Raw genomic sequence first — 57,671 nt, forward strand, 5'->3', positions numbered from 1 at the left:
CAAGGTGATTTTTTGTATAACTTTCGTTGCCGCACCCGCATAGCGGGTGGTTTTATGATTCGCGACTATGTCGCGAACCAGTCTAAAGACAATAATAAAATAAGCCACCGCATCATGTGCAGTGGCTATTATAGCCCTCATATAAAAGGGGACAAATATTTATCATTTAAAGGGGGGCAAAAAAGGGGCAAATTATCGTTACAATGGATTACGATTTGTTATTGTTCCTTTTCTAAATTGTTATATAATTACTGCTTGCGTTATAGTTTGTTATAATGCGTTACAATCTGTTAAACAGTAAATTGAAATGGTGCGGTTGGCGGGACTTGAACCCGCACGAGCGTTAGCTCACCACCCCCTCAAGATGGCGTGTCTGCCATTCCACCACAACCGCATGGAATACAAATGGTGCCTCAGGACAGAATCGAACTGTCGACACACGGATTTTCAGTCCGTTGCTCTACCAACTGAGCTACCGAGGCATGATTTTTTGTAAAAAAAAATGGCGACCCCGATCAGATTTGAACTGACGATCTTCGCCGTGACAGGGCGACATGTTAACCGCTACACCACGGGGCCGCGTATCAACTCGCGTTGACTACTTGTACATAATATCATGGATTTTAGAGCAATGCAACTATTTTTTTTAAAAATATTATTACAAATCTATGAAAATAATTGATTATATTTGATAATCGTTATTTTATAGCTTTTATAAAAGTATCTCTATATTATATTACAGGAATCCACCCTTTATCGTCATAATTCGTCAGTTTTCGCAATAGTACAATTTTCTCTATAAGCTATAATAGGTATACCCTTTACTAGAAATCATCCTATTCTTTACTCAATATGCTACAATATGTATATATTCAATATGAAAATGCCGCTATAGAAACATGAAAGGATTCGCTATGAATAAGTTCAATTCAAAAGGTATTATTATCGCTCTTATCATAGCTATTGTAGGAGCGATGGCCGCAGCATGGTACTTCTTATGGTATGTACCACATACACCAGCCTACACATTAAAAATCATTCACCAAGCAGTACAAGATAAAGATGCAGACGAAGCATTACGCCACGTAGATATAAAATCCATTGTAAAAAACATTGTAGAACGAGAAGGCAATAAATATGTCGATACATCTACCCCACTTGGTAAAGCTACAATAGCAGCTACCAAAACATTTGGACCAGCTCTTATCGAAGACGTAATACGGACATATATCGAAGATCCTGACAGTTTTAAATCTGAATCACCTACCAATAATACTACTACAGCAAATGATGATAATAAGTCTATGGTAGATCGTCTTGTAGAAGGTCGCCTATTTAAGGAACATGATGTAGAGGTTAAAAACCTGAAGTCAGAAGATAATGGTGATACGGCTACTGTGACTGTAACGATACAAAATAATAAAAAGAATATGACAAAAGATATAAGAGTTTTGATGCGTCATTTAGGAGATGGAACATGGGTAATTTACGATATTCCTGATATCGAGGACCTATATACTATCACTAGAAAATAAATATCTTTGTATTTTCTAACATTTTAAATTGCAGATCTTAGAAAATGTAAAAAAAATCTATGTCGTTTTTCTAGACGAGCCATTTACATTGTAAAACCAACAAAGGACAGTATCTACTGAAAAGTATATACTGTCCTTTTATTATCCTATAATCTTAACAATCGTAAGTTCTCATGTAGGACGAAATTATACATAACTTAATTAGCAAATATAACTAAATCCATTAAAAATGAGATTTTATCTATCAAAATCTACAATAGCCAAGGTTACAGTCACTTGTGAAATAAGGCGTTGTGCATCATCTATCATATCAAAGCGCCACACATGGGATGTCTTACCTTTTACTAGTAAAGTTCCTAACGCTGTTAAGGATCCTTCACACTTTACAGGGCGTAGATGGTTAGCAGTTACAGATTGTCCTACACCAAATTTATGAGAACCTACCAGTTCATTACTCATCATACCTGCAATAATTTCTGCAAAAGCTAATGTAGCACCACCGTTTAAATAGCCTTGTGGTTGTTTGTGAAACTCAGTTAAATTCATTTTTGCAATACATGTGTTATCACTCGTCATACGAGGAGCATCAATTTGTAAGGATTCAATTAAATTCATAGTGTTCGTTTCTCCACACAATACGCCTCTAGTCTATCATCAAAGACTGTTACACCTAGTCCATCTCCATCGGGAACATGCATAACACCATCTTTAAATGTTAAATCTGGGAAAATAAGATCTTGTCCAAAATATCTATTTGAGTCAGATAAATCCCCTGCCATATAGGAATCTCCTAATGCGGATAGCTGGACATGAAGCATTTTAGAAACCCCTGACTCTACCATGCTACCAATCCAATAGGGAATATGACGTTCTCTACATAGATTAATAGCCGCTTTTGTTGGAATAAGCCCCCCCATGCGCCCTACTTTTATATTAAGCACATCAATCAAACCATATTCGATAGCATAGGACAAATCATCATATCCTAAAATGGACTCATCTAAACAAATTGGCGTATAGATTTTCCAATCACCATGATTAAGACGCTCCCACTTCCAATCTTTATAAGATTGAAGGTTTGCCATCGCAAAGGGCTCTTCAATACAAGCTAGACCTAAATCATCATACTGACGGACCTTATCTATTTCTTGATATGAATAGCTTCGATTTGCATCAGCCGCTAAGACCAAATCCGGATAATGTTTGCGAACTAAAGCTACGCGTTCATAACCATCTATAGGATTTACCTTTAATTTAATCCGCTTACAACCATTTACTACATGATGCGCTACAACATCAAGTAATTGGTCTATTGGCACATCACCGACGACGATACCACTTTCAATTGTCTCTTGTAAAGGTTGATCCATAATGTAGGAAACAGAATTTACACCTATCCGTTCACAATGAAGATGAATAAGCGCATTTTCTAGAGCCGCAATAGCCATAGGCATATTGTCTCGATTGCGCCAAAATTGTAATTGTCGTACATAGGTCATCAGTGGTTTAGGCCGCATCAAGCGCAAATTAAAGATATAATCGTCTACCATAGCTTTCCAACAGGTTTCTACGGTCTCAAATGTATAGAATGGCTCTGTGAAAGCTACGCATTCCCCATATCCTACATACCCTTGTTGGTCTTCAATACGAACAACGATAGTCTCTCTTTCTTTCACCTCGCCCTTGGCAGTCTTAAAATTGAACTTCAGTGGCAATTTAAGGCGATATGTAGTTATACTTTTAAAGTTTAAAATATTATTCATAGGCGCCTCAATTTTATAATTTCAGTTCATTACGCAATATTTTGCCAGTTCCATTTCGAGGCAATGCGGTTAATGCTTTTACATATTTCGGAATCTTATATTTTGCTAAAAAGTCTGTCATAAAGGCTAGAATATCCTCTGGTGGCAGACTTTTACCATCATGAAAGGCCACAAAGAGTGCTGGCACTTGTCCCCATTTAGCATCAGGTACAGGCACAACGACACATTCCTTTACCGATGGCAACGTATAGACCAAATCCTCTAGTTCTTTAGGGTAAATATTTTCACCCCCAGAAATGATGAGGTCTTTACGGCGATTCAAAATATAAACGAAACCGTCTTCATCGATGTAACCAATATCATCTGTATTAAAGTCTCCATCGATAGGTTCCTTGTTGATGTAACCAGTCATAACCATCGGGCCCGTCAAATGAATTTCGCCTACCCCATCTGTATCAGGATTATCGATACAAACCTGCATGCCAGGCAATGGCTTACCTACAGATTCTCGTTTATGAGGATACTCCAATACAGAGAAGGTCACACTTTGACTAAAGGTTTCCGTCATGCCGTAGGTCTTATAGATAGGCAAAGATTTCTTTTCACAAGCTTCGATGAGAGCCATGGGAATGAATTCTCCACCGAGCAATATAACACGTAATGCATGGTGCGTAATATGTGGCTCTAATTGAGTCAAAATGGTAGGCACTAAGGACATCATATTGATTTGCTCAGATTCTATAAGTTTGAGAACTTGAGTTTCATCATATTTAGGCAAAATAGTGACAGCCGTCCCGTTATAAAGAGACCTCATCAAAATAGATAAACCACTCACATGAAACAGAGGCAGTACCATTAACCAATTATCCTGCTCCGTTTTCCCTAGTACCTCTTGGGATGCTTGTACATGAGCTTTAATCTGCCCCCATCGAAGCGGTACAGACTTAAATTGCCCCGTAGTAGCGCTCGTATTCATGATAGCAGCTATATCTGTGTCCACAAAGACCCAATCAAAGGAATCCTCGACCACTAAATCCGATAGAATTCTTTCTAGAGTTTCAAACTCAATTGTAACAATTGAATTAGAGGCCTTCGAATCAACAAAATGAGATAATTGATTACGTCGTTCTTTACTATGTAATACGGTGGTAACACCTAATTGATCCAATTGGTTTATTATTTCCTTTGGCTTAAGATGTACATTAAGTAAAAGTACCTCTTTATGAACTAGCATAGCAGCCAACACATACATTGCCATGGTCACAGAGTTATCGGATAAGATAGCCACTCGAGATGCGTCTAAAGGCAGTAAATTACGAGCCACATGGAGTACACCACGGTATATATCGTTATAGGTATATTCATTTATACATTTACGATTAGGATAGTGCTGTGCACCATAACGTAACCACTCCATCATCTCACCTCGTATCTAAACCTAATCACTAATACGTAATCATTAATTACCAATTACCAATAAATAGTAAATAATAAGTAATAACTAAAAAAATAATAATTGAAATATGATAAATAAAGAGATATTACAAGAAAGGCGCCTCCTATAGAGGCGCACTTGTCGTTTTAACCGTTAATATAGTCCGTCATATAGGACTGTATCGACTCCCGATTAAGGGAATTTAGGGAATTGTTTGAAGTTAGGTTTCCGTTTTTCTTTGAACGCGTCACGACCTTCTTTCGCTTCATCAATTGTATAGTACATCAATGTAGCGTCCCCTGCGAATTGTTGTAAACCTGCAAGGCCATCTGTGTCGGCATTGAAAGCGCCTTTCAACATGCGCAATGCCATTGGAGATAATTCAAGTATTTCGCTACACCATTGAACTGTTTCTTCTTCCAATTTGTCAAATGGTACCACAGTATTAACCATGCCCATTTCATATGCTTGAGCTGCTGTGTATTGACGGCACAAGAACCATACTTCGCGAGCGCGTTTGTGACCGATCATACGAGCCAAGTAACCTGCGCCATAACCAGCGTCGAAGGAGCCTACACGAGGACCAGTTTGACCGAACTTAGCATTTTCAGAAGCGATTGTAAGGTCACATACGATGTGCAATACATGACCGCCACCGATAGCATAACCATTAACCATTGCAATAACAGGTTTAGGGATGACGCGAATTAAGCGTTGTAAATCGAGAACGTTCAAGCGAGGCACATTGTCTTCACCTACATAACCACCGTGACCACGTACGCTTTGGTCACCGCCGGAGCAGAATGCCTCTTTATCTTCGCCCTTACCGTGGTTAGCACCAGTCAATACGATTACGCCTACTTCGTTATCTTCACGAGCTACTGTGAAAGCATCAATTAACTCCATTACTGTTTTAGGACGAAATGCGTTACGCACTTCTGGACGGTTAATAGTAATCTTTGCAATGCCATTATATGTTTCGTAAATTACATCTTCATAATTACGATCCAATACTTTCCAATCAAATTTGCTCATGGACTTAACCTTTCTTCTGTAAAAAATCCAATACCGCTCGTTCAAAAATCTGCGGTTTCTCTATATGTACATTATGCCCCGCCCCGTCGACGATGACATGATTAAAACTTGGCAACTTGCCAAATACGTCTCTTCCTATTGTAGTATATTTTGTATCTAATGCGCCACTCACATATAAACCTTTAACAGAGAAATTTTTTAATTTATCCCCTACATAAGGCATTACGCCTTGCCCTGAGCTACGCAACGTACAAGCTAAGGCATATGGGCTATTATTGGAACGGCGTAAGTATATTAATTCTTCTACCCCCTCTGAAAGCTGTTTTTGACTCTCAAAAATAGGTGCTTCCGCCCATCGTGCAGCAAACCAAGCACCATCATGCTCTTCGATATGAACTGCTAAGTCTTCATCCGCCTTGCGGCGTGCTGCTCGCTCAGCGTCAGAAGCGATGCCTACCGAGCCACTTTCAAGAATAAGACCTTTGATTTCACGTTCATATTGTAAAGCATAGGAAAGTGCAATACGAGCCCCCATAGAATAGCCCATGAGGTAATAGCTTTCACCAACCATGTAATAGATAACTGTGTGTAAGTCCTTTATCATTTGAGGAATGGTGTAAGCCTGATTCTCATCAGGAATATCTGAATCGCCATGTCCGATTAAATCAATACGAACCACGCGATACCCCGGCAGATTAATAGCATCCCAAGTATAGCTTGATTCAGAGAAGCCGTGGAAACATACAATAGGTTCCCCTTCACCTACCACAGTCAAACCGTAGCGATACTCTCCCAAGTCAAAATACATCCGCTGAGCTGGATTACACAAAGCATTATCTACAATACTGCAAAAATACTGACTCATAGTAATGCCTCCATATCAACTGAAACGTTTGTATATTTCCTATGTAACTGACGACTATATTCCCGGTCTGTTGGTATTTCAATAATATGAACGCCAGATTCCTCGCTAACTTTAGCTAATACAGGGACCAATTCATCAGGACTAGAGATTTTAGTGTACCCACAGCCATAGAGTTTAGCAGCCCCACTATAATCTAAACCTTGTGACGTAGAGAACAAATAATCAAAATATTTCGTTCCCTTTTGCGGTAAATATTCAAAAATACCGCCTCCATCGTTATTATGCAAAATAATCGTCAAATTGAGATTGTGCGTTTTAGCGACCGCTAAACCGTTTAGATCATGGAATAAAGACAAATCACCCGTTACGAGATATGTAGGCTGATGATTCGTTGCAAGTCCAAGTGCAGTGGAAACTGTACCATCGATACCATTAACACCACGATTACCGTAAAGAACAGCATCTGACTCCCCAGAAAACCAAAAGTAATCAAAGTCGCGAACGGTCATGCTATTCGCCACAAGTACTTGGCTATTGTCAGGAATATGCTGTTGCAACTCGCGTATCGTGCGTCCTTCAAAGCAACTTGGTTCTTCTATAGCTGTACTTAGTTGAGCTTTACCAGCTACTTCTAAACGTTTCCATCTATTAAGATATGCATTAGATTCGTTCTTTACAGCGAACAAATGCGTAAACATATCTATGCTTGCTTGCATGTGTATGGTGGTTTTCCCCATAGGGTTCATGGAGTCCATCGTGGGATTTATCTCAATATATTCCACATTATCCCAACTTGCCACCATTTGCTGTACCCGTTTCGATACAACGATTTGGCCAAACTGAATTACGCAATCTGGCTTTAGTACAGGCCATAACTCTTTATCCGCTAAAAACGCATCATACGTAGAAATGACAACATCAGAGACTTGTTTATCCTGAGTCATATTTGTATCATTGTTACAATTGCTAACAACTTCATGATTGTCATCAATAGCACCAGCCTTATGATAGCGTCTTACATTAGACAATGGATCCGCCAAGATAGGAGCTTGTAAATTCTCCGCAAAGGAATGAATAGACTCAACTTCATCTACATCAATTTGTGGACCAGCTAAAATAAGGACTCTCTTATACTGTGCAAGCAATAGACTTCTATTCTGATAGCTAAACACATCACCGTAATTAGGTTTAAATACTTTGTAAGGGCTACGTCCCGCTTCAAAGTGCTTACGATCTAGTTCAGGCACTAATGGCTCAAAGAGGGGTACATTGATATGAACTGGTCCCTTTTTGATGTCCATAGCTTTCATATACGCCTTGCGCGCTACTTGTCGTGGATATGTATAATAATGTTCCTTTTGAGGCACCGCTAATTCTTCATAATAGTTTACAGCTGTACCAAAGATTTTTTGTTGATCTACTGTTTGTGGAGCCCCTGTATGTAGCAAGGTATAAGGTCTATCGGCAGACAATACAATAAGAGGTACCCCACTATATTGAGCCTCTAAAATAGCGGGCAAATAATGAGCCACTGCGGAACCAGATGTACAAACTAACACAGTTGGTTCTTTATGAGCCTTTGCAATGCCAAGTGCCATAAAGCTAGCAGAGCGCTCATCTATATTCATATATGTTTCAAAGCCTTCATACTCCGTGAAAAGCATAGCCATCGTCGTAGAACGAGAACCAGGGCTAAACACAGCATGCCGGACGCCGAGTTGGTAAAACTCATCTACCAAGGCAGCAATATATTCGTTCATTATATTCCCTTTCAACAACTCCTAAGGGTTTGGAAATTTATCATAATGCATCCAAAATGGTGCGCATTTTATTATTAGTTTCTGCGTACTCTTCATCCGCATCAGAATCGGCTACGACGCCACATCCTGCATAGGCATAAAGAACATTATCCATAATGAGGGCAGATCGAATAGCAACGATGACAATACCGTCCCCCATATCTTTCATAAAGCCAAAAGGTGCTGCATACATGCCGCGCTCATGAGCTTCGTACTTTTGTAGCAATGCCAACGCCTTTTCTCGTGGTTCACCACCGAGAGCCGGTGTAGGATGGAGCAACTTTGCCCATTCCACGAGGGATTTTGTGCTATCCTTTGCAGTAATAATGGTGCGCAAATGATAGAGATGCGCCAGCTCCATGATACCCGTTTCACCTATTATAACCTCCGGAGTAATAGATTTCATGATATCCACAATACGGTCACGGACGATATTATGTTCAAAGAGATTTTTCTTATCTGTTAACAGTTGTTCCTTAGTCCACGCATTTGGTCCATGTTTAGGTGCTGTCCCCGCCAAGGCATAGCTGAGAATTTCACTACCTCGATGGCGAACTAGAATCTCTGGCGATGCACCCACAAAGGTGCGTCCATCCTTTTCGTAACCAAAGATAAAGCAATTTGGATTATTATCTACTAAATTTGCCAAAATACTTGCCACATTGTATGGTGTTTCACTAGTAAACTGTACCTCTCGAGAAGAAACGACCTTCGTCATTTCTCCACTACTAATACCATCAGCGATAGCGTTCATCAAACTATCCCAAGCCGCCTTATCATCACTGGTTTCCTTGTAGTTATGGCGAACTCGAGGCACCTCGAAATCCGTAATAGGGACGCTTTCACCAGCGTGCAAGTAAAAAGACTCCCCATTTTCTACGATGTAATAATGGGTGAAAGCAATCATTTCATGACCCATGCCAGCCCATTTAGTGTCCTTAGAGTTTTCAAAAAAAGTATCTCCATAAAACACGTAAGCGTAATTATGGCGATCTTCATCATCTTTGACCGTCGCCAAACGTTTAGCACCTACAACGATGCGGTCGCTTTGACGATCCACCCAGAATACGCGTTCTTCGTTGGGAAAATTCAGCCAAAAGGCTACCGGACTATTCAGTTCTAACGGTTCTTTATTATATATCATAGTTGTATATCACTATTAAGAAATAAAATAGACTATAGTAAAAACACCTAACGTGTAGAAGATTTACTTCTACACGTCAGGCGTCATCAATAAGTTTCCAAATTTTTGAGATGAGCCTAACGCCATCACACGTCGATGGGCCCTCTTTATATCTAATTTATTATATCATAGGTAACAGTTAAAAGGTAGAAAATAAAACCTCTACACCGCATGCGTCGTGCATAAATGTAGAGGTTTTCATTATATTCAAAATGTTGTTACTTTATTTAAAAGCCTTAGCCCCAATATCTGTACGATATTGCATGCCTTCAAAGTCGATATGCTCTATACGTTCATAGGCTCTATCAAGTGCCGTTCTAAGGTCTTTGCCAAGTCCGACAACACCAAGCACACGACCGCCATTAGTGACATAATTTTCACCAACAAGCTTTGTACCAGAGTGGAATACAATGGTTGTGTCATATTGTTTAATATCCCCACTGATGACATCGCCCTTAGATGAAGTTTCAGGATAGCCCTTAGAAGCAAGGATAACGCAAGCCGCTGAGGAATCTTTCCATTTCACCATATTAGAGGTTAATGTGCCCTTAGCACAGGCCATCATAATCTCACCTAAATCACTATCGAGTAGCGGCAATACAACTTGTGTTTCAGGATCACCAAAGCGCGCATTGAATTCTACCACCTTAGGACCTTCGTCAGTAATCATAAGCCCCGCGTAAAGGCAGCCTACATACGGCATGCCTTCTTTTTCCATAGCCGCTACCATAGGTTCTAAGATGGTTTTCATCGCTTCGTCCCGCAATGCATCTGTAAGAACGGGGGCCGGTGCATAGGTCCCCATGCCACCTGTATTAGGTCCTTTATCACCATCAAAGATACGTTTATGATCTTGAGAGGCAATCATAGGAACTACGGTCTTTCCATCTACAAAGGCTAATAAACTAGCCTCTTCACCTTCCATAAACTCTTCAATAACAACGGTGCTGCCTGCGTCACCGAATCGATTACCGCTGAGCATATCTTCTACGGCTACATTCGCTTCATCGATGGTCATGGCTACTACAACGCCCTTCCCTGCCGCCAAGCCGTCAGCTTTAACAACGATAGGAGCTCCTGTTTGAGCAATAAAAGCTTTTGCTTCATCTACCTTGTGGAATACACCATACGCAGCAGTGGGAATGTTGTATTTTTTCATGAGGTCTTTAGCAAATACCTTTGATCCCTCTAGTTGAGCGGCTGCTTTAGATGGGCCAAAAACTGGAATTCCCGCCTTATTAAGTACATCTGCTAAGCCCGCTACTAAAGGAGCCTCAGGCCCAACAACAACTAAATCAACTTGATTATCTTTCAAAAAGCTAATTAAATGATCGCTTTGTTGCCAATCGATGCCAACTAGCTCTGCACAATCTAACATAGCCGCGCTGCCAGGAATAGCATATACCTTTGTTACGCTAGGGCTGATGGACAATCGCCACGCCAATGCATGTTCACGGCCGCCGCTACCGATTACACATACTTTCATAAGTCCTCCATCGGCGCCTAAACGCCATCAAATCCATAATAATATAAACACATAACAGGGCACTCCAAACATCAATAATTGTTGTGACCGTTCAATAGATATTTTGCCCTAATAGTGTTTAACAATCCGCTAAAAATTCTTAACTAGTTAATGTTTAAAGTGACGAATATTTGTAAATACCATAGCGATGCCCGCTTCATCAGCCGCTTTGATGGACTCTTCGTCGCGAATAGAGCCACCTGGTTGAATAATAGCTGCAATGCCATGCTTTGCCGCTGTTTCTACGGTATCGCCAAATGGGAAGAATGCATCGGATGCTAATACAGCGCCTTTAGCGGCTTCCCCGGCTTGTTCAAGAGCAATTTTTGCAGAACCTACGCGATTCATTTGACCGGCCCCAACTCCAAGAGTACGCTTTTCATTAGAAATCAAAATCGCATTGGATTTTACATGTTTTACGAGTTTCCATGCAAATTCAAGAGCTTTCCATTGTTCCTCTGTTGGTTGTACCTTCGTAACAACTTTATAATTGGCGCGGTCTTCTAGGATATCGTCTTCTGTTTGCACTAATAAACCACCAGACACCTTTTTCACTGTCACTTGGCCAGATTCCGGCTTAGATAGTTCAATGAGGCGAATATTCTTCTTAGCTTCAAGGATTTCTAATGCTTCTTTTGTGAAAGCAGGTGCCATAATAACTTCTAAGAAAATTTTGCTCATTTCCTCCGCTGTACTTGCATCTACTTCACGGTTTAAGGCTACGATGCCACCAAAGGCGGATACGGAATCAGCTTCGTAAGCATTTACATAGGCATCATGTAATGTAGCTGCAGTAGCGGCACCACATGGGTTCGTATGCTTAATGATGCATGCAGCTGGCTCAGTAAACTCCCATACCATATTCCATGCCGCTTCCATGTCTACAATATTGTTATAGGAAAGCTCTTTGCCATGTAATTGTTTCAAGGCCCCCATGCCATGAGCTGTACCAATTTCTTTATAGAATGCGGCTTGTTGATGCGGATTTTCCCCATATCTAAGATCTGTTACCTTCTCATAAGCACTCAAATATTCTGGAGGTGTAGGGCCTTCATTCAAGATTCCACTCATATAATTAGCGATGGCCACATCGTAAGCCGCCGTATGAGCAAAGGCTTCTTTGGCAAGTCCAAAGCGATATTCCTTAGTCAATTCACCTTGATCCTTGAGCATCTCTAAGATTTCATCGTAATGATTTGGATTTACTACGATACCCACAAAGGCATGATTCTTTGCTGCAGAACGAACCATCGTAGGACCACCAATATCGATATTTTCGATGGCCTCTTCTAAGGATACATTAGGTTTTGCAATGGTTTCGCGGAACGGGTAAAGATTGACTACAACAAGGTCGATTGGTTCAATACCATGTTCTGCCATAGCTTGTTGATGCTCCGCATTATCACGGATCGCCAAAATACCACCATGCACCTTAGGATGTAATGTCTTTACGCGGCCATCCATCATTTCAGGAAAATCAGTCAAAGACTCTACCGATTTTGCCGGAATACCTGCTTCGGTTATGGCTTTAAGGGTCCCACCTGTGGAATAAATGGTTACCCCTAAATCAACTAAACCTTTCGCAAAGTCTACAATACCTGTTTTATCAGAAACACTAAGTAATGCATTTTTAATCATCTAACGTCTTCCTTTGCTTACACATCAATCTTCAATATATACAACACGACCTTTTATAGTGAGCTTATCCTCACAAAATAGTCGTAATACCTCTTTATATGTTTTATGTTCAATAGGCAATAATCTATCACTCAGAGTATCCTCTGTATCCTCCGGTAATAAAGGAACCGTATTCTGCATAATGATAGGTCCTGTATCCATTCCGGCATCAACAAAGTGTACCGTACAACCGGTTACCTTTACGCCCGCATCAATAGCTTGTTGATGTCCATGTAGTCCCGGAAAGGATGGCAACAAGGCAGGATGGATATTTAAAATTCTATGCTCATAGTGCTCAATCAATGGAGCCCCTACAATGCGCATATATCCGGCCAAAACGATACCATCTACCTTATAGGGCTCTAACGCATCTAACTGAGCCTGTTCAAAGCTAGCTTTAGAATCATAGTCACTACGCTCGATGACAATGAGTGGAATATTCCAAGGTTTAGAACGTTCAACAATCCCTGCATCACTGTGATCTGTAATGATAACTACAAACTCACCATTAATATATCCTTCTTGCATGGCTTTATAAAGGGCTTCCCCATTGGATCCTCTACCGCTTGCGAATAGAGCTAGACGCTTTTTAGCTACGGAACTAGTCATTAAATACCGCCCCTTTTACAACAACTGGACCTTCGCCTTTAACGATATGACCAATTTCATATACCGCTTCATTACGACTTTCAAGATTTGCCTTTACTCGATCCACATCCGCAGCGTCCACTATGAGAATCATGCCAATACCCATGTTAAAAGTACGGTACATTTCATGCCAATCTACATTGCCCCATTCTTGTAGCTTTTCGAATACAGGAAGACGAGGCCATGTATCACAATCGACCTCTGCCGTTACTCCTGCCGGTAAAACGCGAGGAATATTTTCATAGAAGCCCCCACCCGTAATATGAACCATACCTTTAAGTAGGCTTTCTTTAATCAACGGCAATACAGCTTTATGGTATAAGCGCGTTGGCGTTAATAATTCTTCTCCCAGTGTTTTGCCAAATTCAGGAATATCTTGACCAATGGAGAAACCCTTGTGATCAAATACAATTTTACGAACTAACGAGAAACCATTAGAATGAACCCCAGAAGATGGTAACCCAAGAATAACGTCTCCTGCCTTGATACTTTCACCAGTAATCAATTTAGGACGATCTACGATACCAACGGCAAAACCAGCTACATCATAATCCTCATCATCGTAGAAACCTGCCATCTCAGCAGTTTCACCGCCTAGTAAAGCGCAGCCTGATTCTTCGCACGCCTCAGCTACACCGCGTACGATATCCGCCACTTTTACAGGCTCTAGTTTGCCAACCGCAATATAATCAAGGAAGAATAAAGGTGTAGCACCTTGTACGAGGATATCATTAACACTCATAGCTACACAGTCTTGACCGATAGTATCATGTTTATCCATCATGATAGCGAGACGTAATTTGGTGCCCACCCCATCTGTACCAGATACGAGCATAGGATCAGACATAGCATGACCAGCTAAGGAATAGAGTCCCCCAAAACCACCTAAATCACCAACAACACCCGGTGTATACGTCCGTTTAACAGATTCTTTCATCAGTTCTACGGCGCGATTACCTGCATCGATATCAACACCTGCATCACGATAGGTTAAACTATTTTTATTCGAGCACATATTTGACCCCTTCCTCTTGGTCCGCAGGAACCGCTACACTATAATCACCATTGAAACATGCAAAACATAAATCATCTGGCTTTACATCAGATACAGCACGACATAGGCCTTCACGAGACAAGTAATGTAATTTATCAGCCTTGATAAAATCTCTAATTTCATCCACTGTATGAGTAGCTGCTATAAGTTCTTTACGCACTGATGTATCAATGCCATAGTGACAGGAATACTCAATAGTTGGAGAACTAATACACATATAAATCTCTTTAGCACCAGCCTCTTTTAGCATTTTTACAATGATACCACTCGTAGTACCGCGCACAATAGAATCATCAATAAGGACGATACGCTTACCTCCAACAATATGTGGCAATGCATTTAGCTTCATACGAACAGCTAATTCTCGTTCCTCTTGATTTGGTTTAATAAAGGTACGGCCGCTATAACGGTTCTTAACTAAACCTTCCGCAAAAGGGATACCCGATGCACGAGCATAACCTAATGCAGCTGTTGTACCGGAATCCGGAATGGACATTACGATGTCTGCATCATACTTAGTTTCGTTATATAGTTCGCGGCCCATATTTAGCCGAGATTGATATACGGATTGACCATCGATATGACTATCGCCACGTGCAAAATAGATGTATTCAAAGACGCAAAGTTTTTTGTCGATTTTTTCTGGTTCCGCATAGATAGTACTACGCACACCAGAGTCATCGATGATAACCATTTCACCAGGATCTATATGACGAATAAACTCTGCCTTAATCGCATCAAAAGCACAACTTTCACTAGAGAGCACATAACCATTTTCAGTTTTACCTAAACAAAGTGGTCTAAATCCTTGAGGGTCTCGTACACCTACTAAAGAGTCGTTCGTAGTAATGACTAAAGAGAACGCCCCTTCAATTTGACGCGCCGCATCGGCAATCCGTTCCGCTTGTGTTTCTGCTTTAGAACGGGCTATCAAGTTCACGATAACCTCAGAATCCATCGTCGTTTGAAAGATGGAACCATCGGCTTCGAGACGTTTTCGAATAGATAAGGCATTCGTTAAGTTTCCATTGTGAGCCACCGCAATTTGACCGCCTTGGTAGTGAATAACCAAAGGCTGGATATTACGCGGATTATTGGATCCAGTCGTAGAGTACCGCACATGACCAGTCCCCATATAGCTTGGCAAAGATGGTAATTCTTTGATAGCCTCGGTCAACAAGCCCATGCCTTTTTTCAGTTCCACATCATGACCATCGGTAACAGCAATGCCCGCACTTTCTTGACCACGATGTTGGAGAGCAAATAGCCCCCAATATACATAGCGTGCTACATCAACGGTCCTATCATAGATGCCGAACACACCACACTCTTCGTGCCATTTATCAAAAACAGAATCGTAGTTCATCTTCCCCCCTATTAGGCACGCTCACCTGTAAGACGGAATAACATTTCCTTATATGCTTCTTCAATATTACCAAGATCTCGACGGAAACGGTCTTTGTCAAGTTTTTCACCAGTTGTAGCATCCCAGAAACGGCATGTATCAGGAGAAATTTCATCACCCAATAAAACTTCACCATTATGGGTACCAAATTCTACCTTGAAATCTACAAGGGTCACATTTTTAGTAGCCAAAAATTTCTTCAATATATCATTTACCTTTAAAGTAATTGTAGAAATTACATCAAGTTGTTCTTGAGTAGCCCAACCAAGTGCTGTGATTTGGGATTCATTGGCAAATGGATCGCCTAGTTCATCATTTTTGTAGCAGAATTCAAGGATTGGATGTTTAAGTGGAGTTCCTTCTTCAATGCCAAAGCGTTTAGCCATAGAGCCAGCCGCAATATTACGAACAATAACTTCAAGAGGAACTATTTTCAATGCAAGTACTGTTTGGTTGCGATCATCTTCACGACGAACGAAATGAGTTGGTACGCCTTCTTTTTTCAACAATTCAAAGAAGAAAGAGGAAATTTTATTGTTCAAAACACCTTTTCCAAGAATGGTATCATGTTTCTCGCCATTAAATGCAGTGGCATCATCTTTGTAATGAACGATGTACTCATCTTTGTTATCTGTTGCATATACTTGTTTTGCTTTGCCTTCGTACAATAATGTTAATTTTTCCAAATCGATGTTAGCCATGATCTTTCTCCTTTATCATAAATTAATGATACAAACTATGTAATAGATATCTAAATAAACTGTTTTTCTTAACCAATATTTAATCGCCGATGATTTACATGATTAAATATGAATAGCACCTTGTAATTCTGCATTGTCTGCTAAGACTTTTTCAGCCATATCTTTACGATATTGTTGATATTGTTCTTTCAGGTCTTTATTGAAAGCTGCTCCAATTTGTACTGCAAAGAGCGCTGCATTTTTAGCACCATCTACAGCCATGGTTGCTACAGGCATGCCAGATGGCATTTGTACAATAGCAAGTAGAGAATCAATACCTTTTAATGCGGTTGCATTAAGTGGGATGCCGATAACTGGTAGTGTAGTAAAGCTCGCCACTACACCAGGTAGGTGAGCCGCTGCGCCTGCACCAGCAATAAAAGCGATAGCCCCTTCATCTTCAAGTCGTGTAACAAAATTCTTTACAGCCTCTGGGGTACGATGAGCTGAGGCAATAACCATTTCATAGGGAATGTTAAATTCATCAAGTACGGCAGATGCTTTTTTCATTGTGTCCAGGTCAGACTTGCTGCCCATGATAATACCGACCTTCATAGATCCTCCTAATAAAAAAGCCCAGCCAAAACAGACTGGGACAAATACGCGCAAATAGCCTCCGTAGACTTGCTTTGAGTTTGTTGATTTGCATAGTTCACGGTGCTACCTCCTTCTTGTACTCAAATTGTAACACCTAACATTTACAAAATCAATACTATTTTCGAATATTTTTTTATTAAATATTTTTATCATTCGTTATATTCCGAACTATTATAAAAATATAGATTGCATCATATAAAATAATTTTAAATAAATCTGTAAAATAAAATACTGCCTTTTCAATCTTATAATAACACAAACTTACTCTATCAATTAAAATATTTATATGTTTTTTCTTATCCATACAAAAAGAGGATAACCCATTTATAAACAGGTTATCCTCTTTTCATAATTCCGAACATTAGATCACTTAACTTGTATCTATTATTGATTAGTGAGTACCACTTTCAAAGGCAGCCTTCAATTCACCTACAGATTCTGGAATATAATCTACGATAGAAGACATCAACGCATACATCAATGCAGGCTCGAACGCATCGTCACCACACATATATACGCAATCCAAGTATAGGCTAGAATCTTGTTCATCAATATATAGTTTGTAATTTTTATATGTCGCATTGTCACGATTAATTAATGCATTCAAGGCATTCATATTTTGTGCTGTTACCTTTTCAGGGCCTAACACTAAACGAACTACACTATAAATACTGTTATCGAGAATGACGAATAAAGGCATATCCCATAAAGGAGACTTGATATAAGAACGATATACTACTGTACCGTCTTCATCATCAAAATCCTTCCGTTCAAAAGATATGATTTCTTCTTCTTTCAAAAACTTATCAAATAATAAGGATTTAGGATTCATAACAACCTCTATTAAGCTAAGCCAGCTACTTTAAGAATATCTTTATGTACAGCATCTAAATGCGGTTGAATAACTTCAAGCAAAAGATTCACTACTACAGTAGGATCAAATTGTTCATTCAAACATGGTATAGACACATCCATATAAATGTTATTGTCTTCAACGCTCACGTAATATTTAGATATCTTGTAATCTTGATTTAACGTGTTAAGTTCTTTCAATACCGCAGGAATCACTTTTCTATCAATAGATGTTGTTGTGATAGCGATGCGTACATAGGTGAACGCAGAATCGTCTACAACGATAAACACAGGCAAGCTATGCTCATGAACATCCAAACGACCATGATATACAACTGTGTTAAGATCGTCTGTCATTTCTTCCTTTGTAAACCAAGTGTTACCGCCTTTATTAAGGTCAGCAACGAGTAAGTCGAATTTTTCTGCTTTTTTATTCATAATTCCCTCTAACAATAATCAGACTAATTAGTCTTCGATAAACACACAACCATTATCTTTGAATTCTTTAATGCGAACTAAAGACTCTACACGGTAGCCCGCATTTTCCAAGCGTTCACGACCAGGTTGGAAGGACTTTTCAATAGCAATCGCCATGCCTACTACTTCATCACCTGCGTCTTGAACCAACTTAGCAAGGCCCATAGCCGCCTCACCAGACGCCAAGAAATCGTCGATAATCAACACTTTTTCGCCAGCTGGTAAAAATTTTTTAGAAATAGTGATATCATAATTCTCTTCTTTTGTATAAGAGTACACAACACTATGATATACATCATCTACCATAAGGATGGATTTTTTCTTACGCGCAAATACCAATGGCACGTCTAGTTCAAGCGCGGCCATCAACGCCAACGCAATACCAGATGCTTCGATGGTAACAATACGTTGTACACCTGCATCACGGTAACGATCCGCGATTTCTTTACCAATCGCCTTAAACAATTGTGGATCGATTTGATGGTTTAAGAACCCATCTACTTTCAGCACTCGATTATTGAGGACAATCCCCTCTTCACGAATGCGTTCTTTTAATAATTCCATGTGCTCATACCTCCGCATAACTATCTTTAAATTTTAACGTAAACAACCCCTTAGGGTCAACCTATATCTAGTAAAAGTCTTATAATATAACCCATAAATATCATTGCAAATAAGACTTAAATATTTCATATATGAATTATATAACTCAACTGCTTTATAGGAATATAATATAGCACGGTAAAACTCACACTAATATATAAAAAGACACACTTTAAGAAAGTTTCCTAAAGTATGTCTTTAAACATGTCTTTTTCTTATAAAACTTTATCTCGAGTACTTTCACGATTAACTAGTAAGGACGTAAATCTTGCAGCCCCTTCAGATTGAGGAACCAAACGTGAACGCACAAGCACAATGTCGCGTGTTGGTACCGGAATATCTGTATCGATGCGCACAATAGTCCCTTCTTGCATTTTTTGTTGTACCACATGATTAGGCAACATGGAAATACCCATATTGATTTCTACAAGATCTAGTAATACATCGACGCTACCCAATTCAAAGCGAGGCTTACGACAAGCACCATGTGTTACATCGTCAAAGAATGTACGACTAGCAGAGCCTTTATGCAAGAGTAAAATAGGCTCGTTAAGAAGGCGCCCTTGATCAAAGAATCCTGCCCCTTTATAGTCAGGGCCCCCAACAAAGACGTCTTGAATGGTAGCTAACGTAGTTACCTCTAGCTGAGGATTATCTCTCAAGCCCTCATAATCATTAACCACAGCTAATTGCGCCTCTTTATTGAGTACTAATTCTACACAATCAGGAGACGGACGATTGATAATATGTAAGCCAATTTCACTTTCTTGTAATTGCCATTTGTGGAAATAAGGCAATAGGAAATGGCGACACAAAGTATCTGTGGCAGCCAAATTTAAACTTTCATAAGCTTGGCTAACCCGTTCTTGTAATTGGGTAACACCATTATCAAGAATAGAGAAAGCTTTAGCTACCGTATCAAACAATTCTTTACCTTCTGGCGTGAACCCTACAGATTTTGTAGTACGCACGAAGAGAGGCATATTAAGTTCTCCTTCTAATTGTTTAATACTTTGACTGATGGCGGATTGGGACACGCCTAATTCTTTTGCGGCACGGGAAAAAGATAAATATAAGCCTACCCCTAGAAAGGTTCTATATAAATCTGCAGATACTGCCATTTTATTCACCTCTGTTATATACTAATAGTAACGTCTTACTTTTAAATACACATATCATTACCCTATTATAACTATAGACTCTCAATATATAATGAATATGTAGAAATCTTCATGAAAGTTAGGTCTTATGACCTTCATGAACTTTTCATATTTATTAGTATTTCTAATCTTTTCATTAGTAAGATTATCTTTACTTATAAGTCTAGACCGACTATACTTAATTTGTCAATATCCCATAGGGAATTATATACATTACAGGAGGCTACAATGGCTATACAACGATTATTCGTAACAAAACGAGAATCTTTCAACCTAGAAGCGCAACGCATGTTACAAACCTTACAACAGGAATTATCTATGCCTGCTACAGCTGTGACTATCTATGAGCGATACGACATCGAAAATTTAGATGCAAAAGATCTAGAGTCTGCTAAAAATTTAATTTTTTCTGAACCTCCTGTAGATACTGTATTAGAAAAAATTCCAAATGTACAAGGCTTTGTATTTGCTGTTGAATATGTGCCAGGTCAATACGATCAACGTGCTGATAGTGCAGAGCAATGTATTTCTATGCTCACCCTCACATCCGGCCACATCGTGCGTTGTGCTCGCGTATATGCTATCGAAGGCACCTTTACAAAAGAACAAGAAAATACCATCAAGGCCTACTACATTAACCCTGTTGATTCCCGCGAAGCGAGCCTTGACGTGCCAAACACCTTAGCTCTCGATTTAGAAGATCCAAAACCGGTGGCAACAATTGATGGATTTACTACGATGAGCGATGATGATTTAGAAGCTCTCATCAAGAACTATAGCCTTGCTATGACATTGGCAGACCTTCAAATGATTAGACAACAATACGCAGAGGTGGAGCACCGCGATCCTACGATTACAGAAATTCGCCTCTTTGATACATATTGGTCTGACCACTGCCGTCACACTACCTTTATGACAGAATTGACGGATATCACTATTGAAGACAGTCGCTTTACAGGCTCTATAAAGGAAGCCCTCGAAGAATATATGGAAGGCCGTGCTGAGCTCTACACGACTAAGAAAAAAGCTCGCTCCCTCATGGACATGGCTACATTGGCTGTAAAAGAATTGCGCCACGCTGGAGGACTTACAAATCTCGATGAATCTGATGAAATCAATGCATGTACAATCATCGTCCCTGTCGATGTAAATGGCAAGACTGAAGAATGGTTGTTACTATTCAAAAACGAAACCCATAACCACCCTACTGAAATCGAGCCATTTGGTGGCGCAGCTACCTGCTTAGGTGGTTGCATTCGCGACCCATTGAGCGGTCGCGCCTATGTATACCAAGCTATGCGCATCACAGGCTCTGGCGATCCACATACAAGACTTGAAGATACATTGGAAGGCAAATTACCACAAAGAAAGATTACCCAAGAAGCAGCTCGTGGTTACTCCTCTTACGGCAACCAAATCGGCCTTGCTACAGGTGAAGTAAAAGAATATTACCATCCTGGCTACGTAGCAAAGCGCATGGAAATCGGCGCAGTTATCGGTGCTGCACCTCGCAACCAAGTTCGCCGTGAGGTACCAGTTGCAGGCGATGTGGTAGTATTGCTAGGTGGTAAAACTGGCCGTGATGGCTGTGGTGGCGCTACAGGTTCCTCTAAAGAACATACCGTTGAATCTCTATCCACATGCGGTGCAGAAGTCCAAAAAGGCAATGCTCTTACAGAGCGCAAAATCCAACGTTTATTCCGTCGTGGCGAAGTAACGACACTTATCAAACGTTGTAATGACTTCGGTGCAGGTGGTGTATCTGTCGCTATCGGTGAACTAACTGATGGTGTATCAATCAATCTCGACTTAGTCCCTAAAAAATATGCTGGCCTCGATGGTACAGAGTTAGCCATCTCTGAATCCCAAGAGCGCATGGCCTGTGTCATCGATGCTTCTGATGTAGAGGCATTCAAAGCATACTGCGACGAAGAAAACTTGGAGTGTACAGTTGTGGCAGAGGTAACTGATACAAATCGCCTTGTTATGAACTGGAATGGCGAAGCAATTGTAGATATTAGCCGCGACTTTTTAAATACAAATGGTGCCAATCAACAACAAGAAGCTATCGTAAAAGCTCCTACAGATCGATCCTACTTCTTACGTGGTTCAGCTAGTGCAGATAACTTCAAGGAAAAATGGCTCGCAGCCGTATCCGATTTAAATGCAGCATCCCAACAAGGCTTAGCAGAACGCTTTGACAGCACTGTGGGCGCCAATACAGTCCTCATGCCATTCGGTGGCAAATTCCAAAAAACGCCTACCCAAGGCATGGTTGCTAAATTACCGGTTCTAAACGGTGAAACTACAACGGCTAGTATTATGACTCATGGTTTTGTGCCTGAGTTATCTGCATGGAGCCCTTATCATGGTGCGCAATATGCAGTACTTTTATCTGTAGCAAAATTAGTAGCTCTTGGCGGTCGCCGAGAAGACGCATACTTAACATTACAAGAATATTTTGAACGCCTCAACTCTAAAGAATCTTGGGGTAAGCCAGTAGCAGCTTTACTTGGTGCTTATAAAGCACAAAAAGAACTTGAAATCGGCGCTATCGGCGGCAAGGACTCTATGAGCGGTACATTTATGGATCTTACCGTTCCCCCTACCCTCGTATCCTTTGCGGTTGGTACAGCTCATGTAGATAATATCGTGAGCCAAGACCTTAAAGGCGTGGATCACCGCCTCGTATTCTTCGATGTACCTCGTACATACGATGACACCCCTGATTGGGATCGATTCAAAGAAAACTGCGATACACTACAAGAACAAATTGAAAAAGGTCGCGTTTACTCTGCCTATGTAGTTGATCAAGGCGGCATTCCTGAAGCAGTCACTAAAATGGCCCTTGGCAACAATATTGGTGTTAAATTCGATAAATACGCTGAACGTGGTATCTTCCAACCAGCTCTTGGTTCCTTCATCGTTGAAGTAGATATTACGGCTGTTAATTATCTTTTAGAATTACCTGATGTGAAAGTTATCGGTGTAACCCAAGCCACCCCTGTTATCGAATGGGAAGGACAATCTGTTTCTCTCAAAGAAATACAAGCTGCTTATGAAGCACCTCTAAACGATATTTTCCCTATGCATGCACCAAACGGCTTTGGTGAAGCAGTCGCTTACATTCATGATCAACACGCTAAACCTCGCAGCGCCTCCCTAGGTGCCAAACCAAAAGTTCTTATTCCAGTATTCCCTGGCACAAACTGTGAATTTGACTCTGCTCGCGCCTTTGAACGGGCTGGTGCAGAAACAGATATCGTGCTTATCCGCAACCAAACTTCAGAACAATTAAAAGAATCTATCGACGTAATCAAAGCTAAATTAGCAGAGTCTCAAATTCTTATGTTCCCAGGAGGTTTCAGTGCCGGTGATGAGCCAGATGGTTCTGGTAAATTCATAGCCACCCTCTTCCGCAACCCATACCTTGCAGAAGGTTTAGAAAACCTCTTGTACAAACAAGATGGCCTTGTATTAGGTATTTGTAACGGCTTCCAAGCGCTCATCAAGTTAGGCTTATTACCTGGTGGACATATTGAAACGTTAACTGCAGATCATCCTACATTGACATACAATACCATTGGTCGTCACTTATCTCGCATGGTTAATACGAAAGTTATTTCCACAAAATCCCCTTGGATGAGTGATGCTAAAGCTGGAGAAATTTACACAGTACCAATTTCTCACGGCGAAGGTCGCTTTATAGCGTCTCCTCAACAAGTGTTAGAGTTCAATAAAACTGGCCAAATCGCTACACAATATGTAGACTTTGATGGTATCGCCTCCATGGATAGTCGCTTCAATCCTAACCAGTCTGTTGCTGCTATCGAAGGTATATATAGCCCTGATGGTCGCGTATTCGGCAAAATGGCACACTCCGAACGCTGTGGTGCAGGCATCAGCAAAAATATTCCTGGCCAATTAGAAATGCCAATCTTTACATCTGGTGTAAAATACTTCAAATAATTGGTCACTATGAACTTTCATGTGAAAGCCTACTTCTTCAAGTAGGCTTTTTCAATATTGATTTTTTTCGAAAATATTAGTATTATAAATTGATACTATATTTACAGACATGAGTTCTCATGTAAAGCTATACATACCTAGTGTGGGTTAAGAAAGGATTTTATTATGCATTGTGCTCAGAAAATGACTCATAATATCTACTGGATTGGTAGTAATGACTGGACAACAGAACGTTTCGAAAACTTATTTCCTATTCCAAATGGTGTTAGCTATAACAGCTATTTCATCGACGATGAAAAAACTTGTGTGGTAGACTCTGTAGATGCTGAAATTCGTGAAGAGTACTTCGATAACTTGACTCACCTCTTAAATGGTCGTGAACTTGATTATATCGTCGTAAACCATATGGAGCCTGATCATTGCCAAACATTATTGGAAACATTGGAACGGTATCCAAATTGTAAAATGGTAGGTAATGCTACAACATTTCGCATGTTCGAGCAATTCTATAACACTCCAAAACCAGAACAATACCATCAAATTAAAGAAGGCGATGAAATCTGTTTAGGTAAACATACTTTGGTTTCTTACACTATGCCTATGGTTCACTGGCCTGAAGTAACTTGTACATACGAAAAATCTACAGGCACATTGTTCTCTGCAGATGCTTTTGGTACATTCGGTACAGTTAATGGTAATATCTTTGCTGATCAAACCGATTTCGTAGCTACATACGAAGAAGAAGCTCGCCGTTACTATACAAATATCGTTGGTAAATACGGACCGCAAGTACAAAATGCGCTTCGCAAAATTTCTAGCCTTGATATCAAACGCATTGCTCCACTTCATGGTCCAATCTGGCGCACCCCTGAATCTATCCAATATATCACACACAAATACTTACATTGGTCCAGCTATACAGCTGAGAAAAAAGGTGTTGTTATCGCTTTTGGTTCCATGTACGGCAATACTCGTGCTATTGCTCAACAATTGGCTAAACAACTATCTAAACGTGGCGTTACAGATATCAGAATTTACGATGTTTCCAAAACTAATGCTTCCTACATCATCTCCGATGCTTGGAAATATACTAACTTGGTAACTATCGCACCTACATACAACTTGAATCTATACCTTACTATGGAAAACTTTATCCATGAGTTAAAAGCCCTTAACTTCCAAAACCATAAAGTATCCATCATCGGTAACCACTCTTGGGCTTCCGCTGCGATGAAAACAATGGTTTCCCATTTCGAAAATGACTTCAAAGACATTGAAATCGTTTCTGAACCACTAGATATCAAATCCTCTTTGAAAGAAGAAGATCTGCCATTAATTGAAAAAATGGCAGACGATATCAAAGCATCCATTGAAGCTGCTGAAATTAAAGACGTATTCTAATACAAGAGCCGCCTAAATAGGCGGCTTTTCTTTTTATATACCAGATTTTATACGCCTAAAACCAAGCTATGATTTTTGGTTTATATCCATTTATTGAGATCAAATACTATATTTTAAAAGCCTTGTAAATATGCAATAATTCTACTATTTTTTTGCTTGACATAAATCTAACTTTTTCATATACTATACAAGTACCTGTTACACAACAGAATACATGGAGAGGTGTCCGAGCGGCTGAAGGAGCATGATTGGAAATCATGTGTGCGGTTATCCCGTACCCAGGGTTCAAATCCCTGTCTCTCCGCCATAGTAAAAGCAGTGCTTTCGCACTGCTTTTTTATTTGCATATAAAGAAAAAGCTATTCGAATTATACTCGAATAGCTTTTTATATATCACACTATATTAGTTGTGAATTTTCTTTGCAATATCACCGATAATTTCAGGTGTTGTTCTACAACAGCCACCAATGATTTCAGCTCCAGCTTTTCGCCATACCTCAACGTAGTCTACAAATGATGCAGCATCGCCATACCAAGTTTTAGTTTTACTATCATAGCTTTCACCAAGATTAGGATATACAGCAATTGGTTTATCTGTAACGGTACGGATATCTTTTATCAATGATTCTACATATTCTGGTTTACTACAATTAATGCCAATCCCCGTAATAGGATGTACCTTATCGATCATTTGTGCACATTTAATAATGGTTTCGCCACTAGAAACATGGTGCCCATCTTTACAGGAAAAAGCAATCCATCCGGGAATACCTTTGGATGTAAACGGATCAGACATAGCTCTCGCAATAGCAATCGCTTCAGCATAAGACGGTATAGTTTCAAAGGATAATATGTCTGGATTTTCTTCACAGAATAATGCTAGCCGTGGAATATGGAATATCTCTAGATATTCTGTTTGCACATCAGGATAACCACGGTATTCAGAGCCATCCGCCAAGAAAGCGCCATAAGGTCCTACAGAGGCTGCCACCAACGGTTTAGGTAAAGCACCTTCAGAAAAATATCTAACCCCCTCAGGAGTCTCTTCACCAAGTTTAATACCACGCAATGTAAGCGCTCCACTCGCCTTTGCTTCTAAAAACTCATTACGAGCTTGCACGGCTAAACGAACAGAAAGTTTAACGAGATCTATCGCTTCTTCCGTACCATAACCTAAACCTTTAAAGCCTGCTACCGTCGCTTGATAGCCAGAGCTTTGAATGATATCGGCGCCCGCAGCTAAATAAGAAATATGTATTTTCTTAATGATATCTGGCTGATCCATGAGAACCTTAGCAGACCACAACTTATATTGAATATCACAGCCATAACGCTCTAATTCGGTCCCTAAAGCCCCATCTAAGACGAGGGCGCCCTTTTCCTTAATAATATCTAAAAATGCACTTCGTTTAGCCATCATACCACCCATTCTATACATACCTCTTATAACACGAGGCTTACCTAGCATATTATATCAAATAATACATTCTGGTACTATCTACAAACTATCTTAATACCTCTGCTGGAGGCTCCTTACCAAACCATTTCTTATAAATTTCTGCATATTTACCGTTTGCTTTGATCTTAGCCAAACCATCATTGATTTTGTTAAGCAATTCTGTATTGCCTTTTTTCACAGCAATACCTAGTGGTGCCGCATCATAGTCCTCTCCAGTAACCTTTGCGATACCTTTGCCCTTACCATTAACATAATATTCGTTTACTGGTGTATCATTGATAACTACATCGACGCCTTTATTTTGCAATTCTAAGAACGCATCGACAATGATATTAAACTGACGTACATCGGCATTGGGAATCTTGCTAGCAATCTCTGCACCAGTAGAACCGATGGATACACCAATGCGTTTACCTTCTAGATCCTTAAAGCTATTAATATTGGTGTTATCAATGTTCACAACGAGACCATTACCTGCAATATAGTACGGTTTACTAAAATCAACGGATTTTGCACGTTCTTCAGAAATAGTCATATCCGAAATAGCGATGTCGATGGTGTTACTTTGTAATGCTGGTAAAAGCGCATCAAAGTTTAGATTTTGAATATCTGCTTCTATGCCCTCTTCGTTTGCAATCGCATTGATAATATCAATATCAAATCCAGCTAATTTACCACTATCTTTGTCTTTAAAACCAAATGGTGCATAGGTCGCATCAGTACCTACGCGCCATGCCTTCTGACTATTCCCCTCCTGACCACAGCCTGCGATTAATAAACTACTAGCAATGGTGAAAGCCCCTAATAGAGCTGCTATTTTCTTAAATTTCATATTATTATCCTTACTTCTCTCTGTTCTATCTAGAAACAGAGTTCTTCTTAATCAACTAATATATCTATACTTACACTTATGAGCATAATAAAAATAATACCTCTAAAGGTATTATAGTTTTATGATAACATTCGATATAGTACGGGTCAATAAATCCAACTATACCAATAGGTATTGAATTGATATAGTTTTTAGCTATATCGAAAATAACATTCCTAAGTATATAAAAAGACCGCCTTTACCAAGCATAGATGAAACTTGATAAAGGCGGTCATCTCCAAAATGGAGGATTCCTGGTTATTTATAGAATAAATAAGCTATTCAATTCATTTAGGATATATAGTATGTAATTTATTTAGCATGTTTAGCTTTTATATACATAGCTACCTTGTACAAGAACGTACAGAGTAATAAATACATTACGATACTGAGATATGTCGCTTCAGGTGTTTCTACCCAAGCTTGAGCAAATACATCAACACCTGCAATGCGAAGCACCGCACTGAACAAGGAGCCAATAGCACCACCAGCTACGAGACCTGAGGCAATTGTACTACCTTTGGAGAAGCGAAGATCTGCCAATTCTTTGTCTTTTGTACTATTTTGTACAAGATACGCAATCAAACCTCCGATAAGTAATGGTGTATTAATTTCCATTGGCAAGTATGTACCCAAGGCAAATGCCAACGGTGGAACTCTTACCATCCACAAGATGATTGCAAATAATGCGCCAGCCATGTATAGAGGCCATTGAGCACTACCACCAGTCATCATTGGCTCAATGATGGCAGCCATAGCGTTCGCTTGAGGTGCATTTAATGCATGATCTCCTACAAATCCATAAGCATCGTTCAAAAGAATCATAACACCTACAGAAAGTACGGCACAAAGAATAGTACCAACGATTTGCCATTGTTCCATTTTCTTAGGTGTAGCACCTGTCATATGTGCCACCTTAAGCTCAGACATAAAGTTACCAGCCATCCCAATAGTAGTACCGATAAAGGATGCCATCATGAGGACTGCAATCATGCCGACCTTACCAGTCATACCTGCTGCGGTTAAGCATACAGCGGAGATGATAATCATAAAGATTGTCATACCTGAAACTGGTTCCGTACCTGTATAAGCGATGGAGCTAATTCCCACTACAGACAATAGGAAGGACATAATAAGAACGATTAAGAACGCTACAATTGTTTGTCCGAAGCTTTCAGCATACATAAAATGGAAATATGCTGCAAATAAAACTGTACATAACAAGATGCCAGCACCAATCCAAGATGTAGGTACGTCACGTTGTGTACGAAGCAAATTAACATCTACAGTTTTAGAACTAAAGATGTCAAGCACTGCATTTTTAACAACATTTGCTACCACTTTAGACATTGTAATTAGACCGATGATGCCTGCCATAGCGAGCATGCCGATACCAATATGACGAACATAATCAAGGAATACCTTACGAATTGGGGCCTCCCCTAATGGAACTGCATGGCCGCCAATTTGCATGATATGTTCAGGCGCTAAATAGTACACAATTGGAATACATACAAACCAAGAGAAGAAGGAACCAGCTGCAATGATAGCCGCATAGCGAAGGCCCGTGAAATAACCAAGGCCAAGCAATGCTGCATCAGTATCTACCGCTGCGGTTAGCTTAGTTTGATCTGCAAGGGCTGCCCCCCACTTAAAGGTAGCAGTGCGAATAACCTCTTGCCACCACCCTAAACTATTGAGAATAAAGTCATACACGAGAGCAATTAAACCAGAGCCAAGCATGAGTTTTGCTTTGCTACCTTCATTACTCATCAATACTTCCGCTGCAGCACGACCACTTGGGAACGGATACACATAGTGCATTTCCTCAACGAAATAGCGACGGAACATAACGCATAATAAAACACCTAAAACGCCGCCAAGAATGATAGGAATCGCCATTTGTACAAATGATACATCTGTTACATTCCAGATGTAAAGAGCTGGCAAGAAGAACATAGCCCCTGCTAATGTGTTCGTACTAGAACTAGCGATAGCTTGAATGTGTACCGTTTCGGCAAAAGCATTTTGCCGCTTTAAAATAACTGCTGTACCCATAGCAAGTACAGATACTGGTGCAAAGGCATCTACTGTTTGACCGATTTTCAAACATAAATAGCCAACAGCCAGTGTGAAAACTGCCGCATAGAACAAGCCCCAGAAGACTACATATGAGTTAATCTCTACGTAATCTTTCTTAGGATCTAACACCGGTTCTATGGGCGGAATGGAACGAACCTCGTCCGACATAATAAAACCTCCTCACAGAAAAAGTACAAACGTATAACTATTCACCTTTATACTAACACGGTACTACACATGGTTCAATGGTTTTCTATGCACTATGCGAATAAAACAACACACCCCCTATAAATAATTATTTTGCATTTTTGGCGTCCCTGTTCTACAATGAAAGTATATTAAGAATCTCTATTATGTAACGGTATCGTATACTGCCCTGTATAACACGTATGTTTACTTACGAGGAGGCTTCATTATGGAATCAATGGTCGAACGTTTTGTACGCTATACGAGCATAAATACACGGTCTAATGAGGAAAGTACAAGCATTCCTAGTACTCAAACTCAAGTAGACTTTGCTACGAATGTGCTCGTTCCCGATTTAAAGGCAATAGGTTTAGATGAGGTTATTTATAATCGTGAAAATGGTTTTGTCATCGGCACATTACATGCTAACACTGATGAGAAAGCTCCTTCCATCGGCTTCATTGCCCATATGGATACAGCTGATTATAACGCAGATAATATTAAGCCTCGTATCGTAGAAAACTATGATGGTAGTGATATTTGCCTCAACGAAGAGCACCAAATCTTCACCCGACGTGCAGATTTCCCAAATCTAAAAAATTATATTGGCAAATCCTTAGTTGTAACCGATGGTTTAACACTCCTCGGTGGAGACGACAAGGCTGGAATCTGTGAAATCATGGAAGCTCTCACCTACCTCGTAGCTCATCCAGAAATCAAACATGGTAAAATCATGTGTGCTTTCGGTCCAGACGAAGAAATTGGTACTGGTGCGGACCACTTCGATGTTAAACAATTTCCTGTAGACTATGCTTACACTATCGATGGTGAAAGTCTAGGACAACTTGAATACGAAACCTTTAATGCAGCTGGCGGTACTGTTACCCTGAAAGGCGTTTCTGTTCACACAGGCACAGCCAAGGGCATTATGATCAACTGTGCTAAACTAGCTATGCAATTTGACGCTTTATTGCCAGGAGCAGCTGTTCCTGAGCACACCTGCGGTCGCCAAGGCTTCTTTATGCTCATGAGCATGGAAACACAAGTAGATACCGGTAAAATGAACTACATTATCCGCGACCATGATAAGGAATTGTTTGAAGCGAAAAAAGCATTTTTCTTACAAGCAGGTCAAACATTGAACGAAATATATGGTCGTGAAGTATGTGAAGTATCTGTAAAAGACCAATACTACAACATGTACGATGTCATCAAAGATAATATGGAATGTGTAAATGTAGCCAAAGCAGCAATGGAAAAAGCTGGGATTACACCTATTTGTGATCCTATTCGCGGTGGCACAGATGGATCCAAAATCTCCTTCATGGGCATTCCTACACCAAATATTTTTACAGGCGTAGAAAACCTACATGGCCGTCATGAATTCGCATGTATCGATGATATGAAAAAAGCTGTTGAAGTTATCGTTAATATTGTAAATATTGAAAAATAATAGCATTAGCAAAGCAGTAGTAGATAACCAAAAGGACTATACGAGCCTAGGCTCGTATAGTCCTTTTAATTTACATATTACGCAAGCTTATTATTACGCTTACGATTTCTAATTTCTTCCTCTTCAGCGCGAGCTTTTAAAGAAAGATCTCTTTCAGTCCCCACATAACGACCATATAATAAATAATAAGCAACTAGTGCAAGGAGCGCCACAACAACGGTTACATGGAACATACTAGTATAACCTACAACCTCTTTAACAGCGCCTAAAATATAGGGGCCAAAGCCTAGCCCCATGTCCAAGGCAATGAAGTATGTAGATGTGGCAACACCAATACGATGAACAGGTACTATTTTAACAGTAACAGCTTGTCCGTTGGACATAAATGTACCATATCCAAGACCAACAAACACAGCCGATAAAAGCACAAGCCATGTGGAGTGAGCGATGGATAATAAGAAAATACCAAGTGCTAAGGATACAAAACAAGGATAAAGAACAAAGTTTTCCCCTTTCATATCAAACACAATGCCAAGCAATGGTCTTGTTATAGTAATAACTACAGCATATACAACAAAGAAGAAGGTACCTGCCATAATAAGATCTAGGTCTTTTGTGTAGGCTGCCATAAAGCCAATAACACCAGAGTATGCAAAGCCGACTAGAATGGAAACAAGACTGATTGAATTCATCCGTGGTTCAATGTAGTCCGAGATTCTAATGCCCTTATGTGCTTCTGATTCGATACCAAGTTTAGGTTCATTAAATTTCATGATGACAGAGCCAATACCGCAAAGGATGATAAGTGCAACACAGAATGCGATGATAAAATCATAACCAAGACTATGAAGCATCAAGATACCTAAGAATGGCCCTACTGCAGCGGCGAGAGAGGTAGATAAGCCATAATAGTTAATCCCTTCCCCACGGCGTGACGTAGGAATAATAGCAGCTATGATAGTACTTGTAGCAGTAGATGTAATACCATAAGCAAAACCATTTAAGAAACGAACACTATCAAGCATTAGTAAATTAGGTGTGTAGAAATACATAGCCGTTGAAATCAAGTAAATCAATAACCCTAAATAGAGCATCTTGCGACACCCTAGGATACTGATAAACCGCCCTGCCAACAAACGGGCTACAACGGTGCCAATAATATATATACCAACAGCAAGTCCCGCTTGACTAGCCGTAGCATGAAGATTATCTTTTGCTACAACCGCAATAATAACGATTAATAAATAATAAATTAAAAATACTAAGAAATTAATCAAAGTATCAAGGACAAAGGATTTTGTCCACAAGGCCTCCTTAGCCTTATCCATATTATCAACTCCATTTTTTAAATTATTGTCAACCAGTTTGCGACAACGGTTAATTATAAACCTCTCATTATAAAAAACAAGAATTAAAATATTATATATCTCATCAATTTTATTTATAATAAACTACATATTCACAATAAATATGCATTAAATTCCATTTTAATATCTCATATATTTTTACGATATAAAAACACCTTCAATAGCGACAGATGAGACCAAAAGACCCAAAGCCAACTATTAAAGGTGCTACTTTAAATATTTATTTTGTTTTTAGACCACAAGCTTTGAAGAAATTCTTATACGCTTCAGCCTTTTTCGGTAGGCTCAACGGATAAGCACGTGATGTAGATGGCAAACGTGTCAATGTCAATTCCCGACCATTAAATACAAAAGGAATTGTTTCACCAGTTTTAGGTAATTTAACCTTTTCTGGTAAAAGGCTCAATAAAATCTCCGTAGCCTTGCCGCCTGTTGTACCAATATGCTTACAGTCAGGGATTTGCTCCAGTACGTCCGCAAGTGGAACTGGTTCAACGACCTTAAGAAATGCATCAGATGCATTCTCCTTTTCGCGAATAGCTTTCAAAACAGTAGGACAAGATGCAATTCCAGCTTCAGACAAAAAGGCTTTAATCTTCTCAGGATCCATCGCTTTTTCCTCACCATTTCTAAAATGATCCTTTTCATCAAAGAATACGAGGCCAAAAACACGCCACATATCATTTTGGAAATTTGGATAATGGAATTCCATAGCACGTTTTGATTGTTCTGGAGGAAATGTGCCCATCATCATGACTGTTGCCTTCTTTGGTAAGAATGGAGGGAATGGTCTTGTTTCAATTGTTTCTGCCATATAGCATCAACTCCTTTCACATTCTAATATGAACTTAATTTTCAATACAATATATGAGATATATCACACATTATAATCCAATTAGCTCCTATGTAAAAGCAACTAAAGAACTTATTAAAATATATCAACAGACTTACATTATCTATCATTATTGACCAATTGGTTGAGAAACCAAGGTATTAATATGATCAAAACCAACTGGTGTCGGAGATACGAGGTACAAGCAAATTACAGCAGCCACGGCAAAACCGATTGCCAAATAAGAGAAACTGCCATTTCGAGGGAATTCATACATACCAAAGAGGCGTATCCCTATAGCAGCACCGATGGCCGTAATTAAAGACGGTATAGAAAAAATGTTATAAAAGCCGAATACTACCATAAGGCCTGCATAGCCACCTACTACAGTAACCATAGGCAACATGCGATCCATTGGATTTGGAATAGATCGCGTAAGTGCAGCTGGATAATATGAAGCCTCTATGCCAAACATGCCTAAGAATATATTAAAACCAGCCCAAATGCTATCCCATACGTTTCTAAAAGCATCTCTATGCTTGCCGGCATACCATGCAAAGTCCGTAACGATTAAAATGGCTACGCCTACACAGACAAAGTAGAATTCACTAGGAATTTTAGGACCTATATAAGCACCTACAGCTGTTGCAACAGCACTCAAAATCGATGCTACTATTACGCGCTGTAAACGAGGTCGTTTATTTTCAGGAATGCGTTTATACACAGTAGCCAATAACTCTAAAACAAAGCAAGCCATAAAAACAGCAATGCCTGCAGCAGGAACAAAGAAAGCGCTCACCAAACTCAAAATAAAGGGAATGCACAAGCGCCATTTAGGGAATAAGACAAGATCTTTATAATCTAAACGAATATCTTGTGTTTCCATAGTGAAGTTGTTGTACACCACAAAGAGCAACATAAAGGCGATTACGTCAACCGCAGTTGCACCCCAAATCAATAAAGTTGGTACTACAACCATAGATAAGGCTACCCCAGAAAGGCGAGATAAACCAGCAGCCACTAAGCCCAGTAATAAAAACGGTGTTAAAGCAGATATAATTTCGAGCATAATATTCCTCCCATCATTGTATAAATTTAAGTATATAGTATCTACCACACTACATCAAGGAGAGATATATTTTTTCATAGCTAGACGCTTTCGCACAGCAGAGGTAGAGCAACCCATCGCCTGTGCAATCTTTGCAACTCCATAACCTTGAGCACGGAGTTTTTTAATCTTATTTTCGTCTAGATCAAGAGTATTTGCCCTTATTTCTATACCTTGCTCTCGCAAATAAATTGCCACTGTAGAACCACGTATCCCATAAGCTAGGCCAATGTCATCTGTACTCATGTGATGATGAATATATAAATAAGCCATCTCCTCTACGCGCATAGGCTTTCGAACTTTAGGAAGTAAGCAATTCCCCATATGCCGCAATACATGGTGAACTTTCCATCGCGATATACCATACATACGAGCAATGGCATCTGTACTATTTCCACTTTTATAAGCCCTACATATACGTACTACATCTATAGAGACGTTTTTATTTGATTGCTGACAAGCCAATCCATATTCTTTCAAGCGATTCGCTATCGTCGTAATAGACACATCATAACGCTTTGCTAATGAATGGAGCGACCACTTACCGGTCTCATACAAAGCTTGTACATGGACCATATTGATTTCTTTCTTCAGAGGCCTCCGTTCGATATCGTACGCTTTCATACGGCGCATGATGGTATCAACACTACATTGAAAATAATCCGCCACATCGCGAACGCTCCATTGCTTCTCTATATATAATTGGTACAACAACTGTTTTGGTATAACACGCACATTTCGATACATAATTTTACCTTTCCTTATAAACGAACTCCTTCCCCTATTATTGTGAAAGTTTCACTAGGAAAAAACAATAAAAAAGAGGTTCCTAATAGTCACATAGGTGACCAATAGGAACCTCTTTCAATATGTAATTATATGCCCCACATTATGATATGTGACAGTATGGTTGCTATACCACATCAGTGCACAATCCATTATTATTTATATTCCAATAAAACCATAATTGGTTTATACACTTATAAATAGATTACTTCATTAACGGTATCTACGTTCAAGAGCTTTAGGTTTACTTAAAATGATGAACCATTTCATGCCCTCTTTTAAAGCATGATTAGATTTACGACCGCGAGTTGAAGTCGCAGCTAGAGCAGTAGGCGCAGTTGTAATGCCTACATTTTCAATAAGAACTTGCCCCTCTTTAGCTACTTTATCTCGTTTAAACTCAGCTAGTCTTTCACTTAAGGTCGGCCCCGTAACAGCTTCTCTATCTAAGCGAGTCTTACTGGTAGTATAACTTGGAGTGCTACTGGAACTTTTCATTGATAAGGCTTCAATATCTCGTTGAGCTGCTGCAGCCTCTTCATTGAAATGTATGTCCTCCATAGTTTTCGATGGTGCTTCTGGTTGCTGATTTACAATCGGTTTATCTTCATAAGAGTCCCGATAAAAGTCATCAACCTTAGACAAATCATCCATAGACGGTTCATCTACCTTGCGTTCTATGGAGATGCCATATTCGCGCTCCATATCTTCCCAAGTTCCGCCACTAGAGCTTTCATACTCATCATACTCTTCAGACTCTTCAGTATTCTTATTTTTTATAATGGAAAAAGCAATGTACGCTATGATACCTAAAACAAAGATTGGATTATGCGAAAAGATGGATAGCACTGAAGACAAAATAGAGTCCATAGCTACTCCTATTCACCATCTGCTAAGTTTTCACGCATTTTAGTGTCTGCAATAATATTGTTCATATTGTAGTAATCCATAACGCCAAGATTACCATTTCTGAAAGCTTCTGCCAATGCTTTAGGGACTTCAGCTTGTGCTTCCACAACCTTAGCTTGCATGTCTTGTGTTTTAGCACGCATTTCTTGTTCTGTAGCAACAGCCATTGCACGACGTTCTTCCGCACGAGCTTGAGCGATTTTCTTATCCGCTTCCGCTTGGTCAGTTTGCAATTGAGCGCCAATGTTACGTCCCACGTCTACGTCAGCGATATCGATGGACAAGATTTCGAATGCAGTACCCGCATCAAGGCCTTTACCCAATACAGTACGGGAAATGTGATCTGGATTTTCCAATACATCTGTATGTTCTTCAGAGGAACCTACGGTCGTAACGATACCTTCACCTACGCGGGCAATAATTGTAGCCTCACCAGCACCACCAACGAGGCGATCGATATTAGCACGTACAGTTACACGAGCACGAACTTTCAATTCGATACCATTTTTTGCTACTGCAGAGATAATTGGAGTTTCAATAACCTTAGGATTAACGGACATTTGAACCGCTTCCAATACATCACGACCTGCGAGGTCGATAGCTGCGGAACGTTCAAAGGTCAATGGAATAGATGCCCGTTCAGCGGCAATCAAAGCGTCTACAACGCGGTCAACGTCACCACCAGCTAGGTAATGCGCTTCCAACTGATTTACATTCACATCAAGACCAGCTTTATTAGCTTTAATCAAAGGCATTACGATTTGAGACGGATTTACACGACGTAAGCGCATACCTACAAGTGTAAAGATACCTACGTTAACGCCCGCTGCTAGAGCAGATACCCAAAGCCCTAATGGCACAACATATAAGAATACCATAATACCAATCAGCAAAATGGGAATCAAAATTAAAATACCTACATCCATAATAACCTCCATTATTTACAACGATGTTGCGAAAGCTTAATCTCGCTTTCTAACAATATTGCGGCCACCTACAACGCGAAGTACCACAATAGGTGAACCGGCATCGATGAAGTCACCTTCGGTCACAACATCTACCAAATTACCATTAATTTTAGCAATACCTGCAGGGCGTAGTGTTGTATGAGCTACGCCTTCCTTGCCAGCCAAATCTTCTAATACATCATTAGATATATAACCAGCTTTTGTCGTAGATCGTTGCCCTAAAGTAAACAATTTGCCTATCCAAGTCTTTTCAAAGTGATTAAAGAACACGATGATAATGACAATTAACAAGGCTGTTAATCCTAGTACGGCATACAATGCTACCGTACCTTCCCCAAGAGCTACATAAACGCCCCAAAGGAATGCGCAATAACCGATAAGACCTAAAATACCGCCTGGTACTACGAGTTCTACAGCCATCAAGGAAACACCGATAGCCATCCATATTAAAAACTCCATAGGCCCTCCTCTCTATAATTAATTTTATGCAACTTATATGTTCATTATACAATATTGAGGATAAATTATAAAGACACTAAATAAAAACGACTACTTTCACAGATACAATCTGATTCAGTAGTCGTTTATTATATTGAATACAAGTCAATTTACTTTAATCTCAAGGTTCTATGCCAAGAGCTCGAAGTCGTATAAGGTTATACTTCTGTTTTTTTCAATTGGTCGTTGCCAACGCCTGTTTTTTGAAGGATCAATAAGCAAATGCTCATCGCCATACCTACTACAGTAGCAAGCCCCATCCCTTTTAACACTACAGGTCCAACAGCAAGTTCTGCGCCGCTAAGACCTACTACAAGGATAACGGATGTAAGAATCATATTAACAGGGTTTGTATAATCCACCTTACGTTCTACAAGCATGCGCAAACCGGATGCTGCAATGATACCGAACAAGAGAATAGATACACCACCCATAACTGGTACTGGAATAGCATGAATAAGAGCTGCTACTTTACCTACAAAGGAGATAATCATCGCAAGAACTGCAGCACCACCAATTACCCATACGCTAAAGCAACGAGTAATAGCGAGGACACCGATATTTTCACCGTATGTCGTATTTGGTGTAGCACCAAAGAAACCAGAAAGGATGTTCGCAAGACCATCACCAAGTAAAGAACGTTGTAAACCTGGTTCTTTCATCAAGTCTTTTGATACGATATTACTAGTTACAACTAAGTGACCTACGTGCTCAGCAAATACTACAAAGAGTGCTGGCATAATCATAATAATGGCATTAATATCAAATACAGGCATGCCATAGAACTGTGGTAAAGAGAACCAAGGAGCAGCCTCTACACCAGAGAAATCAACAACGCCCATGAAGGCAGACAAGATATAGCCGGAAACAACTCCAATCAAAACAGGGATTACAGCTAAGAAGCCACGGAACACAACAGTACCAAGCAAGGTAACAACTAAGGAAAACATAGAGATAAAAATAGCTTGGCTGTGGCTCATGCCTAAATCTTGATTGCCAATAAGGCCAGACATACTCATCGCTACTGGCGCTAATTCCAATCCGATAATAGCTACGATAGCCCCCATCGCTGCTGGAGGGAATAACTTATCAATCCAACGAGTACCAATATAACGAACGAGAATAGATAAAATCACAAAGGATAGACCAAATACAACGAAGGCCCCCTTTGCGGCCTCATAACCGAGACCTGCAGATAATACGCCTGCTACAGGAGCAATGAAAGCAAAGCTAGATCCGAGATATGCAGGGATTTTACCTTTACAAACAAATAAATACAGTAATGTACCGATACCATTCATAAATAAAGCTGTTGCCGGATCTACTTTTAACAAATATGGTACCAATACAGTAGAACCAAACATAGCAAATAAATGTTGGAAACTAAGTGGCAACATTCGACCCCAGGACGGGCGTTCTTGGATATCAATATAATCCTTCATTTTTTCTCCTCACACACAATACAAGTACGTTGTATTTATACAGCACCTCTTAAGAGATGCTATATAAATCCACACTAAATATATTCACCTTATACTACATAAGTTAAATATCAACGTTCAGACCTAGATCTTCTACGAGTAGGCTTTTTAGTCTCTCTCGGTCTAAATGGACCAGGCATTTCCGTTTTTTGAGTACTCTTAGGAGCAGCCGGTTTGAATCGGCTTTGCGTTTCCTCGCGTAAAGATGGCAAAGCCTCAGCAGTACCAACTTGTTTTACACCTTCTACATTGCGACGACCAACGCTAGCTAACAAGCCTATAGCCATAAAGTTCATCAACAATGAGGAACCACCATAACTAATAAATGGCAAAGGTACACCTGTTACAGGCATAATGCCACAAACCATGGCGATGTTAAACAAGGCCTGACCACTGATAAGCAATGTTATTCCCATTGCTAACCATTTCCCGAATTCATCACGAGCCTTATTAGAAATGCGGAACCCAAAATAGGTAAAAGCTGCAATCAGAACGACAACAAACACTGCACCAATGAAGCCCATTTCTTGCGCCCATACAGCAAAAGCAAAGTCCGTGTGTGCTTCTGGTAAGTAAAAATACTTTGATGTACCTTGCATAAAGCCTTCGCCTAAAATGCCACCAGAACCTACAGCCAACAAGCCTTGAACGGTTTGATACCCCATATCCTGTGCATGAGGCCAAGGATCAAACCAAGATTGAATACGTTCCCAACGATATGGCGACATACGAGCTGCAATAAAGCCAAGAAATCCAGCTATCGCAAAAGCTCCGCCAAAGAATTTTCCATCAAAACCCGCTAAATAGATGAGCACAAATGAAAAGCCAAAAATCAATACGGTAGTGCCCATATCTGGTTGCAAGATTGTTAAGCCTGCAAATATAGTTGGCCATATTAACATTGGCAACATATAACTTATACGTTCACTAAAATAACCTTGTAAATTAATGAGTGGGTTAATATGCCTTGGTTTTCCCCATTTTCGCATAGTACTCAATTTAGCCGCTGTCCATATCAAGGCCGCTAATTTCGCAAATTCTGAAGGTTGAATCGATACAGGACCAATAACAATCCAACGACGCGCACCATTAATGACAGCACCAATCACAAGAACCAAAATCATACCAATTAATGTAACAATCATAATTCTTTGCAACATGTGAGGCTTCTGTAACTGACGGTAATCATAACGATACAAAATAACGCCTACCGCCATAGACAAAAGCAAGAATGTCATGTGCTTTAAAAAGTAGCCTAATAATCCTGTATTTTCATAGATAGAGCTGATATAAGTAGCACTAAAGATATTTACACTACCTATAATTGTAATGAGAAGAATAGGTAAGAGCATACCTTGTAAGTCATTTTTAAAGAGTGAGCCCCACCGACTATCCCCCTTATTCGGTGTTTCCATGTTAAGCCTCCTTTTGTACTTTTGGCTTAATTGCTTCTAAGCGGAAAATAGGTTGACCTTTTTCACTAAATTTTTCTTCATATTCAGTCTTTACATTTGGAAGGTCCGTACTATGTAAATCATACGTTACATTTTTAAGCTCCCAACCACATTCTTTGAATTCTTCGAGAGAAAACATAAACAATCCTTCATTATCCGTCTTGAAGTGGACTTCACCACCATCTTTCAAAAGACGAGCATAACGATCGAGGAATGTGTGATATGTAAGGCGGCGTTTTGCATGTTTCGCCTTAGGCCAGGGATCACAGAAGTTAATATAGAAACGATCAACTTCACCTGGTGCTACTATCTCTTCAATACCTGCGATATCAAATAAAGATACCTTTGCATTGTTCCGCTCCCCTTCAAAGATTTTTTGTGCTGCATAATAAATAACCCCCAGCTGCACTTCAAAACCTACGAAGTTAGCATTTGGATACGCTTCAGACATCCCCGCAATAAAGCGACCTTTCCCCGTCCCTAGTTCCATATATAATGGGTACTCAGGATGTTCAAATAATTCACACCACTTGCCTTTATACGCTTCTTGGCCAGACAAAATAATATGAGAGTCATATTCGTGGATAGCTTCATCAATCCATGGTTTTCTACGAAGGCGCATACTTTCTCCTTACATCTATTTTTAAAAATATGTTTATATTTATTTATATTTATTATTACAGGTCATATACCTATCTTATTAATTATAGAAAAGGGGACATTAAACGTCAATTACATTCTATGGATTTAACCCTAATCAATGGAACTGTGAACGTAAAAGCCATAAGAAAAGACCTACTTCCGAAAGAAGTAGGTCTACATTTTATTGGAAAATCATAGCTTCTAAGTTTTCAATTTGATATTGACTTAGGCCAAGTTCAGATAAACTCTTTTCAGCTGCAGTGAAAAGATTATTTTTACCAACTCGAGTACCTAATGCTGCCGCAGCGACCAATTCACGGTCCAATTTACCTAGACGTGAACGATTACGATTTTGAGGTTTTGGTTTTTTCATACGGAACGTATTATATTGAACCCCCTCTTTTGCTTCCTCAGCTTTCGGCTTTGTTAAAGGTGCCCCATTAGTGCCATTCCCCAATAAAGCACTAAGTCCTGTTTGCTTTGGTACCAATTTTTCGTACTCATCGCCAAACTCAGGGCGTTCATCACGTAATTGATCAAATGTAGCTAAAGCAGCATTCATTTGTTTCAAGCCCGCAGCAGAGTAAAGCTGACGAATGGCAATACTCACCTCTTGCGGCGTCAACGTGCCTCGCTCAATAGCAGATGCAATTACACTCTTTAATGCACCTTGATCACCAGACGCAGTATAGCGGCCGATTTCAACCAAGTCTTTCTGACGTGCATTAAGCTCTTTTGGCGTATATATATTTATCTCAGATATAGATGGTGCCTGTTTAGAAGGTTGTTCTCCCGCCCCATTAGCCTCAAACATATAGCCACCGGCAACGATGGCCACGGCTAATGTTAAGGTTAATACTCTTTTCAAAGTCTTACAATCTCCCTTATCATTAATACTAATTGTATAATACTGCAATAGTAGCGTATATTATCAATGGATTTATTTTACTGTTCTACTGTAATACATACTGTAGATATTATTATATAATACTTCATCTAATTTTTATAGTCCTATTCGAAAAAAATCTATAATTTTTTAATAAATTATATATATTTATCTATAAAAATTATATATTTATAAACCACACTTAACAATACATCAAAATGCACCTCTACTATTTTATCAAAGAGATTAATGACTATCGTAACATACTAATATTCCTTACAACTATAATTTTCTACCATTTCGGTTTATGATCCATTAGAAAAATAGAATCATTAAAATTATATAGCCGTTCCAAAGAACGCAAAAAGGCGGTACAACCAAATGGTTGTACCGCCTTGATTCATCAATTATTCAGCAGTGAATGGCAATAAAGCGATTGCACGTGCACGTTTGATAGCTGTAGTCAATTTGCGTTGATGTTTTGCGCAAGTACCGGAAATACGACGAGGTAAGATTTTACCACGTTCAGTCGTAAAACGACGAAGTTTAGCAACATCTTTATAGTCGATTTGATCGATATGGTCTGCACAGAAAACGCATACTTTTCTTCTTGGCTTTCTGCCTCTATCTCTTCTCATTGCGAATCCTCCTTTTCGAATTAGTAGGAGTCCCTGACACTAGAACGGGATGTTTTCGTCATCGCCGCCTGTACTGAAACTATCAAAATTGGAGCCACCTTCAAAAGAATTAGTATTCATATCAAGGGATTGGCCCACAAAGTTCGCCACCACTTCAGTAACGTACCGTTTTTGACCATCCTGAGTCTCGTAGGAACGAGTTTGCAAACGACCCTCTACAAAGCAACGACTGCCTTTACGAAGATTGCCTGCCGCTTCACCAAGTTTGCCCCATGCAACACAGTTGATGAAAGCAGTTTGTTCTTTCGTCTCATTTGTTGTGGAATCAATATAGGTATTTGTGGCAGCTACTGTGAAAGTTGCTACCGCACGACCAGTTTTGGTATAGCGTACTTCAGGATCACGAGCTAAATTACCTAGAATTTGTACAGAGTTCATGTTTTCCTCCAGGCTTTAATTATGCTTCGTGTTTAACAATTAGATGTCTTAGGACTTCATCGTTGATTTTCAATACACGATCGATTTCTTTGATTTCAGCAGGAGCTGCCTCAAAGTTGATCAATACATAGAAACCGTCAGTGAATTTCTTCACCGCGTAAGCAAGACGACGCTTGCCCCAACGATCTACCTTTTCTACTGTGCCGCCTACACGAGCAATTAAAGCTTCTACTTTTTCAATAACAGCGTTAGTTGCTTCCTCTTCAGCTGGTTTCACAATAAACATGACTTCGTATTTGTTCATACAAAATCACCTCCTCTTTCGGACTAATGCCCCTATCGACACATAGGGGTAGGAAGTGCTTACCATCAATAAGCCTTACTATTATAACCTAAAAAAATGATGAAAGCAAGGGCTCAGTTTAAGTCCTTGCTTTCACCAATATTATATACGATTATATTTTTCATCCTCAGGAAAAGCAATAATAGCACAGATAATTACAAATATGGCTATTACCCCCATCATAGGATAGGCCGTATCATTTGGTAAGAAGGTAAGTATCAACGATGACACAATACCACTACCATATTGCATGGCACCTAATAGTGCCGCCCCAGATCCAGCCATTCTACCTGCTCTATCTAAAGCTAATGCATTAGTTACAGCAGCAATGATACCGTTCATAGAGAAGAATAAAAAACAGCCAATAACGATTAGCCACAATGAATGGTAATCTAAGAACATCAAGCCCATAACAATGGATACACAAACAGCAGCAAATAGTGTGGCATATTTCAATAGTCTATCAAGGCGTATAGCACTTACAATACGACGATTAATAGCACTTAACAACATAACACCAATAATATTGACAGAAAAGAGATAACCAAAATATTCTTTGGGCACTTCATACACATCTATATATACATAAGGCGATCCCGTTAAAAACGCATAAATGGCAATATAAAATGAGCTAACACATAGGGTATATTTCATAAACCCTTTATTGCGTAATAAAATCCAATAATTATTATAGGTATGGCCTATAGACTTTTTGCTCCTCTTCTCTACGGGATGTGTTTCCGGAAGCACTAATACGGCAACGAGCATTAAAAGCCCTATACCAACAAGCAACCAGAATATAGAATGCCATGTATACCATACAAGTAAATGTCCGGCTAACATTGGGCCTGCTATAGGCGCTATAGCCATAACAATGGCCAATGTAGACAACATTTTAGCCGCCTCAGTCCGACCATATAAGTCACGGATCATAGCCCGTGATAGCATCGGTCCTACACAGGCACCAAATGCCTGAAACACACGCCAAGCCAATAACTCCATCATAGAGGAACTCAAGGCACAACCTGCAGAACCAATAATAAATAAAACTATCCCTATAATCAGCGGCTTCTTACGACCAATTTTATCACTAACGGCGCCCCAAAAAAGCTGAGCTAGCGCAAACCCAATTAAGAAACCCGTCAACGTAAGCTCCGCATCACCATTGAGGTCACGCCCCATCTCAGGCATAGCTGGCAAATAAATATCCGTTGACAACGATGTAAACGCCATCAAAGCACTTAATATAGACGTAAAAAGCCATCCCTTATTGCTAATCGTCAGCATAAAGACACCACTTTCATATAAAACCGCACTATAATATGTATTTATTTAGATTATATCAGAAATAAAATTAATGCTATATAAAGTTTTGATTTTTTCAATAAAAAAGCGTAGTAAAATACTACGCAAAAATTGGTCTATAGTAATATCACTCTTTGCACTATTCAAATAGTATAAAGACAAAAGCCTAACGCAACAGAGTATACAAAATACTCGCACGCTAGGCAATCCTAAAAAATGTTTATAAGATGAGCCTAACGCTACCACACGTCGATGGCTCTCTTTTTATTTATTATACAACATAAATAGAATTTCTTAAAGGAATTATATGATAAATGGCTCTTTATCATTAACGACATAAACATTTCTATTAGGCAGTATTCTCTTTAGTTTTTCAGGGATATCAGTATGAACCGGAATAACAATATCAGGATCAACCATTTCTATGAACTGAACTAAATCGTCCTTTGAGACATGACCACTGGCATGACATATATAAGATGGATATGTATCTAACAATTCTTTCAATGCTAAATTCTCCTCAATATATCCTGTCCACATGGAATATATAATACGTACATCATCTTTAGGGAACTCTTTAATTTTAGAAATAAAATTTTCTGTCCCTCTTACTAAGGATACAAATCCATGTTCCATATAGTATTTAGGATACCTTCCTTTATCAATAACTAATGGGCTATCATGTCTACGATACAAAGAACTTTCATAATATACATTATTAATCACAGTATCTAATATTCTTTTCTGATAAGCATCACAAATGAGTACTTTATTAGTTGGCATATTCTGCCAAATCCCCATAATACGGTCAATATTCGTAGAGGAACACATAACAAAAACATATTTTCCATCTTGAATATAAGAAGAAATATCGTCTAATACAGCTACTTCAGCTATAGGGTCATTGGCATCTCTAGATAATGAAGTTCCTTCTGTAATTAATACATCAACCTCACCTATATAGGTCTTAACTAACTTCTCTAATACATGTTGACGCAGCCCATGCATCCGGAAATCACCTGTATATAAAATGTGTTTACCTTCAGCCTCAATAACAAACATATAACTATCAGCGGCACTATGGTCAATAACCAAAGGCCTAATCCGTATATCACCAATAGTGAAAGCCTCTCCCCCACGAAATGTATTAACACCTAATAAGCGCAAGTATAAACCTCTATCTTGATACTCAGCACCTATTAGCGCGATTTCCTTACTTAATTCACCCATATATAATGGAATTTCTGATAGTGCAGAGGTTAGTTGGCCTAAGTGATCCATATGATAATGAGAAATCACAATACCGTCACAATCCAGCTTTCCTTTTGTAACGCCTTCTATATCCAGATTTATAGGTGTGTACTTTTCATCTAAACTTAATTCATTACCAAAATCTAACATAATGCGAGTAGATGCTGTACTAATTTCTATAGCACTACCACCAATCTGATGAGTGCCACGGTGTATAACTACATTCATACTTAACCTTTACCAGTAATCGTTAGCAACGTTTCTGCTCGATAAGAGCGATCTAATTCTGAAGACCACTTTTGCACATTTTTTAAAGGGACAGCTTTATCTATATCTTCTGTTCTAAGGACAACGAATCGAATTTGTTTCAATTTAGACTCTTGTTTTAATATAGCCTCACATAAAGCTCGTAGATTTTTTCTTTTACTTGGATTAATTAATTCCTGACACTCTTTATACTGTTGTGACACAACAGTTTTGGACGGATAGTTAGGTTTATCCACTACCACTGGATCAATACGAAGCAACAAATTAGTCTCTGCCCCACCATCATCATCTGTACAAGATTTTTCATCAAATAAAATTACTAATTCAGACTTATCAGTGTGCTTATATTTAGGTAATTCTTTCTTTAGAGCCTTTATGCCAGCGTGATCAACATCAGCCTTAATCTGTTTTAAATCAAGCAACTTATAATATGTATAAGCTTCTAAAATACAGCGTAGTAAAGTTTCCTCACTACCAGATGGATGATATTTTAATTCAATTACAGAATAACATTCGTCATCAGTGTTATAGCCTAATAAGTCTATTTTTCCGTAAGAATCATTTTTAGTCTCCTTTAATGGTGTTTGATAATCAAAGATATAGCCTAATCCGTCAACCTCACGTTGATAAAACAACAATTTCGCTAAAATTTCTTCTTTACGATTTGTGCCTTGCAGCTTGTTCATATCTACTATTTCGGAAGGCGAATGATTGGTATCAAAATGATTAGATCGTACTGGCTTTAAGTCTGTCCATGCACTTAAAAGATTTTTTGATAAAAGAGTACTGGCAATAACTTCACTATAGCGGTTTTTGTCCGCTTGCGACGTTCCTTGTACATAGCCTTTATAATTTACAATAGATGCCTTATAAAAGTTTGCCACAAATCTTTTTATATCCCCATCGTTATCTCTTTGCTTTACTTTTTTTATATTAACAGTATCTTCTGTTGTATCGTTCTTAGGTTGCCCAAAAAGGGTTTCAAACTCATCAAATTTATCTTTTCGATTAATACCTTTACAAATAAATTCATATACCTCTTTAGACTTTAACATTATAAATGCCTCCCTTAATAGCAATTTACCTCACTGCACATAACTACTAAAACTACCCCATATCATACACAATAGATCAATGTATTATTATAAATTCATTATATCAACTGTCTTTTTATGAGTAAATAATGAAGAAATTAAATTCTATGCGAATACTATCTTCCTATATTTCTACTTTAATACAATCAACGAGTAATAAATTCCTCATATTATAATCTTTTATACTAAAATTATTTACACTATTTAGATTAAGAAAAAATTCTATAGAAAATCCTTGCGTCATTATTCTATATAATTTACTATATATAGAGAAATCTGATTATAAAAAGGAGTCATCATGGCTAATATCAATGAAAACTACTTAAACCTTCAAGGTTCTTATTTATTTGCTAATATTGCTAAAAAGGTAAATGAATACCAAACTGCTCATCCAGATGCAGATATTATTCGTCTTGGTATCGGCGATGTTACATTACCTCTTGCTCCAGCAATTATCGATGCTATGAGTAAAGCTGTTCAAGAAATGGGAAAAGCGGAAACATTCCGAGGTTATGGCCCTGAACAAGGTTATGATTTCTTACGTCAAGCTATTGTTGATGGCGATTACAAACCATTAGGCGTAGATATCGCTATTGACGAAGTATTCGTTTCCGATGGTGCAAAATCTGACGTTGGTAATATCCAAGAGTTATTCAGCGAAGATAACATCATTGCTATCACAGATCCTGTGTACCCAGTATACTTAGACTCCAACGTTATGGGTGGTCGTACTGGCGAAGCCGTAGATGGCATCTTCCAAAAGGTTGTATACCTCCCTACTTACGCAGAAAATAACTTCTCTCCAGAATTTCCTTCTGAACGTGTAGACATCGTATACCTTTGCTCACCTAACAATCCAACCGGTACTGTTTTGAGCCGTGCTCGTTTAGCAGAATGGATCAAATGGTGTAAAGATAATGATGCCATTTTGATGTTTGACTCCGCTTACGAAGCTTTCATCAGCACAGAAGATACTGTAAAATCTATCTACGAAATCGAAGGTGCTCGAGAAGTAGCTATCGAGTTCCGTTCCTTCTCCAAAACTGCAGGTTTCACTGGTACACGTTGTGCTTATGCAGTAGTACCTAAAGAGGTCACTGGCAAAACTAAATCTGGTGAAAGCCAACCGCTAAACCCTATGTGGAACCGTCGTCAATGTACTAAATTCAATGGTGTTCCTTACATCATCCAACGTGGTGCAGAAGCAGTATACACAAAAGAAGGCCGTGAACAAACACGTGCAAACATTGCGTACTATAAAGAAAATGCCCGCATCATCAAAGAAGGTCTTGAATCTATCGGCCTTACTGTATACGGCGGTGTGGACGCTCCATACATTTGGCTAAAAACACCTGGCAACATGACTAGCTGGGAATTATTCGACATCTTGCTCGAACAAGTTCAAATCGTATCTACACCAGGCTCTGGCTTTGGCCCTCATGGTGAAGGTTACCTTCGTTTGACAGCATTCGGTAGCCGTGAAAATACAATTCGTGCCGTGGAAAGAATCAAAACATTACAATTCTAATATAATTATGTCTATATTTAGGTTTAGATTTATATCTTGATTTAGATTTAGATTACATTTAATTTGAGACATCTGATTGAAAGTAGTTTATATCTATAAAACTAAAAGACCGATTACAGTCCTTCAATAGGAATGTAGTCGGTCTTTTTATATACCCTTACATATATGAATATTTAATTCTAGTATTCCTTAACACTATAGTACTAACAAATAACATCCCCATATTATTTGTGTCCGCTATATTTACCATTAATTAAAAGTTATGACGAATCCCTGCGTCAATGCGATAGGAATTGTCTATGATAGCACCAAAGTTTTTAGTGAAAGTCCCATAAATATATGTATTAGGACGTACGCTCCATGAACCACCTAACTCAACATCTAGCCATGTATCTTTAAGATTCACTTCACTGCCTGTAGTTGGCTCACCGGTCATGCTATAAGTAGCTTTCATTTTACCAGAGAATTCATGCGCTAATGCTGCTTTGAGGAAGAGGTTGCTATTCTTACTTTCCTTGCCAATGCCTACACCGATACGACCAATAACGGAGTTTACCGCATCAGAGTTAATGTGCACTGTGCTACCTGTATTTGTACTAGCATCGAAGCTTACACCAGACAAGCGACTAAGCGTCAATTCTGCGTTAGGATCGATATAGAAACCATTGTCTTTCTTAATCCGTTTACCATATTCAACGCTCAAAGAGGTACCTGTATTGCGGTAATCTCCGCTCAAGCTTGTACCCAAGCTATTGCGCACAGTGAAATCATTTTTCAAACGACTTAATTTACCAATCACATCGAAGTAACGACCATCATTGTATTGTTTTGCACCGTATAATGCTAAACCTGCGGTTTTACCGGATCCAGTACCTAGAGCGTAATCGCTATTGCTTGTACCATATAACAACGCTCCACCAATAGTCCAATCGCCGTACAATGTATCATAGCCTACTTGCGCCATGTTATAGGTTTGATTTACATAGGCGCTGTCCGTAATTTTAGATTTACCACCGATGTATTTCCCCCATACACCATGCTTATTGGAGTTAAGTCGCACATCACCGAGGCGACGTTGTAAATCATTCGTATCAGCTCTCATTTGCATCACAGAGGAGGCTAACGCACTCTTAGCACCAGAAACAGCTTCGCTTTCACGAGCTGTCACAACCGCTTGGTCAGTAATACTAGGTTTCCCATCAACAGTAAAGCTATCTGTACCGAGTTTAGTAGAATATGCAGGACTAATAATGCCTGAATCGACTTGAACATTTACATCTAAATTACGCTCACCCTTAGTAAAGCCAGCGTATGTTAATTTATTAGCCAACTGCTGCAAAGTACCTCGTGGGTTATCTACATTTACAGACCCTTTAAGTGCATCTGCCGAACTGCGCATAGTCACAGAAGACCCTTTATCAGCATAGTTGATAACGACTTCGCCCTTACCTTGTGCAGTCGCAGGGGCTCCCTTTTCATAGTCGATAGCTGCATGACCAGCATAGTTGTTAATAGTAATAGGTCGTGGATCTACGGCTTGGATAATACCTTGACTATTTATATCTTTACCACCAATAAAATGTTCTACACGACTACCAGTATATAAATAGTTTGCATTATTAGGACGACCTTGTGTAGGATATACGCGTTCAGCTCCTAACCATTCATTGCGCCAAGTCGCACCATTTTGTAAGTACAATCGTAGACCACCATGGTACGGATTATTGTTGCTTTCATCAAATTCATTCAACACACCACCTACCAATTTAGAATTTGGTGTTGTTAAACCTAAAGAAATTTCAGATCCATGATTATGTGGGTTCTTTTCAATACCATAGTTTTTATCTAAGAATCCTATATTACCGTACATCTTCACATCATTAGTTCCCGGATGTAAACCATCCATACTTGTATTTACATAAACAAAACCTTCTTCAGATAATGCAGAGTAGGTATCGGATGTGTCTAACGGATATGTTTTTACATCGGCCCCTCCTAGTATGCGAATATATCCATCTTTATTGGCTTGTAAGCCAACGCCAACAGCATCGACTTTAGCATTTCCTTTTATGGTGACTCGAGTATCATCGTTATTACCATCACTAGTAAGTCCACCATAACCAGCATAGATCCCGCTCATATAATAATGTGCCAAATCAGGTCTACGTTTCGCACCACTTTCAGCAGGCGCTGGATTTTTAACTGTTACAGTTACATTTTTATCAATAGCAACTTGTGTCCCATCAAGGGCATAAATACCTGTAACATTATTATGATATTTTGTACCATTTACACCCAAGCCTGATACATTAACAGTTAAGTCATCTGTATAATGTCTCTTTTCACCCCACAAGTTAAGACCAATGGATTTCCCATCTGTATGACTTTCCACAGTTGTGGCTGATACCATGGTAAAAGCATTAGCACCTGTTACGATTAATGCAGCAATAACAGCAGCTTTTACATTTCTTCTCATGTTATACCTCCTTAACACTTCAACTATGAACATAACTAACTAACATAACCAATTTAATTGTATCTAGATTCAGGGTATATGTGTCAATTTCTACTCATATGATTTTTTATTTGTCCCCTATAACAACACGCTATGTATCGATATAGTTGTGCACAAATTACTTGTTTAAATTAAATATGAATTATTCTCTATACCATCTAATAAATTCTATAGAAAAATATTAAAAGCTATTAATTTTATGCTATAATAAATATGTTAATTATTAAATTTCAACTTATATAGGAGGCTAATATGAATATTCGTATTGGTATCGTTGGTTACGGCAACTTAGCTCGTGGCGTAGAAGCATCTGTTCAGTTACAACCTGATATGGAGCTCATCGGCGTATTTTCTCGCCGTCAAGGTATTGAAACTGTATCTGGTGTACCTACTTACACGATGGAAGATATTCCTAACTTTAAAGGCAAAATCGATGTAATGGTTCTTTGCGGTGGTTCTGCAACAGATCTTATCGAACAAACACCAATGGTAACAAAATACTTTAACTGTATCGATTCCTTCGATACACATGCACGTATTCCTGAACACTTCGCTAATGTAGACAAAGTAGCTAAAGAGGCCAAAACTGCTACATTAATTTCTTGTGGTTGGGATCCAGGCATGTTCTCTTTGCAACGCGTTTACGCGGAAGCAATCTTGCCAAAAGGTAAATCCTACACATTCTGGGGCCGCGGTGTATCCCAAGGCCATTCCGATGCCATTCGCCGTATCGATGGTGTTCTTGACGCTCGTCAATACACTGTTCCTAAAGAACAATACCTAGAAGCTATCCGTAACGGCGAAACTCCAGATGTTGATGGCTATAAAGGTCACCTTCGTGAGTGCTACGTAGTAGCTGCTCCTGATGCAGACAAAGCTAAAATTGAAAACGAAATCAAAACTATGGAAAACTACTTCGTAGGTTACGAAACTGTAGTTAACTTCATTTCCCAAGAAGAACTTGATCGCGACCATAAAGGCATTCCACATGGTGGCTTCGTTCTTCGCTCTGGTGAAAGTACAAAAGGCACACGTCACGTTATCGAGTACTCTTTGAAACTTGACTCTAACCCTGAATTCACAGGCTCTGCACTTGTTGCTTACGCTCGTGGTCTCTACCGACTTGCTAAACACGGCGGCACAGGTTGCTATACAGTATTCGACATTCCACCAGCTTGGATTTCCACACAATCTGCTGAAGAATTAAGAGCACATTCTCTATAATAGAGCGAGGTCCTCATCGACTTAATAGATGAGGGCCTTTTTTATACCAAAAAATACTATCAGAAACTCTATTACCGGATATTTTCTACATATTTTAACTTTATAATATTCTTCTATATGTACATAAAAATTAGGAATTAGAAGTTTATTTTTTTTAATGCTAGGATAAGTTTATTTAATTTATATCCATCATGGAGGTGCCGTATGAAACTGAAAAATTTTATACACAATAGTCTTATAGCAGGATTATTAATATGTCCTCTACTATTTGCCGGTTGTACTAATTCTGTTGGTCCAAACGATAAACCCAACGATAATATAAAAGTCGTTACAGATTTAACCGGTACAGACGTATCTATGAAGAAAGAAATTAATCGTATCGCTATCGTCCCTATCCCTTGGGCCTCTATTGTATATGCAGTTGATGGTAGCGATAAAAAAATAGTAGGTATCCATCCATCAGCTAAAAAGTCATATGAAGCCAGTATATTTAAGACGTTAGCGCCTGATTTAGAAAATGTTAATTCATCATTTGTAGACAACAATTTCAATGTTAATTTTGAAGAAGTTGCTAAGTTAAAGCCTGATGTCGTCATCATTTGGGATTATCAACCAGAGGTAGCAAAAAAACTTAAAGAGCTAGGTATACCTGCTGTATCCATAAAGTATGGAACATTGGATGATATTCAAAACGGAATTCGTCTGTTAGGCAAGATTCTAGATAAACCAGAACAAGCTGAAGCCTTAATCTCATACCATAAAGATTCAGAAGCATATTTTAAACAAAAAAATGCTTCTGCGTTACCAAATAAGCCAAAAGTATTATATTTGCAAAATAAGAATCTAACTGTCGCAGGTAACGAATCAGTCAATCAACTCATGATTACTATGACAGGTGGTGAAAATGCCGCAAAAGATACAAAAGGTAGCTGGACTAAAGTCTCAATGGAAGAAATCATGACCTGGAATCCAGATATAATTATATTAAGCAACTTTGATTCTATTACACCTGATGATATTTATCAGGATAAGCTTGAAGGTCAAAATTGGAGTAACATAAAAGCTGTAAAAAACCATCGAGTTTATAAAGCACCTATGGGAATCTATCGTTGGGATGCACCTAATGTGGAAACACCATTAATGATGAAATGGATGGGACAACTCATTCAACCTGATACTTTTAATGACTATATATTACGTGACGATTTAAAACAGTTTTACAATACCTTCTACCATTACAGTCTCACGGATAGTGAAATTAATACCATCTTAAATATTTCTATAAATAACACTCCCACATTTTAACTAAGGAGTAATTATGAAATCTCAAAATAAATATCTAGTTATATTTTTCTGCCTTTTAGTATTTCTCGCTCTTACTGTATTAATATCCTTAATGACTGGGCGATATATGCTAATGCCCACACAAGTTATAAATATTTTATCAAACGGAAACTCTGCAGCTGCATTTGATATGGAATCAGCCGTAATTTGGAATCTTCGTATTCCTCGAATTTTACTAAACATACTTGTCGGTGGAGCTCTTGCAATAGCTGGAACCGTTTTTCAAGGTATTTTCAGAAATCCATTAGTCAGTCCGGATATATTAGGTGTCAGTTCTGGTGCAGCCTTCGGCGCTGCACTGGGAATATTAATTTCCGGTATAAATATATACGCTACGGGATTTGCACTTATCTTTGGTATTGCCAGTGTTTGCCTCACATATAGTCTAGCTCGCCTAAGAAATCAAATCACATCATTATCACTGGTTTTATCAGGAATGATTGTTTCTGCTATTTTCGGAGCATTGATAGCTTTAATTAAATATATAGCTGATCCATATGACAAATTACCGGCAATCACATATTGGTTAATGGGTAGTTTTTCTACAGCTTCCTACGAAAATGTTTCACTCGTCTCTATTCCTATCATCTTTGGATGCGCTGTGCTATACTTTTTACGTTGGAAAATCAACATTCTCTCTATGGGAGATGAGGAAGCTACAGCACTTGGGGTGAACCCTTTTAAGTTACGCCTAATTATCATTGCTATGGCCACGTTAATAACTGCAGCCTGCGTAACTATCACAGGAATTATCGGTTGGGTAGGACTTGTCATTCCACATATTTGTCGCATGTTAATAGGTGTAGATCATCAGAAACTACTTCCTATCTCCATCATTGTCGGAGCTATTTTCATGATTATCGTGGATTTAATCGCACGCTCAGCTATTGCTGCAGAAATACCAATAGGAATAATCACCGCCTTAGTAGGGGCCCCATTCTTTGCTTGTCTTTTTTACCGAACACGAGGTGATTGGAAATGATTTTTGAATTGAGAAACGGCTCATTTGCTTATAATAAAAAAGATTATATTTTCAAAGACATTTCTTTCACAATAAAATCGGGCGAAATATTGACTATTTTAGGCAGGAACGGGATTGGAAAAACAACATTAGTAAAATGTATCTCCCGTATACAGCAGTTGCAAGAAGGCAACATATACATAAATAATAAACTAGTTAGTCCACATGATAATGCTCCTATTGGCTATGTTCCGCAAGCAAGAGAATTATCATTTCCTTATACGGTAGAAGAAATCGTATTAATGGGACGCAGTAGACATATTGGTATGTTTTCTGTACCTACAGATAAAGACTATGAAATAGTCCACTCTGTCCTAAAAAGAATAGGTATTTCCTCACTCGCTTCCAAAACAGCATCAAGCTTAAGTGGAGGTCAGTTGCAATTGGCATTTATTGCCAGAGCACTAGCGAGTGAACCGCAACTGCTCATTATGGACGAACCAGAATCACATTTAGATTTTAAAAATCAGTATACCATGCTTTCACTTATTCGAAACATCGTAGATGAATCTAATCTTGCTTGCATTATGAACACACATTATCCTGATCATGCACTTCAAATATCTGATAAAACTTTAATGCTAAAACCTAATAACTATATTTTAGGTACCACCAAGAATACTGTAACAGAAAATAATCTGAATGATTTCTTTGATGTTCGTACCAAAATCATTGTAGGAAAAGAGGATAATAAATCCTATTCAGGGTTTATAGTACTTGGCACTAAAGAATGATAAAGTTCTTTTACAATTATATATGATATTCATTCAATAAAATTTTTAACGAAACTTACAGAACGTGCTTTCGATAATCTACAAATATAAAATAGTTACAATGCCGCTAATTAAAAGAGACCATCTTAAGATGGTCTCTTTTTTGTCCTATAAGTCTATTTTTACTCTTACTTAATACCAACGTGTTAACGGCAGCTCGTTCGTAACACCTTTTGTCATCAGAATTTGATGCAAGTCCATATTACCGATGTAGAAACCTGCCGCACATCCACAAAGATACAGATCCCACATGCGTACGAATTCACTGCCTCGTTTCGCTTCTACTCGCTCACGGACGCCTTGGAAATTGTTATACCAATGCATTAGAGTCTTATAATAGTGATACCGTAAACTTTCAATATCAATGACATTCATATCATAGTCATAAGCGAGGCTGACCATTTCGCGGAGGGACGGCAAACATCCGCCCGGGAAGATATATTTACGAATCCAAGCACTTGTTTCCTTTTCAGAGGGATCACTAATATAGTGAAGCAGGAACAAACCTCCGTCTTTAAGCATATCCGATGCGTCCTCCATATACAGAGGAAAATTAGGCCGACCTACATGTTCAAGCATGCCGATGCTGACAATACGGTCAAAGGTACGTCCGGAAGCTGCTACGTCGCGATAATCTATAAGTTCAATCTCAACCTGTCCTTCAAGGCCATATTCTTTAATGCGTTCCTGTCCTTTTTTCCATTGTTCTTCGGAAAGAGTACACCCATAGCCCTTAACACCGTATTTACGAGCCGCTTCAATGAGAAGGAATCCCCATCCGCAACCGATATCAAGTAAAGTCATTCCCTCTTTTAAATACAATTTATCAAGAATATGATGAACCTTTTGATATTGCGCATCTTTGAGACTATCATTCTCATGCTTAAAATACGCACAGGAATAGCTCATGGTTTCATCGAGCCACAATTTATAGAATTCATTGCCTAAATCATAATGGGAAGATACTTGTTGTTTTTGATCTTTCTTTTTAAGACCCGCATTAAAGAGCGAGCTAAGTACCTTACGATTGATAGAGTCCTTACCTACATGACCAAGGACTACACAAAGGGCTTTAAACAAATCCCCTTCAATTTCGATATCTTTACGCATATACGCTTCACCGAGGGCGAGTTCTGCGGATATTAACAAATCTTTCTTGGGAATATCGCGATTAACGATGACGGTAAACTCGGATTCTCCGTCACCGATTGTATATTCATTATCT

Annotated in this window: 50 protein-coding genes and 4 tRNA genes (1 of these 54 running past the window's edge); 11 read left to right on the forward strand and 43 right to left on the reverse strand. The window is 39.0% G+C overall.

All coding sequences use genetic code 11. The features are described from left to right. Positions 1 to 276, forward strand: a 276-nt coding sequence (locus KH286_RS04780; RefSeq protein WP_278617708.1) for a hypothetical protein, incomplete at its 5' end; no start/stop codon positions are given. Between the two features lie 32 nt (positions 277 to 308). Here the strand turns inward: KH286_RS04780 and KH286_RS04785 are convergent. The 3 genes from KH286_RS04785 to KH286_RS04795 form a co-directional block, all read right to left on the reverse strand. Continuing rightward, positions 309 to 394, reverse strand: a tRNA-Leu gene (locus tag KH286_RS04785). Between the two features lie 12 nt (positions 395 to 406). Continuing rightward, positions 407 to 482: transfer RNA gene (locus KH286_RS04790), tRNA-Phe, on the reverse strand. Between the two features lie 21 nt (positions 483 to 503). Continuing rightward, positions 504 to 579: transfer RNA gene (locus KH286_RS04795), tRNA-Asp, on the reverse strand. 335 nt (positions 580 to 914) lie between these two features. Between KH286_RS04795 and KH286_RS04800 the strand changes: the two genes are divergently transcribed. Next, on the forward strand, positions 915 to 1,535 hold the full coding sequence (locus KH286_RS04800; RefSeq protein WP_004697968.1) for a DUF2939 domain-containing protein: 621 nt from the start codon (positions 915 to 917) through the stop codon (positions 1,533 to 1,535). A gap of 237 nt (positions 1,536 to 1,772) precedes the next feature. Here the strand turns inward: KH286_RS04800 and KH286_RS04805 are convergent, their stop codons facing one another. From KH286_RS04805 to KH286_RS04890, 18 genes are all read right to left on the reverse strand, one after another. Continuing rightward, a complete protein-coding gene (locus KH286_RS04805) occupies positions 1,773 to 2,150 on the reverse strand; it encodes a PaaI family thioesterase (RefSeq protein ID WP_004697993.1) in 378 nt (125 codons plus the stop codon). After that, positions 2,147 to 3,298: an o-succinylbenzoate synthase gene (gene menC, locus KH286_RS04810; RefSeq protein ID WP_004697998.1), complete on the reverse strand. Its 1,152-nt coding sequence runs from the start codon at positions 3,296 to 3,298 to the stop codon at positions 2,147 to 2,149. The genes KH286_RS04805 and menC overlap by 4 nt, the downstream gene beginning before the upstream one ends. Before the next feature lie 13 nt (positions 3,299 to 3,311). Continuing rightward, the gene (gene menE / locus KH286_RS04815) at positions 3,312 to 4,718 is read right to left on the reverse strand and encodes an o-succinylbenzoate--CoA ligase (RefSeq protein WP_278472303.1); all 1,407 of its coding nucleotides are present in this window, start codon (positions 4,716 to 4,718) and stop codon (positions 3,312 to 3,314) included. A gap of 207 nt (positions 4,719 to 4,925) precedes the next feature. Further along, on the reverse strand, positions 4,926 to 5,768 hold the full coding sequence (menB, locus tag KH286_RS04820) for a 1,4-dihydroxy-2-naphthoyl-CoA synthase (protein WP_004693709.1): 843 nt from the start codon (positions 5,766 to 5,768) through the stop codon (positions 4,926 to 4,928). A gap of 4 nt (positions 5,769 to 5,772) precedes the next feature. Beyond that, a complete protein-coding gene (gene menH / locus KH286_RS04825) occupies positions 5,773 to 6,633 on the reverse strand; it encodes a 2-succinyl-6-hydroxy-2,4-cyclohexadiene-1-carboxylate synthase (protein WP_004697990.1) in 861 nt (286 codons plus the stop codon). After that, positions 6,630 to 8,393: a 2-succinyl-5-enolpyruvyl-6-hydroxy-3-cyclohexene-1-carboxylic-acid synthase gene (gene menD, locus KH286_RS04830; RefSeq protein WP_004698012.1), complete on the reverse strand. Its 1,764-nt coding sequence runs from the start codon at positions 8,391 to 8,393 to the stop codon at positions 6,630 to 6,632. The genes menH and menD overlap by 4 nt, the downstream gene beginning before the upstream one ends. A gap of 40 nt (positions 8,394 to 8,433) precedes the next feature. After that, positions 8,434 to 9,576: an isochorismate synthase gene (locus KH286_RS04835; RefSeq protein WP_004698007.1), complete on the reverse strand. Its 1,143-nt coding sequence runs from the start codon at positions 9,574 to 9,576 to the stop codon at positions 8,434 to 8,436. A gap of 262 nt (positions 9,577 to 9,838) precedes the next feature. Further along, entirely contained in the window at positions 9,839 to 11,101 is a 1,263-nt protein-coding gene (gene purD / locus KH286_RS04840; RefSeq protein WP_004697986.1) for a phosphoribosylamine--glycine ligase, read from the reverse strand. 147 nt (positions 11,102 to 11,248) lie between these two features. After that, the gene (gene purH / locus KH286_RS04845; RefSeq protein ID WP_118091014.1) at positions 11,249 to 12,778 is read right to left on the reverse strand and encodes a bifunctional phosphoribosylaminoimidazolecarboxamide formyltransferase/IMP cyclohydrolase; all 1,530 of its coding nucleotides are present in this window, start codon (positions 12,776 to 12,778) and stop codon (positions 11,249 to 11,251) included. Positions 12,779 to 12,802: 24 nt separating this feature from the next. Next, on the reverse strand, positions 12,803 to 13,426 hold the full coding sequence (purN, locus tag KH286_RS04850) for a phosphoribosylglycinamide formyltransferase (RefSeq protein WP_004698011.1): 624 nt from the start codon (positions 13,424 to 13,426) through the stop codon (positions 12,803 to 12,805). Then, positions 13,419 to 14,480 (reverse strand): phosphoribosylformylglycinamidine cyclo-ligase, encoded by a 1,062-nt coding sequence (gene purM / locus KH286_RS04855; RefSeq protein WP_004697997.1) that lies wholly within the window; start codon positions 14,478 to 14,480, stop codon positions 13,419 to 13,421. The genes purN and purM overlap by 8 nt, the downstream gene beginning before the upstream one ends. Next, the gene (gene purF, locus KH286_RS04860; RefSeq protein WP_004693726.1) at positions 14,467 to 15,885 is read right to left on the reverse strand and encodes an amidophosphoribosyltransferase; all 1,419 of its coding nucleotides are present in this window, start codon (positions 15,883 to 15,885) and stop codon (positions 14,467 to 14,469) included. Before purF ends, purM begins: the two co-directional genes overlap by 14 nt. Positions 15,886 to 15,896: 11 nt before the next feature. Then, positions 15,897 to 16,625, reverse strand: a complete 729-nt coding sequence (gene purC, locus KH286_RS04865) for a phosphoribosylaminoimidazolesuccinocarboxamide synthase (RefSeq protein WP_004693728.1) — start codon at positions 16,623 to 16,625, stop codon at positions 15,897 to 15,899. A 102-nt stretch (positions 16,626 to 16,727) separates the two neighbouring features. Further along, positions 16,728 to 17,219 carry a 5-(carboxyamino)imidazole ribonucleotide mutase gene (purE, locus tag KH286_RS04870; RefSeq protein ID WP_008715455.1) on the reverse strand — a complete coding sequence of 164 codons (492 nt, stop codon included), beginning with the start codon at positions 17,217 to 17,219 and terminating at the stop codon, positions 16,728 to 16,730. Positions 17,220 to 17,652: 433 nt separating this feature from the next. After that, positions 17,653 to 18,093: a hypothetical protein gene (locus KH286_RS04875; RefSeq protein ID WP_004693734.1), complete on the reverse strand. Its 441-nt coding sequence runs from the start codon at positions 18,091 to 18,093 to the stop codon at positions 17,653 to 17,655. Between the two features lie 11 nt (positions 18,094 to 18,104). Beyond that, on the reverse strand, positions 18,105 to 18,551 hold the full coding sequence (locus KH286_RS04880) for a hypothetical protein (RefSeq protein WP_118091015.1): 447 nt from the start codon (positions 18,549 to 18,551) through the stop codon (positions 18,105 to 18,107). A 27-nt stretch (positions 18,552 to 18,578) separates the two neighbouring features. Next, the gene (locus KH286_RS04885) at positions 18,579 to 19,154 is read right to left on the reverse strand and encodes a xanthine phosphoribosyltransferase (RefSeq protein ID WP_004693737.1); all 576 of its coding nucleotides are present in this window, start codon (positions 19,152 to 19,154) and stop codon (positions 18,579 to 18,581) included. A 254-nt stretch (positions 19,155 to 19,408) separates the two neighbouring features. After that, entirely contained in the window at positions 19,409 to 20,314 is a 906-nt protein-coding gene (locus tag KH286_RS04890; RefSeq protein WP_004693739.1) for a LysR family transcriptional regulator, read from the reverse strand. 267 nt (positions 20,315 to 20,581) lie between these two features. Between KH286_RS04890 and KH286_RS04895 the strand changes: the two genes are divergently transcribed. The 3 genes from KH286_RS04895 to KH286_RS04905 all read left to right on the forward strand — a co-directional run bounded on the left by KH286_RS04895 (position 20,582) and on the right by KH286_RS04905 (position 26,030). Then, positions 20,582 to 24,322, forward strand: coding sequence for a phosphoribosylformylglycinamidine synthase (locus tag KH286_RS04895; RefSeq protein ID WP_118091016.1), 3,741 nt, complete (start codon positions 20,582 to 20,584; stop codon positions 24,320 to 24,322). Positions 24,323 to 24,487: 165 nt separating this feature from the next. Beyond that, entirely contained in the window at positions 24,488 to 25,723 is a 1,236-nt protein-coding gene (locus KH286_RS04900; RefSeq protein WP_021147764.1) for an FprA family A-type flavoprotein, read from the forward strand. A 216-nt stretch (positions 25,724 to 25,939) separates the two neighbouring features. Next, positions 25,940 to 26,030 (forward strand) — tRNA-Ser (locus tag KH286_RS04905). Between the two features lie 96 nt (positions 26,031 to 26,126). Here KH286_RS04905 and mmuM read toward each other — a convergent pair. The 3 genes from mmuM to KH286_RS04920 all read right to left on the reverse strand — a co-directional run bounded on the left by mmuM (position 26,127) and on the right by KH286_RS04920 (position 30,303). Then, entirely contained in the window at positions 26,127 to 27,152 is a 1,026-nt protein-coding gene (gene mmuM, locus KH286_RS04910) for a homocysteine S-methyltransferase (RefSeq protein WP_118091017.1), read from the reverse strand. Positions 27,153 to 27,228: 76 nt separating this feature from the next. Next, positions 27,229 to 28,014 carry a basic amino acid ABC transporter substrate-binding protein gene (locus KH286_RS04915; RefSeq protein WP_004698013.1) on the reverse strand — a complete coding sequence of 262 codons (786 nt, stop codon included), beginning with the start codon at positions 28,012 to 28,014 and terminating at the stop codon, positions 27,229 to 27,231. Positions 28,015 to 28,365: 351 nt separating this feature from the next. Further along, positions 28,366 to 30,303 (reverse strand): OPT family oligopeptide transporter, encoded by a 1,938-nt coding sequence (locus KH286_RS04920; protein ID WP_004697976.1) that lies wholly within the window; start codon positions 30,301 to 30,303, stop codon positions 28,366 to 28,368. 247 nt (positions 30,304 to 30,550) lie between these two features. Between KH286_RS04920 and pepT the strand changes: the two genes are divergently transcribed. Beyond that, the gene (pepT, locus tag KH286_RS04925) at positions 30,551 to 31,774 is read left to right on the forward strand and encodes a peptidase T (protein WP_118091019.1); all 1,224 of its coding nucleotides are present in this window, start codon (positions 30,551 to 30,553) and stop codon (positions 31,772 to 31,774) included. A 77-nt stretch (positions 31,775 to 31,851) separates the two neighbouring features. On the opposite strand, the gene KH286_RS04930 is transcribed toward pepT, so the two are convergent. From KH286_RS04930 to KH286_RS05010, 17 genes are all read right to left on the reverse strand, one after another. Further along, a complete protein-coding gene (locus tag KH286_RS04930) occupies positions 31,852 to 33,138 on the reverse strand; it encodes an MFS transporter (RefSeq protein ID WP_155086384.1) in 1,287 nt (428 codons plus the stop codon). A 223-nt stretch (positions 33,139 to 33,361) separates the two neighbouring features. Next, a complete protein-coding gene (locus KH286_RS04935) occupies positions 33,362 to 33,955 on the reverse strand; it encodes a hypothetical protein (protein WP_004693754.1) in 594 nt (197 codons plus the stop codon). A 148-nt stretch (positions 33,956 to 34,103) separates the two neighbouring features. Beyond that, on the reverse strand, positions 34,104 to 35,042 hold the full coding sequence (locus KH286_RS04940; RefSeq protein WP_004697985.1) for a hypothetical protein: 939 nt from the start codon (positions 35,040 to 35,042) through the stop codon (positions 34,104 to 34,106). Positions 35,043 to 35,096: 54 nt separating this feature from the next. Continuing rightward, on the reverse strand, positions 35,097 to 35,828 hold the full coding sequence (locus tag KH286_RS04945) for a hypothetical protein (protein ID WP_004697991.1): 732 nt from the start codon (positions 35,826 to 35,828) through the stop codon (positions 35,097 to 35,099). Between the two features lie 252 nt (positions 35,829 to 36,080). Continuing rightward, positions 36,081 to 36,737 carry a hypothetical protein gene (locus KH286_RS04950; RefSeq protein ID WP_004697973.1) on the reverse strand — a complete coding sequence of 219 codons (657 nt, stop codon included), beginning with the start codon at positions 36,735 to 36,737 and terminating at the stop codon, positions 36,081 to 36,083. Positions 36,738 to 36,745: 8 nt separating this feature from the next. Beyond that, positions 36,746 to 37,702 (reverse strand): flotillin-like protein FloA, encoded by a 957-nt coding sequence (floA, locus tag KH286_RS04955; RefSeq protein ID WP_004693762.1) that lies wholly within the window; start codon positions 37,700 to 37,702, stop codon positions 36,746 to 36,748. Between the two features lie 36 nt (positions 37,703 to 37,738). Beyond that, entirely contained in the window at positions 37,739 to 38,203 is a 465-nt protein-coding gene (locus tag KH286_RS04960) for an NfeD family protein (RefSeq protein WP_118091020.1), read from the reverse strand. Positions 38,204 to 38,400: 197 nt separating this feature from the next. Then, positions 38,401 to 39,684, reverse strand: a complete 1,284-nt coding sequence (gene uraA, locus KH286_RS04965; protein WP_004698003.1) for a uracil permease — start codon at positions 39,682 to 39,684, stop codon at positions 38,401 to 38,403. A 110-nt stretch (positions 39,685 to 39,794) separates the two neighbouring features. Beyond that, a complete protein-coding gene (locus KH286_RS04970) occupies positions 39,795 to 41,138 on the reverse strand; it encodes an FtsW/RodA/SpoVE family cell cycle protein (protein WP_004697970.1) in 1,344 nt (447 codons plus the stop codon). Between the two features lies 1 nt (position 41,139). Next, positions 41,140 to 41,799 (reverse strand): tRNA (guanosine(46)-N7)-methyltransferase TrmB, encoded by a 660-nt coding sequence (gene trmB, locus KH286_RS04975; protein WP_004697974.1) that lies wholly within the window; start codon positions 41,797 to 41,799, stop codon positions 41,140 to 41,142. Between the two features lie 201 nt (positions 41,800 to 42,000). After that, complete coding sequence (locus KH286_RS04980; RefSeq protein ID WP_004697971.1) at positions 42,001 to 42,687, reverse strand: carboxymuconolactone decarboxylase family protein; 687 nt, start codon at positions 42,685 to 42,687, stop codon at positions 42,001 to 42,003. A gap of 425 nt (positions 42,688 to 43,112) precedes the next feature. Continuing rightward, positions 43,113 to 43,343, reverse strand: coding sequence for a 30S ribosomal protein S18 (rpsR, locus tag KH286_RS04985; protein WP_004697977.1), 231 nt, complete (start codon positions 43,341 to 43,343; stop codon positions 43,113 to 43,115). Positions 43,344 to 43,382: 39 nt separating this feature from the next. Next, entirely contained in the window at positions 43,383 to 43,781 is a 399-nt protein-coding gene (locus KH286_RS04990) for a single-stranded DNA-binding protein (RefSeq protein ID WP_004693797.1), read from the reverse strand. Between the two features lie 19 nt (positions 43,782 to 43,800). Beyond that, positions 43,801 to 44,085 (reverse strand): 30S ribosomal protein S6, encoded by a 285-nt coding sequence (gene rpsF / locus KH286_RS04995; RefSeq protein ID WP_004693799.1) that lies wholly within the window; start codon positions 44,083 to 44,085, stop codon positions 43,801 to 43,803. A gap of 141 nt (positions 44,086 to 44,226) precedes the next feature. After that, positions 44,227 to 45,411, reverse strand: coding sequence for a multidrug effflux MFS transporter (locus KH286_RS05000; protein ID WP_004698001.1), 1,185 nt, complete (start codon positions 45,409 to 45,411; stop codon positions 44,227 to 44,229). A gap of 321 nt (positions 45,412 to 45,732) precedes the next feature. Continuing rightward, complete coding sequence (locus KH286_RS05005) at positions 45,733 to 46,908, reverse strand: MBL fold metallo-hydrolase (protein WP_278617710.1); 1,176 nt, start codon at positions 46,906 to 46,908, stop codon at positions 45,733 to 45,735. A 2-nt stretch (positions 46,909 to 46,910) separates the two neighbouring features. Beyond that, the gene (locus tag KH286_RS05010; RefSeq protein ID WP_080563434.1) at positions 46,911 to 48,002 is read right to left on the reverse strand and encodes a hypothetical protein; all 1,092 of its coding nucleotides are present in this window, start codon (positions 48,000 to 48,002) and stop codon (positions 46,911 to 46,913) included. Positions 48,003 to 48,339: 337 nt separating this feature from the next. On the opposite strand from KH286_RS05010, the gene KH286_RS05015 reads away from it, so the two are divergent. Beyond that, on the forward strand, positions 48,340 to 49,569 hold the full coding sequence (locus KH286_RS05015) for an LL-diaminopimelate aminotransferase (protein ID WP_227037761.1): 1,230 nt from the start codon (positions 48,340 to 48,342) through the stop codon (positions 49,567 to 49,569). A 253-nt stretch (positions 49,570 to 49,822) separates the two neighbouring features. Here KH286_RS05015 and KH286_RS05020 read toward each other — a convergent pair whose 3' ends face one another. Continuing rightward, complete coding sequence (locus KH286_RS05020) at positions 49,823 to 52,045, reverse strand: autotransporter outer membrane beta-barrel domain-containing protein (RefSeq protein ID WP_278617711.1); 2,223 nt, start codon at positions 52,043 to 52,045, stop codon at positions 49,823 to 49,825. Between the two features lie 291 nt (positions 52,046 to 52,336). Here KH286_RS05020 and KH286_RS05025 point away from each other — a divergent pair, with 291 nt between their 5' ends. The 4 genes from KH286_RS05025 to KH286_RS05040 all read left to right on the forward strand — a co-directional run bounded on the left by KH286_RS05025 (position 52,337) and on the right by KH286_RS05040 (position 56,407). Continuing rightward, a complete protein-coding gene (locus KH286_RS05025) occupies positions 52,337 to 53,308 on the forward strand; it encodes a diaminopimelate dehydrogenase (RefSeq protein WP_004698002.1) in 972 nt (323 codons plus the stop codon). Positions 53,309 to 53,512: 204 nt separating this feature from the next. After that, on the forward strand, positions 53,513 to 54,613 hold the full coding sequence (locus tag KH286_RS05030; RefSeq protein WP_004697978.1) for an ABC transporter substrate-binding protein: 1,101 nt from the start codon (positions 53,513 to 53,515) through the stop codon (positions 54,611 to 54,613). 13 nt (positions 54,614 to 54,626) lie between these two features. After that, on the forward strand, positions 54,627 to 55,634 hold the full coding sequence (locus KH286_RS05035; protein ID WP_024062076.1) for a FecCD family ABC transporter permease: 1,008 nt from the start codon (positions 54,627 to 54,629) through the stop codon (positions 55,632 to 55,634). Next, positions 55,631 to 56,407: an ABC transporter ATP-binding protein gene (locus KH286_RS05040; RefSeq protein ID WP_004698005.1), complete on the forward strand. Its 777-nt coding sequence runs from the start codon at positions 55,631 to 55,633 to the stop codon at positions 56,405 to 56,407. The genes KH286_RS05035 and KH286_RS05040 overlap by 4 nt, the downstream gene beginning before the upstream one ends. 171 nt (positions 56,408 to 56,578) lie before the next feature. Here KH286_RS05040 and KH286_RS05045 read toward each other — a convergent pair whose 3' ends face one another. After that, positions 56,579 to 57,671 carry the 3' portion of an SAM-dependent methyltransferase gene (locus KH286_RS05045; RefSeq protein WP_008602884.1) on the reverse strand. Its footprint extends 80 nt past the window's final position, so only the last 1,093 of its 1,173 coding nucleotides appear in the window; the start codon falls outside the window, past its right edge — the gene reads right to left on this strand; the stop codon is at positions 56,579 to 56,581.

The organism is Veillonella parvula (genome assembly GCF_018378075.1).
Taxonomy (GTDB): Bacteria; Bacillota; Negativicutes; order Veillonellales; family Veillonellaceae; genus Veillonella; species Veillonella parvula_K.

Coding starts and splice junctions, on each gene's coding strand:
- KH286_RS04800 (WP_004697968.1), top strand. CDS start 915: ATGAATAAGTTCAATTCAAAAGGTATTATTATCGCTCTTATCATAGCT.
- KH286_RS04805 (WP_004697993.1), bottom strand. CDS start 2,150: ATGAATTTAATTGAATCCTTACAAATTGATGCTCCTCGTATGACGAGT.
- menC (WP_004697998.1), bottom strand. CDS start 3,298: ATGAATAATATTTTAAACTTTAAAAGTATAACTACATATCGCCTTAAA.
- menE (WP_278472303.1), bottom strand. CDS start 4,718: ATGATGGAGTGGTTACGTTATGGTGCACAGCACTATCCTAATCGTAAA.
- menB (WP_004693709.1), bottom strand. CDS start 5,768: ATGAGCAAATTTGATTGGAAAGTATTGGATCGTAATTATGAAGATGTA.
- menH (WP_004697990.1), bottom strand. CDS start 6,633: ATGAGTCAGTATTTTTGCAGTATTGTAGATAATGCTTTGTGTAATCCA.
- menD (WP_004698012.1), bottom strand. CDS start 8,393: ATGAACGAATATATTGCTGCCTTGGTAGATGAGTTTTACCAACTCGGC.
- KH286_RS04835 (WP_004698007.1), bottom strand. CDS start 9,576: ATGATATATAATAAAGAACCGTTAGAACTGAATAGTCCGGTAGCCTTT.
- purD (WP_004697986.1), bottom strand. CDS start 11,101: ATGAAAGTATGTGTAATCGGTAGCGGCGGCCGTGAACATGCATTGGCG.
- purH (WP_118091014.1), bottom strand. CDS start 12,778: ATGATTAAAAATGCATTACTTAGTGTTTCTGATAAAACAGGTATTGTA.
- purN (WP_004698011.1), bottom strand. CDS start 13,426: ATGACTAGTTCCGTAGCTAAAAAGCGTCTAGCTCTATTCGCAAGCGGT.
- purM (WP_004697997.1), bottom strand. CDS start 14,480: ATGTGCTCGAATAAAAATAGTTTAACCTATCGTGATGCAGGTGTTGAT.
- purF (WP_004693726.1), bottom strand. CDS start 15,885: ATGAACTACGATTCTGTTTTTGATAAATGGCACGAAGAGTGTGGTGTG.
- purC (WP_004693728.1), bottom strand. CDS start 16,625: ATGGCTAACATCGATTTGGAAAAATTAACATTATTGTACGAAGGCAAA.
- purE (WP_008715455.1), bottom strand. CDS start 17,219: ATGAAGGTCGGTATTATCATGGGCAGCAAGTCTGACCTGGACACAATG.
- KH286_RS04875 (WP_004693734.1), bottom strand. CDS start 18,093: ATGAATCCTAAATCCTTATTATTTGATAAGTTTTTGAAAGAAGAAGAA.
- KH286_RS04880 (WP_118091015.1), bottom strand. CDS start 18,551: ATGAATAAAAAAGCAGAAAAATTCGACTTACTCGTTGCTGACCTTAAT.
- KH286_RS04885 (WP_004693737.1), bottom strand. CDS start 19,154: ATGGAATTATTAAAAGAACGCATTCGTGAAGAGGGGATTGTCCTCAAT.
- KH286_RS04890 (WP_004693739.1), bottom strand. CDS start 20,314: ATGGCAGTATCTGCAGATTTATATAGAACCTTTCTAGGGGTAGGCTTA.
- KH286_RS04895 (WP_118091016.1), top strand. CDS start 20,582: ATGGCTATACAACGATTATTCGTAACAAAACGAGAATCTTTCAACCTA.
- KH286_RS04900 (WP_021147764.1), top strand. CDS start 24,488: ATGCATTGTGCTCAGAAAATGACTCATAATATCTACTGGATTGGTAGT.
- mmuM (WP_118091017.1), bottom strand. CDS start 27,152: ATGGGTGGTATGATGGCTAAACGAAGTGCATTTTTAGATATTATTAAG.
- KH286_RS04915 (WP_004698013.1), bottom strand. CDS start 28,014: ATGAAATTTAAGAAAATAGCAGCTCTATTAGGGGCTTTCACCATTGCT.
- KH286_RS04920 (WP_004697976.1), bottom strand. CDS start 30,303: ATGTCGGACGAGGTTCGTTCCATTCCGCCCATAGAACCGGTGTTAGAT.
- pepT (WP_118091019.1), top strand. CDS start 30,551: ATGGAATCAATGGTCGAACGTTTTGTACGCTATACGAGCATAAATACA.
- KH286_RS04935 (WP_004693754.1), bottom strand. CDS start 33,955: ATGGCAGAAACAATTGAAACAAGACCATTCCCTCCATTCTTACCAAAG.
- KH286_RS04940 (WP_004697985.1), bottom strand. CDS start 35,042: ATGCTCGAAATTATATCTGCTTTAACACCGTTTTTATTACTGGGCTTA.
- KH286_RS04945 (WP_004697991.1), bottom strand. CDS start 35,828: ATGTATCGAAATGTGCGTGTTATACCAAAACAGTTGTTGTACCAATTA.
- KH286_RS04950 (WP_004697973.1), bottom strand. CDS start 36,737: ATGGACTCTATTTTGTCTTCAGTGCTATCCATCTTTTCGCATAATCCA.
- floA (WP_004693762.1), bottom strand. CDS start 37,702: ATGGATGTAGGTATTTTAATTTTGATTCCCATTTTGCTGATTGGTATT.
- KH286_RS04960 (WP_118091020.1), bottom strand. CDS start 38,203: ATGGAGTTTTTAATATGGATGGCTATCGGTGTTTCCTTGATGGCTGTA.
- uraA (WP_004698003.1), bottom strand. CDS start 39,684: ATGAAGGATTATATTGATATCCAAGAACGCCCGTCCTGGGGTCGAATG.
- KH286_RS04970 (WP_004697970.1), bottom strand. CDS start 41,138: ATGGAAACACCGAATAAGGGGGATAGTCGGTGGGGCTCACTCTTTAAA.
- trmB (WP_004697974.1), bottom strand. CDS start 41,799: ATGCGCCTTCGTAGAAAACCATGGATTGATGAAGCTATCCACGAATAT.
- rpsR (WP_004697977.1), bottom strand. CDS start 43,343: ATGAGAAGAGATAGAGGCAGAAAGCCAAGAAGAAAAGTATGCGTTTTC.
- KH286_RS04990 (WP_004693797.1), bottom strand. CDS start 43,781: ATGAACTCTGTACAAATTCTAGGTAATTTAGCTCGTGATCCTGAAGTA.
- rpsF (WP_004693799.1), bottom strand. CDS start 44,085: ATGAACAAATACGAAGTCATGTTTATTGTGAAACCAGCTGAAGAGGAA.
- KH286_RS05000 (WP_004698001.1), bottom strand. CDS start 45,411: ATGCTGACGATTAGCAATAAGGGATGGCTTTTTACGTCTATATTAAGT.
- KH286_RS05005 (WP_278617710.1), bottom strand. CDS start 46,908: ATGAATGTAGTTATACACCGTGGCACTCATCAGATTGGTGGTAGTGCT.
- KH286_RS05010 (WP_080563434.1), bottom strand. CDS start 48,002: ATGTTAAAGTCTAAAGAGGTATATGAATTTATTTGTAAAGGTATTAAT.
- KH286_RS05015 (WP_227037761.1), top strand. CDS start 48,340: ATGGCTAATATCAATGAAAACTACTTAAACCTTCAAGGTTCTTATTTA.
- KH286_RS05020 (WP_278617711.1), bottom strand. CDS start 52,045: ATGAGAAGAAATGTAAAAGCTGCTGTTATTGCTGCATTAATCGTAACA.
- KH286_RS05025 (WP_004698002.1), top strand. CDS start 52,337: ATGAATATTCGTATTGGTATCGTTGGTTACGGCAACTTAGCTCGTGGC.
- KH286_RS05030 (WP_004697978.1), top strand. CDS start 53,513: ATGAAACTGAAAAATTTTATACACAATAGTCTTATAGCAGGATTATTA.
- KH286_RS05035 (WP_024062076.1), top strand. CDS start 54,627: ATGAAATCTCAAAATAAATATCTAGTTATATTTTTCTGCCTTTTAGTA.
- KH286_RS05040 (WP_004698005.1), top strand. CDS start 55,631: ATGATTTTTGAATTGAGAAACGGCTCATTTGCTTATAATAAAAAAGAT.